52 protein-coding genes and 1 pseudogene (2 of these 53 cut by a window edge) are annotated in these 57,434 nt (G+C 64.4%); 35 read left to right on the forward strand and 18 right to left on the reverse strand.

Translation table 11 applies throughout. The features are described from left to right. The 21 genes from L1O02_RS28585 to L1O02_RS28685 form a co-directional block, all read left to right on the forward strand. Positions 1-55, forward strand: partial view of a lysophospholipid acyltransferase family protein gene (locus tag L1O02_RS28585; protein WP_060837188.1) — the 3' end only. The gene continues 767 nt to the left of window position 1, outside the view; 55 of the gene's 822 nt are visible here — the last part of the coding sequence; its start codon lies off the left edge, out of view; it ends in the stop codon at positions 53-55. Then, positions 24-296, forward strand: a complete 273-nt coding sequence (locus L1O02_RS28590; protein WP_011058851.1) for a phosphopantetheine-binding protein — start codon at positions 24-26, stop codon at positions 294-296. Before L1O02_RS28585 ends, L1O02_RS28590 begins: the two co-directional genes overlap by 32 nt. 9 nt (positions 297-305) lie before the next feature. Next, positions 306-560, forward strand: a complete 255-nt coding sequence (locus L1O02_RS28595; RefSeq protein ID WP_060837187.1) for an acyl carrier protein — start codon at positions 306-308, stop codon at positions 558-560. Next, on the forward strand, positions 557-1,102 hold the full coding sequence (locus L1O02_RS28600) for a hypothetical protein (RefSeq protein WP_060837186.1): 546 nt from the start codon (positions 557-559) through the stop codon (positions 1,100-1,102). Before L1O02_RS28595 ends, L1O02_RS28600 begins: the two co-directional genes overlap by 4 nt. Further along, positions 1,099-2,772: an AMP-binding protein gene (locus tag L1O02_RS28605; RefSeq protein WP_235759150.1), complete on the forward strand. Its 1,674-nt coding sequence runs from the start codon at positions 1,099-1,101 to the stop codon at positions 2,770-2,772. The genes L1O02_RS28600 and L1O02_RS28605 overlap by 4 nt, the downstream gene beginning before the upstream one ends. A gap of 55 nt (positions 2,773-2,827) precedes the next feature. Beyond that, positions 2,828-3,562, forward strand: coding sequence for a glycosyltransferase family 2 protein (locus tag L1O02_RS28610; RefSeq protein WP_060841866.1), 735 nt, complete (start codon positions 2,828-2,830; stop codon positions 3,560-3,562). Beyond that, positions 3,559-4,503, forward strand: coding sequence for a glycosyl transferase (locus L1O02_RS28615; RefSeq protein WP_060837184.1), 945 nt, complete (start codon positions 3,559-3,561; stop codon positions 4,501-4,503). The genes L1O02_RS28610 and L1O02_RS28615 overlap by 4 nt, the downstream gene beginning before the upstream one ends. Then, complete coding sequence (locus L1O02_RS28620; protein ID WP_060837183.1) at positions 4,484-6,028, forward strand: aromatic amino acid ammonia-lyase; 1,545 nt, start codon at positions 4,484-4,486, stop codon at positions 6,026-6,028. Before L1O02_RS28615 ends, L1O02_RS28620 begins: the two co-directional genes overlap by 20 nt. After that, positions 6,021-6,446, forward strand: a complete 426-nt coding sequence (locus L1O02_RS28625) for an acyl-CoA thioesterase (RefSeq protein ID WP_060837182.1) — start codon at positions 6,021-6,023, stop codon at positions 6,444-6,446. Before L1O02_RS28620 ends, L1O02_RS28625 begins: the two co-directional genes overlap by 8 nt. Positions 6,447-6,460: 14 nt before the next feature. Then, complete coding sequence (locus L1O02_RS28630; RefSeq protein WP_235759152.1) at positions 6,461-7,123, forward strand: outer membrane lipoprotein carrier protein LolA; 663 nt, start codon at positions 6,461-6,463, stop codon at positions 7,121-7,123. Continuing rightward, positions 7,107-9,449: a hypothetical protein gene (locus L1O02_RS28635; protein WP_235759154.1), complete on the forward strand. Its 2,343-nt coding sequence runs from the start codon at positions 7,107-7,109 to the stop codon at positions 9,447-9,449. The genes L1O02_RS28630 and L1O02_RS28635 overlap by 17 nt, the downstream gene beginning before the upstream one ends. Then, positions 9,443-10,633, forward strand: coding sequence for a hypothetical protein (locus tag L1O02_RS28640; protein ID WP_060837179.1), 1,191 nt, complete (start codon positions 9,443-9,445; stop codon positions 10,631-10,633). The genes L1O02_RS28635 and L1O02_RS28640 overlap by 7 nt, the downstream gene beginning before the upstream one ends. After that, a complete protein-coding gene (locus L1O02_RS28645) occupies positions 10,620-11,867 on the forward strand; it encodes an NAD(P)/FAD-dependent oxidoreductase (RefSeq protein WP_108545916.1) in 1,248 nt (415 codons plus the stop codon). Before L1O02_RS28640 ends, L1O02_RS28645 begins: the two co-directional genes overlap by 14 nt. Further along, on the forward strand, positions 11,864-12,625 hold the full coding sequence (locus L1O02_RS28650; protein ID WP_108545915.1) for a class I SAM-dependent methyltransferase: 762 nt from the start codon (positions 11,864-11,866) through the stop codon (positions 12,623-12,625). The genes L1O02_RS28645 and L1O02_RS28650 overlap by 4 nt, the downstream gene beginning before the upstream one ends. After that, positions 12,622-13,107 carry a DUF3261 domain-containing protein gene (locus L1O02_RS28655; protein WP_060842268.1) on the forward strand — a complete coding sequence of 162 codons (486 nt, stop codon included), beginning with the start codon at positions 12,622-12,624 and terminating at the stop codon, positions 13,105-13,107. The genes L1O02_RS28650 and L1O02_RS28655 overlap by 4 nt, the downstream gene beginning before the upstream one ends. Further along, positions 13,104-14,300, forward strand: a complete 1,197-nt coding sequence (locus tag L1O02_RS28660) for a beta-ketoacyl-[acyl-carrier-protein] synthase family protein (RefSeq protein WP_060842267.1) — start codon at positions 13,104-13,106, stop codon at positions 14,298-14,300. The genes L1O02_RS28655 and L1O02_RS28660 overlap by 4 nt, the downstream gene beginning before the upstream one ends. After that, on the forward strand, positions 14,297-14,770 hold the full coding sequence (locus L1O02_RS28665; RefSeq protein WP_060837174.1) for a hotdog family protein: 474 nt from the start codon (positions 14,297-14,299) through the stop codon (positions 14,768-14,770). The genes L1O02_RS28660 and L1O02_RS28665 overlap by 4 nt, the downstream gene beginning before the upstream one ends. Then, positions 14,767-15,495: a 3-oxoacyl-ACP reductase FabG gene (gene fabG, locus L1O02_RS28670; RefSeq protein ID WP_060837173.1), complete on the forward strand. Its 729-nt coding sequence runs from the start codon at positions 14,767-14,769 to the stop codon at positions 15,493-15,495. The genes L1O02_RS28665 and fabG overlap by 4 nt, the downstream gene beginning before the upstream one ends. Continuing rightward, positions 15,495-16,721, forward strand: coding sequence for a beta-ketoacyl-ACP synthase (locus L1O02_RS28675; RefSeq protein WP_060842265.1), 1,227 nt, complete (start codon positions 15,495-15,497; stop codon positions 16,719-16,721). Before fabG ends, L1O02_RS28675 begins: the two co-directional genes overlap by 1 nt. 25 nt (positions 16,722-16,746) lie before the next feature. Next, positions 16,747-17,196, forward strand: a complete 450-nt coding sequence (locus L1O02_RS28680; RefSeq protein WP_060842264.1) for a hypothetical protein — start codon at positions 16,747-16,749, stop codon at positions 17,194-17,196. Positions 17,197-17,259: 63 nt separating this feature from the next. Continuing rightward, on the forward strand, positions 17,260-17,706 hold the full coding sequence (locus tag L1O02_RS28685) for a hypothetical protein (protein ID WP_060837170.1): 447 nt from the start codon (positions 17,260-17,262) through the stop codon (positions 17,704-17,706). 145 nt (positions 17,707-17,851) lie between these two features. On the opposite strand, the gene L1O02_RS28690 is transcribed toward L1O02_RS28685, so the two are convergent. Further along, positions 17,852-18,751 carry a LysR family transcriptional regulator gene (locus L1O02_RS28690; protein ID WP_108545914.1) on the reverse strand — a complete coding sequence of 300 codons (900 nt, stop codon included), beginning with the start codon at positions 18,749-18,751 and terminating at the stop codon, positions 17,852-17,854. 122 nt (positions 18,752-18,873) lie between these two features. Between L1O02_RS28690 and L1O02_RS28695 the strand changes: the two genes are divergently transcribed. After that, positions 18,874-20,133, forward strand: coding sequence for an MFS transporter (locus L1O02_RS28695; RefSeq protein ID WP_129406291.1), 1,260 nt, complete (start codon positions 18,874-18,876; stop codon positions 20,131-20,133). A 469-nt stretch (positions 20,134-20,602) separates the two neighbouring features. Here L1O02_RS28695 and hemE read toward each other — a convergent pair whose 3' ends face one another. The 11 genes and pseudogenes from hemE to pilM all read right to left on the reverse strand — a co-directional run bounded on the left by hemE (position 20,603) and on the right by pilM (position 35,805). Beyond that, positions 20,603-21,670: a uroporphyrinogen decarboxylase gene (gene hemE / locus L1O02_RS28700; protein ID WP_060837167.1), complete on the reverse strand. Its 1,068-nt coding sequence runs from the start codon at positions 21,668-21,670 to the stop codon at positions 20,603-20,605. 217 nt (positions 21,671-21,887) lie between these two features. Beyond that, a complete protein-coding gene (locus L1O02_RS28705; protein WP_016966156.1) occupies positions 21,888-23,306 on the reverse strand; it encodes an FAD-dependent oxidoreductase in 1,419 nt (472 codons plus the stop codon). A gap of 121 nt (positions 23,307-23,427) precedes the next feature. Continuing rightward, entirely contained in the window at positions 23,428-27,873 is a 4,446-nt protein-coding gene (gene gltB / locus L1O02_RS28710; protein WP_060837166.1) for a glutamate synthase large subunit, read from the reverse strand. 348 nt (positions 27,874-28,221) lie between these two features. Next, positions 28,222-29,805 carry an AAA family ATPase gene (locus tag L1O02_RS28715; protein WP_060837165.1) on the reverse strand — a complete coding sequence of 528 codons (1,584 nt, stop codon included), beginning with the start codon at positions 29,803-29,805 and terminating at the stop codon, positions 28,222-28,224. A gap of 10 nt (positions 29,806-29,815) precedes the next feature. After that, complete coding sequence (aroB, locus tag L1O02_RS28720; RefSeq protein WP_235759156.1) at positions 29,816-30,916, reverse strand: 3-dehydroquinate synthase; 1,101 nt, start codon at positions 30,914-30,916, stop codon at positions 29,816-29,818. Between the two features lie 146 nt (positions 30,917-31,062). Beyond that, entirely contained in the window at positions 31,063-31,581 is a 519-nt protein-coding gene (aroK, locus tag L1O02_RS28725; RefSeq protein ID WP_016966152.1) for a shikimate kinase AroK, read from the reverse strand. A gap of 4 nt (positions 31,582-31,585) precedes the next feature. Continuing rightward, positions 31,586-32,842 (reverse strand): annotated as a pseudogene (locus tag L1O02_RS28730) (type IV pilus secretin PilQ family protein); the annotation flags it as partial. A 173-nt stretch (positions 32,843-33,015) separates the two neighbouring features. After that, positions 33,016-33,561, reverse strand: a complete 546-nt coding sequence (locus L1O02_RS28735; RefSeq protein ID WP_235759158.1) for a pilus assembly protein PilP — start codon at positions 33,559-33,561, stop codon at positions 33,016-33,018. Continuing rightward, on the reverse strand, positions 33,558-34,181 hold the full coding sequence (pilO, locus tag L1O02_RS28740; protein ID WP_235759160.1) for a type 4a pilus biogenesis protein PilO: 624 nt from the start codon (positions 34,179-34,181) through the stop codon (positions 33,558-33,560). Before pilO ends, L1O02_RS28735 begins: the two co-directional genes overlap by 4 nt. Continuing rightward, positions 34,178-34,744 carry a PilN domain-containing protein gene (locus tag L1O02_RS28745; RefSeq protein WP_235759161.1) on the reverse strand — a complete coding sequence of 189 codons (567 nt, stop codon included), beginning with the start codon at positions 34,742-34,744 and terminating at the stop codon, positions 34,178-34,180. Before L1O02_RS28745 ends, pilO begins: the two co-directional genes overlap by 4 nt. Beyond that, entirely contained in the window at positions 34,744-35,805 is a 1,062-nt protein-coding gene (pilM, locus tag L1O02_RS28750; protein WP_235759163.1) for a type IV pilus assembly protein PilM, read from the reverse strand. The genes L1O02_RS28745 and pilM overlap by 1 nt, the downstream gene beginning before the upstream one ends. Before the next feature lie 214 nt (positions 35,806-36,019). On the opposite strand from pilM, the gene L1O02_RS28755 reads away from it, so the two are divergent. Then, a complete protein-coding gene (locus tag L1O02_RS28755) occupies positions 36,020-38,455 on the forward strand; it encodes a penicillin-binding protein 1A (RefSeq protein ID WP_060837158.1) in 2,436 nt (811 codons plus the stop codon). 138 nt (positions 38,456-38,593) lie between these two features. On the opposite strand, the gene L1O02_RS28760 is transcribed toward L1O02_RS28755, so the two are convergent. The 3 genes from L1O02_RS28760 to rpmE all read right to left on the reverse strand — a co-directional run bounded on the left by L1O02_RS28760 (position 38,594) and on the right by rpmE (position 41,092). Then, on the reverse strand, positions 38,594-39,862 hold the full coding sequence (locus L1O02_RS28760; protein WP_060837157.1) for a malic enzyme-like NAD(P)-binding protein: 1,269 nt from the start codon (positions 39,860-39,862) through the stop codon (positions 38,594-38,596). A gap of 187 nt (positions 39,863-40,049) precedes the next feature. After that, positions 40,050-40,829, reverse strand: coding sequence for a thermonuclease family protein (locus tag L1O02_RS28765; RefSeq protein ID WP_235759165.1), 780 nt, complete (start codon positions 40,827-40,829; stop codon positions 40,050-40,052). Positions 40,830-40,870: 41 nt separating this feature from the next. Beyond that, positions 40,871-41,092 (reverse strand): 50S ribosomal protein L31, encoded by a 222-nt coding sequence (gene rpmE, locus L1O02_RS28770; RefSeq protein WP_016962748.1) that lies wholly within the window; start codon positions 41,090-41,092, stop codon positions 40,871-40,873. A 298-nt stretch (positions 41,093-41,390) separates the two neighbouring features. On the opposite strand from rpmE, the gene L1O02_RS28775 reads away from it, so the two are divergent. The 10 genes from L1O02_RS28775 (at position 41,391) to L1O02_RS28820 (ending at position 54,253) form a co-directional block, all read left to right on the forward strand. Then, complete coding sequence (locus L1O02_RS28775) at positions 41,391-43,610, forward strand: primosomal protein N' (RefSeq protein WP_235759167.1); 2,220 nt, start codon at positions 41,391-41,393, stop codon at positions 43,608-43,610. Between the two features lie 210 nt (positions 43,611-43,820). Then, on the forward strand, positions 43,821-45,557 hold the full coding sequence (gene argS / locus L1O02_RS28780) for an arginine--tRNA ligase (protein ID WP_060837154.1): 1,737 nt from the start codon (positions 43,821-43,823) through the stop codon (positions 45,555-45,557). A 1-nt stretch (position 45,558) separates the two neighbouring features. Next, on the forward strand, positions 45,559-46,266 hold the full coding sequence (locus L1O02_RS28785; RefSeq protein WP_016962745.1) for an SPOR domain-containing protein: 708 nt from the start codon (positions 45,559-45,561) through the stop codon (positions 46,264-46,266). 199 nt (positions 46,267-46,465) lie between these two features. Further along, positions 46,466-46,996, forward strand: a complete 531-nt coding sequence (gene hslV, locus L1O02_RS28790) for an ATP-dependent protease subunit HslV (protein ID WP_003186641.1) — start codon at positions 46,466-46,468, stop codon at positions 46,994-46,996. Positions 46,997-47,053: 57 nt separating this feature from the next. Further along, a complete protein-coding gene (gene hslU, locus L1O02_RS28795) occupies positions 47,054-48,391 on the forward strand; it encodes an ATP-dependent protease ATPase subunit HslU (protein WP_060837153.1) in 1,338 nt (445 codons plus the stop codon). Positions 48,392-48,470: 79 nt separating this feature from the next. Beyond that, positions 48,471-48,848, forward strand: coding sequence for a gamma-butyrobetaine hydroxylase-like domain-containing protein (locus L1O02_RS28800; RefSeq protein ID WP_016962743.1), 378 nt, complete (start codon positions 48,471-48,473; stop codon positions 48,846-48,848). A 258-nt stretch (positions 48,849-49,106) separates the two neighbouring features. Further along, complete coding sequence (phaC, locus tag L1O02_RS28805) at positions 49,107-50,786, forward strand: class II poly(R)-hydroxyalkanoic acid synthase (protein WP_060842250.1); 1,680 nt, start codon at positions 49,107-49,109, stop codon at positions 50,784-50,786. A 130-nt stretch (positions 50,787-50,916) separates the two neighbouring features. Further along, positions 50,917-51,777 (forward strand): poly(3-hydroxyalkanoate) depolymerase, encoded by an 861-nt coding sequence (phaZ, locus tag L1O02_RS28810; protein WP_060837151.1) that lies wholly within the window; start codon positions 50,917-50,919, stop codon positions 51,775-51,777. Between the two features lie 108 nt (positions 51,778-51,885). Then, the gene (phaC, locus tag L1O02_RS28815) at positions 51,886-53,568 is read left to right on the forward strand and encodes a class II poly(R)-hydroxyalkanoic acid synthase (protein WP_235759169.1); all 1,683 of its coding nucleotides are present in this window, start codon (positions 51,886-51,888) and stop codon (positions 53,566-53,568) included. Between the two features lie 64 nt (positions 53,569-53,632). Further along, positions 53,633-54,253: a TetR/AcrR family transcriptional regulator gene (locus L1O02_RS28820; RefSeq protein WP_108545903.1), complete on the forward strand. Its 621-nt coding sequence runs from the start codon at positions 53,633-53,635 to the stop codon at positions 54,251-54,253. 81 nt (positions 54,254-54,334) lie between these two features. Here L1O02_RS28820 and L1O02_RS28825 read toward each other — a convergent pair whose 3' ends face one another. The 3 genes from L1O02_RS28825 to L1O02_RS28835 form a co-directional block, all read right to left on the reverse strand. Further along, entirely contained in the window at positions 54,335-55,162 is an 828-nt protein-coding gene (locus L1O02_RS28825) for a phasin family protein (protein WP_235759171.1), read from the reverse strand. A gap of 10 nt (positions 55,163-55,172) precedes the next feature. After that, positions 55,173-55,595: a phasin family protein gene (locus L1O02_RS28830; protein ID WP_060837147.1), complete on the reverse strand. Its 423-nt coding sequence runs from the start codon at positions 55,593-55,595 to the stop codon at positions 55,173-55,175. A gap of 201 nt (positions 55,596-55,796) precedes the next feature. Beyond that, a complete protein-coding gene (locus tag L1O02_RS28835; protein WP_060842246.1) occupies positions 55,797-56,072 on the reverse strand; it encodes a polyhydroxyalkanoic acid system family protein in 276 nt (91 codons plus the stop codon). Positions 56,073-56,227: 155 nt separating this feature from the next. On the opposite strand from L1O02_RS28835, the gene ubiE reads away from it, so the two are divergent. Both ubiE and L1O02_RS28845 read left to right on the forward strand, forming a co-directional pair. After that, positions 56,228-56,998: a bifunctional demethylmenaquinone methyltransferase/2-methoxy-6-polyprenyl-1,4-benzoquinol methylase UbiE gene (gene ubiE, locus L1O02_RS28840; RefSeq protein WP_011058802.1), complete on the forward strand. Its 771-nt coding sequence runs from the start codon at positions 56,228-56,230 to the stop codon at positions 56,996-56,998. After that, positions 56,998-57,434, forward strand: the 5' portion of a protein-coding gene (locus L1O02_RS28845) for an SCP2 sterol-binding domain-containing protein (protein WP_060837145.1). The gene runs 187 nt beyond the window's last position; 437 of the gene's 624 nt are visible here — the first part of the coding sequence; it begins with the start codon at positions 56,998-57,000; the stop codon falls past the right edge of the window. Before ubiE ends, L1O02_RS28845 begins: the two co-directional genes overlap by 1 nt.

Here is a 57,434-nt window from a genome sequence, read left to right on the forward strand (position 1 = left end):
CTTCATTAAGGAGCTCGCCAGAGATGAGCGATACACACCCGGACCTGATGCTTGAAATCAAACTGCTGATCATCGACGCCCTGGGCCTCGAAGACATCAGCGCCCAAGACATCGGCAACGATCAGACGCTGTTCGGCGAAGGCCTCGGCCTGGACTCGGTGGACGCCCTGGAACTGGGCCTGGCGATCCAGAAAAAGTACGGCATCAAGATCGATGCCGACGCCAAGGACACCCGCAACCACTTCAGTAACGTGGCGAGCCTTGCGGCGTTCGTCACTGCAAAACAGGCAGCTTGAGAACCGACCATGCAAACCCGTGACGACATCTTCAACACCCTGCGCGATGCCCTGGTCGAACTCTTCGAACTGGCCCCCGACAGCATCAGCCTGGACTCCAACCTGTACCAGGACCTGGAAATCGACAGCATCGACGCCGTCGACCTGATCGACCACATCAAGCGTCAGACCGGCAAGAAAATCGCCGCCGAGGAATTCAAGTCGGTGCGCACCGTCAACGACGTGGTCGAGGCGGTCTACCGTCTGGTCCAGCCGGCCGCATGAGCCGGCTGATCGGCCTGGGCTTGTTGCTGGCCGGCCTGCTTTACCCCTTCGCGGTGTACTTCGGCATGGAGCACTTCGCGCCCTGGCAGTTCGGTCTGCTGCTGGGCGGCCTGTGGCTGGCCCGGGCGCTGACCGGCGAACGCCGCCCCGGCAGCCTGTGGATGGCCATTGTGGCAATCGCGTTCTGCCTGCTCCTGGCCTGGTTCGACAACCCGGCGCTGCTGCGCTGGTACCCGGTGCTGATCAGCAGCTTCATGCTCGGCCTGTTCGGCCTGAGCCTGAAATATGGCCCGCCGGTGGCGGAACGCCTGGCGCGCCTTGGTGAGCCGGACCTGCCGGAAAAAGCCATCCGCTATACCCGCCAGGTGACCATCGCCTGGAGCGTGTTTTTTCTCTGTAACGGCGTGCTCGCCGCGGCCCTGACCCTGTGGGCGCCGCTGAGCTGGTGGACGTTGTACAACGGCCTGATCGCCTATGGGCTGATGGGTCTGCTGTTTGCCATTGAATGGCTTTTACGACAACGGGTACGAGGCCGTAGATGAACTGGATTGCCCTTGAGCGGCTGTTGCTCAAGACCCAAGCACCGCGCGTGGTCAGTGCCCAGCCCGGGATCGACCTGCAGGGTCTGCAGCAACAGGCCCTGAGCCTGGCCGGCGCCCTGCAGCAGCGCGGCGTGAGCCGCCTGGCGCTGCACCTGGAAGACGCCGTGGACCTGGCCGTGGCCCTGCTCGGCGCCTGGCGCGCCGGGGTCAGCGTGCTGCTGCCCGCCGACCTGCAGCCCCAGACCCGCCAACGCTGGGCGGCGGATGTCGACCTGTGGCTGACCGATCAGGACACGCCGCTGCAGCAGTTGCAGGCCCAACCCCTGGAGCCGGCCGAGCTGGACCTGGACGCCTGCCGGTTGAGCCTGTGCACCTCCGGTTCCAGCGGCGAGCCCAAGCGCATCGACAAAAGCCTGCGCCAGCTGGCCAACGAGGTCCAGGCCCTGGAGCACCTGTGGGGCGCCGACCTGGGACCGGCCTGGATCATCGGCAGCGTCGCCACCCAGCACATCTACGGTTTGCTGTTCCGCGTGCTCTGGCCACTGTGCGCCGGGCGCCCCTTCGTGCGCCGCCAGTTGCCCTTCCCCGAAGACCTGCAACGGGCCAGCCGCGAATGCCCGGCCTTCGCCTGGGTGGCCAGCCCCGCGCTGCTCAAACGCATGGGCGACAACCTCGACTGGCCGGCCCTGAGCCCGGTGCGCCGGGTGTTCTCTTCCGGTGGCGCCCTGCCGGCCGAAGCCGCCGACAGCCTGCAGCAACGGCTGCAGCAGTGGCCGACGGAAATCCTCGGCAGCTCGGAAACCGGCGGTATCGCCTGGCGCCAGGGGTCGGACCTGTGGCAACCCTTCGCCGACGTCCGCCTGAGCCAGGACCCTGACGGCGCACTGCTGATCGCCTCGCCCTATCTGCCGCCCGGGCATGTCGAACACACCGCCGACGCCGCGCGCATTGCCGCCGACGGCCGCTTCGAACTGCTGGGCCGCCTGGACCGCATCGTCAAACTGGAAGAAAAGCGCCTCTCCCTGCCCATGCTGGAACAGGCCCTGGAAAGCCACGATTGGGTGGCGGAAGCGCGCCTGGGGGTGGTCGAAGACAACCGCGCCTACCTCGGCGCCCTGCTGGTGCTCAGCGAATCCGGCCTGCATGCCCTGCGCAATCAGGGTCGGCGTCACCTGACCCAGACCCTGCGCCAGCACCTGTCCCGGCACTGTGAGGCCCTGGCCCTGCCGCGACGCTGGCGCCTGGTGCGGCAACTGCCGCTGAACAACCAGGGCAAGCTGCCCCAGGCCGAGGTCCAGGCCCTGCTGCTGGCGCCGCGCCCCAAAGCGCCGGAGGTGCTGGAACAGCTGCAGCACGCCGACGAATGGCAACTGCAACTGGCGGTTCCGCCGGACCTGGCCTACTTCAGCGGGCACTTCCCCGCCACCCCGGTGCTGCCGGGGGTCGTGCAAGTGGACTGGGCCCTGGCCCTGGGCCAGCAACTGCTCGACCTGCCGGGCCGCTTCGCCGGCATGGAAGTGCTGAAGTTCCAGCAACTGGTGCGCCCCGGTGATCGTATCCAGCTCAACCTGCGCTTCGATGCCCAGCGCCAGAAACTGTATTTCGCCTACCTCAATGACGGCGTTCCTTGCTCCAGCGGGCGGATCGTTCTGGAGGCCAGCTGTGGATAAGTTGCAGGGGATGGAAACCGGCATCCCGGCTCCTGCCGTGCAGGGGCCTGCGGCCATGCATAGGCCTTGTGCGGTGATTCCGGTGTACAACCATGAAACCGCCGTGCCCGCGGTGATCGATGCGCTCCTGGCCCGGGGCCTGCCCTGCGTGCTGGTGGACGACGCCAGCAGCCCGGCCTGTGCGGCGGTGCTGGAACAAATGGCCGGGCGCGAGCAGGTGTTCCTGATCCGCCTGGCGGTCAACCAGGGCAAGGGCGGCGCGGTCATGGCCGGCCTGCGCGAAGCCGCGCGGCTGGGCTTCAGCCACGCCCTGCAGGTGGACGCCGACGGCCAGCACGACCTCACGGATGTGGATCACTTCATCCAACGCTCCCAAGCCCATCCCGAAGCGCTGATCTGCGGTTATCCACAGTACGACGCCAGCGTGCCCAAGGGCCGCCTGTACGCCCGCTACCTGACCCATGTCTGGGTCTGGATCAACAGCCTGTCGCTGCAGATCCCGGATTCCATGTGCGGCTTCCGGGTCTATCCCCTGCCTGCGGCGCTGGCCCTGATCGACTCGGTGCAACTGGGCCGGCGCATGGACTTCGACCCGGAGATCCTGGTGCGCCTGTCCTGGCGCAACCAGCCCATGCACTGGCTGCCGACCCGGGTGCACTACCCGCAGGACGGCCTCTCGCACTTTCGCCTGTTCCACGACAACGCGCTGATTTCCAAGATGCACGCCAAGCTGTTCTGCGGCATGTTGGCGCGCCTGCCGCTGATCCTCTGGCGCCGGTGGCGCCCATGAGCCAGACGCCCCCCAACGAACACTGGGCCGAGCACCAGGAGCGCGGCAGCTTCTGGCTGATGAAGCTCACCGCCTTCGGCGTGCGGGTCCTGGGACGCCGCGTCCTGAGCCCGGTGCTGTACGTCATCGTGTTCTATTTCTTCCTGTTCGGCCGCCGCGCCCGGCGCAGCATCTGGCAGTACCAGCAGCGTCTGGCGCAATGGAGCGGGCGCGCAGAGTTGCGCCCCAGCCACGGGCGGGTGTTCGCTCAGTTCATGGCCTTTGCCGATGCCCTGCTGGACAAGCTCGACGTGTGGAACGGCAAGCTGCGCATCGAACAGATCGAGATCATCGACCCGGCGATGCTGCGCCACCAACTGCGCGGTGAACGCGGGCAACTGCTGGTGGGCGCGCACCTGGGCAACCTGGAAGTCTGCCGGGCCCTGGCCGAGCTGGGGGAGCAGGTGACCATGAACGTGCTGGTGCACACCAAGCACGCTGAACGCTTCAACCGCCTGCTGGGCGAAGCCGGGGCCAGCAACCTGCGGCTGATCCAGGTCAGCGAGCTGGACCCGGCGATCATGCTGCAACTGAGCCAGCGCCTGGATCGCGGCGAGTGGCTGGCGATTGCCGGCGACCGCGTGCCGCTGCACGGCGGGCGCAATGTGCGGGTGGATTTCCTCGGCCATCCGGCGGCCTTCCCCCAGGGCCCCTGGCTGCTGGCGGGGCTGCTCAAGTGCCCGGTCAACCTGCTGCTGTGCCTGAAACAGCAGGGCCGCTACCAGGTGACCCTGGAACCCTTCGCCGAGGCCGTGCAGTGGAAGCGCAACGACCGCCAGCAGGTGATCGCCCAGTGGACCGCCCGCTACGCCGAGCGCCTGGGCCAGTACTGCCTGCAGGCACCGCAACAATGGTTCAACTTTTACCCATTCTGGAAGACCGATGACGACCTCGACCCATGAGCCGGTAACCTTCGGCGAACACCCCCTGCGCATCGAAGACGTGCTGGCCCTGGCCAACCGCCAGGCGCCGACCCGCCTGCAAGACGACGCCGCCTGGCGCCAGCGGATCGCCAAGGGCGCGCAGTTCCTCGATTCCCTGCTGGACAAGGAAGGGGTGATCTATGGCGTGACCACCGGCTATGGCGACTCCTGCGTGGTGGCCGTGCCGCTGCAGCACGTCGAGGCCCTGCCCCGGCATCTGTACACCTTCCACGGCTGCGGCCTGGGCAAGCTGCTGGACGCCCAGGCCACCCGCGCGGTGCTGGCGGCGCGCTTGCAGTCGCTGTGCCACGGCGTGTCCGGGGTGCGGGTGGAACTGCTGGAACGCCTGCAGGCCTTCCTCGACCAGGACATCCTGCCGCTGATCCCCGAAGAGGGTTCGGTGGGCGCCAGCGGCGACCTGACGCCGCTGTCCTATGTGGCGGCGACCCTGTCCGGCGAACGCGAGGTGCTGTTCCGTGGCGAGCGTCGTGAGTCCGCCGACGTGCACCGCGAGCTGGGCTGGGAGCCCCTGGTGCTGCGGCCCAAGGAAGCCCTGGCGCTGATGAACGGCACCGCGGTGATGACCGGGCTGGCCTGCCTGGCCTTTGCCCGGGCCGACTACCTGCTGCGCCTGGCCACCCGCATCACCGCCCTCAACGTGGTGGCCCTGCAAGGCAACCCGGAGCACTTCGACGAGCGCCTGTTCGCCGCCAAGCCGCACCCGGGGCAGATGCAAGTGGCCGCGTGGCTGCGCCAGGACCTGGCGATCGATGCACCGACCGCGCCCCTGCACCGCCTGCAGGACCGCTACTCGCTGCGCTGCGCGCCCCACGTGCTCGGGGTGCTGGCCGACAGCCTGAACTGGCTGCGTAGCTTTATCGAAACCGAACTCAACAGCGCCAACGACAACCCGATCATCGACGCCGAAGCCGAGCGCGTGCTGCACGGCGGGCACTTCTATGGCGGCCACATCGCCTTTGCCATGGACAGCCTGAAGAACCTGGTGGCCAACGTCGCCGACCTGCTGGACCGGCAACTGGCGCTGCTGGTGGACGTGCGCTACAACCACGGCCTGCCGAGCAACCTGTCCGGCGCCAGCGCCGAACGCGCCATGCTCAATCACGGCTTCAAGGCGGTGCAGATCGGCGCCAGCGCCTGGACTGCCGAAGCCCTGAAGAACACCCTGCCGGCCAGCGTGTTCTCGCGCTCCACCGAGTGTCACAACCAGGACAAGGTGAGCATGGGCACCATCGCCGCCCGCGACGCGATCCGGGTGCTGGAACTGACCGAACAAGTGGCCGCCGCCACCTTGCTCGCGGCCAACCAGGGCGTCTGGCTGCGCCGCCAGGAAGCCGATGCCCGGCCGTTGCCGCCGGCCCTGGATGCCATGCACCGGCAACTGGCCGCGGACTTCCCACCGGTGATCGAGGACCGCGCCCTGGAGCGCGAACTGCGCCTGTGCCTGCAGCGCATCGCCGAACAACACTGGAGGCTGCATGCGTAGCAAGGGAGTGATCCACGCCGACACCCAGGTGCTGGTGCCGTTCTTCGACGTCGACACCATGCACGTCGTCTGGCACGGGCATTACGTCAAGTACCTGGAAGTGGCCCGCTGCGCCCTGCTGGACAAGCTCGGCCACAACTACAACCAGATGCTCGAATCCGGCTACGCCTGGCCGGTGATCGACCTGCAACTGCGCTACGTGCGCGGCGCGGTGTTCGGCCAGACCCTGAACGTGCGCGCCAGCCTGGTGGAGTGGGAGAACCGCCTGAAGATCAACTACCTGATCACCGACCTGGCCAGTGGCGAGCGCCTGACCCGCGCCAGCTCGGTGCAGGTGGCGGTGGAGATCGCCAGCCGGGAGATGCAGCTGGCCTCGCCCAAGGTCTTCACCGACGCCGTCGCGAGGGCCCTGCCGTGACCGTGGGAGCGAGCTTGCTCGCGAAGCGGGTCGGCCTGTCTGCCCAGTGCTCGGCGCTGCGCACCGTGCTGCGGCGGTTCGCGAGCAAGCTCGCGCCTGCACTCTGGGTGCTGTGCTGTGTTCCGGGCCTGGCCCAGGCCTTCGACCTGCAACAGCTGAGCGATCAGCTGGCGCGGCCGGAGGTGATCCACGGCCGCTTCGTCCAGGAGAAACACCTGCGCGCCCTGCCCCAGCCGCTGACCAGCAAGGGCCACTTCGTCCTGGCGAAAAACCACGGCCTGCTGTGGCTGCTGCAAACCCCGCTGCAACAGGACTACCGCATCACCGCCCAGGGCATTGCCCGGCGCGATGCCGGCGGCTGGCAGATGCTCCCCGGCAAGAGCGCCGGGGCCGAGCAGAACCGCCTGTTCCTGGCCGTGCTGCAAGGCGACAGCAGCGGCCTGCAACGGGACTTCGAGCTCAAGCTGCAAGGCAGCGCCGAAGACTGGCACCTGCAGTTGATCCCCCGCTCCCTGCTGCTGAAACAGATCTTCAACCAGATCAACATCGACGGCGGCGCACTGGTGCAACGCATCGAACTGCTGGAAGCCCAGGGCGACCGCACCCTGCTGATCATGGAGGACAGCAGCAGCGCCGAGCCGCTGAGCGCGACGGAGCAACATGATTTTGCCGAGTGAACGCTGGCTGCCCCGTGCTTTCCTGATCCTGCTGCTGGCGGTGCTGGCCCTGGGTGCCTGGCAATGGCGCCACGGCGCGCCGCTGTCGGCCAACCTCATGGAACTGGTGCCCGGCACCGCTCCCGATGCCCTGGAGCTGCAGGCCGAACAACGCATGCAAGAGCCGCTGAACCGGGAAATCCTGGTGCTGGTGGGTCACGCCGAGCGCCCGCAGGCGCTGAACATGGCCCGCCAGTTGGCCGAGCAGTGGCAGGCCAGCGGGCTGTTCGACAAGGTGCAGTGGAACCTTAAGGCCGACCTGCCGGCCTTGCGCAAGCAATTGCTCCAAGGACGGCTGGCGATGCTCGCGGCCAAGGACCGGGAGCAGTTGATCAACCAGCCCCAGGCGTTCATCGAGCAGCGGGTGCAAAGCCTGTTCGACCCCTTTGCCGGCTTCTCCCTGGTGCCGAGCCAGGATGACTGGCTGGGCCTGACCGGACGCATCCAGAACAGCCAGCCGCAACATGGCGCGGTGCAGCTGGATATCGGCAGCGGCGCCCTGGTGGCCGAAGCCGAGGGCCGGCACTGGGTGCTGCTGCGGGCCCATACCCGCGGCAACGCGTTCGACATGCAGTTGCCCCTGCAAGTGGCCGAGCTGCTGCGCCACAGCCGGGAACAGGCGAGCCAGGGCGGGGTCCAGCTGCTGGCCGCCAGTGGCCTGCTGTACGCCGCCAACGGTCAGCAGCAAGCCAGCCGCGAGATCACCTGGGTCGGCGGTGGCGCGACCCTGGGAATCCTGTTGCTGCTGCTCCTGGCCTTCCGCCGCTGGCGGGCCTTGCTGGCCTTCGTTCCGGTGCTGGTGGGCATGCTGTTCGGCGCGGTGGCCTGTGTCGCCCTGTTCGGCCACATGCACGTGATGACCCTGGTGCTGGGGTCGAGCCTGATCGGCGTGGCCGTCGACTACCCGCTGCACTACCTGTCCAAGAGCTGGAGCCTGAAACCCTGGCGCAGCTGGCCGGCCCTGCGCCTGACCCTACCGGGGCTGAGCCTGAGCCTGATCACCAGTTGCATCGGTTACCTGGCCCTGGCCTGGACCCCGTTCCCGGCCCTGACCCAGATCGCCGCGTTCTCCGCCGCCGGCCTGCTGGGGGCCTACCTGTCGGCGGTGTGCCTGCTGCCGGCGCTGCTCAAGGGCGTCGAACTGCATCCGGCGCGATGGCCGCTGCGGGTCGCCGAAGCGCTGCTCAGGGTACGTGAAGCGCTGCTCAAGCGTGTGCCGAGCCCGGCACTGCTGGCCCTGTTGGCGCTGTTCTGCGCGGGCGGCCTGTGGCAACTGGAAAGCAAGAACGATATCCGCCAGTGGGTCGGCGCACCGCCGCAACTGCTGCAAGAGGCCCAGGCCATTGCCCGGATCACCGGCTATCAACCCACCAGCCAGTTCTTTCTGGTGCGTGCGGCCAGCCAGGAGCAATTGCTGCAACGTCTGGGCGCCCTGGACGAACGCCTGCAGCAACTGGTGAACCTGGGCAAGCTCAAGGGCTACCTGTCCCTGGAGCAACTGCTCAGCCAGGCCCGGGACCAGCAGCGGCTGCGCCAGGCGCTGCAGCAACTGCCGCAGTTCTGGCAGCCACTGCTGGCCCTGGGCGTGCCCCTGGAGGCGTTGCAGGCCGAGTTACAGCAACTGCAGGAACTGCCGCCCAGCGATATCGACAGCGCCCTCAACGGCCCCCTGGCCGAGCCCTATCGCCCATTGTGGCTGGGGCCCAACGCCGACGGCGTGGCCGCCATGGTCAGCCTGCAAGGGTTGAACGACGCCGCCCTGCTGCGGGTTCAGGCCGACGATCTGCCCGGGGTGCAACTGGTGGACCGCCTCGGTGAATTGAACCGGGTGTTCGCCGCGACCCAGGTCAGCGCCGCCGAACTCAAGCTGGCCTCCTGCGTGCTGATCGTCCTGCTGCTGATCCTGCCCTTCGGCTTCGGGGGCGCCTTGCGCCTGGTGGCGCTGCCGCTGCTGGCCGCCTTGTGCAGCCTGGCCAGCCTCGGCTGGCTGGGCCAGCCCCTGACCCTGTTCAGCCTGTTCGGCCTGTTGCTGGTGACGGCCATCAGTGTCGACTACGCGATCCTCATGCGCGAGCAGATCGGCGGTGCAGCGGTGAGCCTGCTGGGCACCCTGCTGGCGGCCCTGACCACCTGGCTGTCGTTCGGCCTGCTGGCGGTGTCCAGCACCCCGGCGGTGAGCAACTTCGGGCTGGCGGTGAGCCTGGGGCTGGCCTTCAGCTTTATCCTCGCGCCCTGGGCCGGCCACACGCCGCACCCGACGCCCGAGGCGGAGCGCGGCCCATGCTGATCCTGCTGTTCTGGCTGCTGGTCCTGGGGCTGTTCGCCCTGGCCACCCATCTCGGGCGGCACCTGGGCCTGATCCCGATCGTCAGCCAACTGCTGCTGGCGACCTTCGGCCTGCCCCTGCTGATGCTGCTATGGATCGAGCCGCACTGGCAGCTTGACGGCGCGCAACTGGTGGCGCCGCAGTGGCTCAAGCACCTGTACGGCCTGAGCTTCGCCCTGTTGCTGGGGCATATCCTCAGCGACGTGATCGACCTGCGCCTGGATCGCCAGAGCCTGAAGATCGCCGTGCCGAGCTTCGGCATTCCCTTCGCCTGCGGCCTGGCCACGGCCTTCTGGCTGCTGCCGGCGCAACCCTGGATCAGCTCCCTGGCGGTGGGCCTGCTGTTCGCCATCACGGCGATCCCGGTGCTCTACCTGTACCTGCGGCACATCCAGTACCCGCCCGCCGCCACCCGGCGCCTGGTGCAGACGGCGATTCTCATCGACCTGACCTGCTGGAGCCTGTTCGCCCTGGCCCAGGGCAGCCTGCACCTGAGCAGCCTGCTGCTGCCGCTGGCCGGCGCCTGCCTGCCGTTGCTGCTGCGTGGCCTGGGCCTGCGCCAGCCGCTGCTGCACAGCCTGGGGTTCTTCGGCCTGCTGGTGGTGGCCGAGCACTACAAGCTCAATGCGCTGATCTTCGGCATCGGCTACCTGCTGTGCATGGCCGCCCTCAAGCTGCCGCTGGTGCTGCCGTTAAAGGCTGCCTGGATGAACCGCTTGCAGAGCAGCATCGCCATCCCGCTGATCCTCACGTTCGGCATCGTGCAGATCAATGTGCACAGCGCCATGGACAGCCTCGGCTGGGTGCAACTGGCAGCGCTGCTGGTGCTGCCGATTGCCAGCAAGCTGCTGGGCAACTGGCTGGGCCTGCGCTGGGCCGGCGCCTCCTTCACGGGCGCCAGCCGCTGGCGGGAAAGCCTGCTGCTGAACATTCGCGGCTTGAGCGAGATCGTCTTTCTCAACCTGCTGCTGCAACAACAGCTGATCAGCCCGGCGCTGTACTTCGCGCTGATGCTCATGGGCCTGATCGCCACCCTGCTGCCGGCCCTGGCCGGGATGCACCGAACGCCCCCGGCAGCGACCCACGCTGCCCCCTTGAATCTGAACATCGCCAAACCGGCAAGGAGCCCCAGTGCCAACAGTTGAAATGCAACGTCGCCAGGTCGTGGTGATCGGTGCCGGCCCCTCGGGGGCCATCGCGGCCGCGCTGCTCAAGCGCCAGGGCCACGACGTGCTGATCGTCGAGCGGCAACATTTCCCGCGTTTCTCCATCGGCGAAAGCCTGCTGTCCCACTGCCTGGATTTCGTCGAGGAAGCCGGGATGCTGGAGGCCGTGCAGGCCGCCGGGTTCCAGTTGAAAAACGGCGCGGCGTTCGCCTGGGGCGAGCACTACAGCACCTTCGATTTCGGCGACACCTTCAGCCACGGCAAGCCCACCACCTTCCAGGTGCAGCGCGCCGACTTCGACAAGCTGCTGGCCGATCAGGCGGCGCTGCAAGGGGTCGAGATCCGCTACGGCGAGGAGATCATCGCGGTGGACGTGGCGCGGCCGTTGCCGCAGCTCGACTGCCGTCGCGAGGACGGCAGCCAGTACCGCATCGAAGCCGACTTCATCCTCGACGCCAGCGGCTACGGCCGGGTGCTGCCGCGCCTGCTGGAGCTGGAGGCGCCGTCGAACTTCCCGGTACGCCGGGCGGTGTTCACCCATGTCGAAGACCGCATCGACTGCGAGCATTTCGACCGCAACAAGATCCTCATCACCACCCACCCGCAACACCGCGACATCTGGTTCTGGAGCATCCCCTTCAGCAACGGCCGCTGTTCGGTGGGCGTGGTGGCCGCCGATGAACACTTCGCCGGGCGCGATGGCGACCTGGACGCCTGCCTGCGCGGTTTCATCGAGCAAACCCCGAGCCTGGCCAGGGTCCTGGAAAACGCCGAATGGGACACCCCGGCGCGGACCATCGGCGGCTACTCGGCCAACGTCACCACCCTGCACGGCCCGGGCTTCGCCCTGCTGGGCAATGCCGCGGAGTTCCTCGATCCGGTGTTCTCCTCCGGAGTGACCATCGCCATGCGCTCGTCGAGCATGGCCGCCGCCGTGCTGCACCGGCAGTTGCAGGGCGAAAGCGTCGACTGGGCGAGCGAGTTCGCCGAGCCGCTCAAGCGCGGCGTCGACACCTTCCGCTGCTACGTCGAGGGCTGGTACGCCGGCACCTTCCAGGACGTGATCTACCACCCGGGCAGCTCGCCGGAAATCCGCCGCATGATCAGTTCGATCCTCGCCGGTTACGCCTGGGATGAACGCAACCCCTTCGTCAGCGAGCCCAAGCGCCGGCTCAAGGCCCTGTCGGAAGTCTGCGCGAGGGACGTGGCATGAGCGAGCAAAGCGGCCAGTACCTGAGCCCCAGCTACGTCGAGGAAACCCGCTTCGGTTTCTGGTTCCTGCGCAGCCACACCTGGCAGCACCATGTGCTGCGGGTGGCGATCAACGACCTGCGCTCGCTGTTCGACGGCGAGCCGCCCGCCCATCCGGTGCTGCTGGATGCCGGCTGCGGCCAGGGCAAGTCGTTCCAGCACCTGCGCCAGGTGTTCGCCCCGCAGCGCCTGATCGGCATCGACGCCGACCCTCACAGCCTCGAGCTCAGCGCCGAAGAAGCCCGGCGCCAGCAATTGCAGGTGGAGCTGATCGGCAGCGACTGCGCGACCCTGCAACTGGCCGACGCCAGTGTCGACCTGCTGTTCTGCCACCAGACCTTCCATCACCTGGTGGAACAGGAAAAGGCCCTGGCCGAGTTCTACCGGGTGCTCAAGCCCGGGGGCTACCTGCTGTTCGCCGAATCCACCGAGGCCTACATCGATACCTGGGTGATCCGCTGGCTGTTCCGCCATCCGATGCATGTGCAGAAAAGCGCCGCCGAATATTTGCAGATGATTCGTCGGCAGGGCTTTGAATTCGGCCCGCAGAACGTGTCTTATCCCTACCTGTGGTGGAGCCGCGCCAAGGACTTCGGCCTGCTGGAGCGCCTCGGCCTGCGCCAGCCGCCGCCGGTGGGCCAACGCGAGGAAACCCTGGTCAACGTGGTGGCGCGCAAGCCTCTGGATGCCAGCGTTGCCGGGGCAGGTGAGTCGGCATGATCCGCGCTCTGCTGCTCGGTTGTGTCCTGTTGCTGAGCGCTTGCGTCAGTCAGGCTCCGCTGCCCGAGCGCATGCCCACCCTGGCGTTGCCATTGCAGCTGCATGTCGAGCGCCAGGCCGACGGACAACGCCAGGACTGGCTGCTGGTGATCCAGGCCGAGGGCCCGGACCTGCGCTGGTCGCTGATGGACCCCCTGGGCATCCCCCAGGCCCGCCAGCGCCTGGTGGCCGGCCACTGGCAGGCCGACGGTCTGCTGCCGCCCAACCCGGAAGCTCGGGAGCTGTTCGCCGCCTTGCTGTTCGCCCTCACCCCCAAGGCCGAACTGCGGGCCAACTACCCCGGCGCCCTTGAGCAAGGCACTCGACGCACCCTCGGCCCACGCTGGCGGATTGACTATCAACAACCTCTGGATTTCGAGTTGAACCTGCCCCAAGGCCCGCATTACCACATCAGCCCACTGAGCACCGGGGGCATGCCATGACGGCCTACCTCAATGCCCTCGGAGTGATCTGCGCCCTGGGGCGCAATCGCCGGGAAGTCGCCCGCAGCCTGTGGGCCGGGGACTGCTCGGGCCTGCGCGCCGAAAGCCACTGGGTGCCCGACCGCAGCCTGCCGGTGGCGGCGGTGCGCGGCGCGCTGGCCAGCATGCCCGCCGGGCTGCAGGCGCAGAGCAGCCGCAACAACCAGCTGTTGCTGGAGGCCACGCTGCAGATCGAGGACGACATCCGCCAGGCGATCCGGCGCTACGGCCGCGGCCGCATCGGCATCGTCCTGGGCACCAGCACCTCGGGCATCGACGAGGCCAGCCGCGGCATTGCCCGCTATCTGCAGGACCGGCAATTCCCGGCGGACTACGACTACCGCCAGCAGGAACTCAGCGCGCCGGCCAACTTTCTTGCCGACTGGCTGCAACTGTGCGGCCCGGCCTATGTGATTTCCACCGCCTGTACCTCCAGCGCCCGAGCCCTGATCAGCGCCCGGCGCCTGCTGGACCTGGGCCTGTGCGACGCCGTGCTGTGCGGCGGGGTCGACAGCCTGTGCAAGCTCACCCTGAACGGCTTCAGCGCCCTGGAAGCGGTGTCCGGGCAGCGCTGCAATCCGTTCTCGCGCAACCGTGACGGGATCAACATTGGCGAGGCGGCAGTGCTGTTCCTGATGAGCAGGGAGGCCGCAGGCGACGCCCCTGTGGCCCTGCTCGGCGGTGGCGCCAGCTCCGATGCCTACCATATTTCCGCCCCGGCCCCCGATGGCCGCGGTGCCTTGCAGGCCATGAGCCTGGCGCTGCGCAGCGCCGGCCTGCAGCCGCAGCAGATCGACTACCTGAACCTGCACGGCACCGCCACCCAGCACAACGACGCCATGGAAAGCCTGGCGGTGGCCCAGCTGTTCCCCGAGGGCCTGCCCTGCTCCTCGACCAAGCCGATGAGCGGCCACACCCTGGGCGCCGCCGGAGCCCTGGAAGCGGCGTTCTGCTGGCTGGCCCTGAGTGCCGACAACCCCGACCAGGCGCTGCCGCCCCATGTCTGGGACGGCGCGGCCGACCCGGCCCTGCCGCCCCTGCACTGGGTGACCCCGGCCGACCGCCTGGCGGCGCATTCACCACGCCACCTGATGAGCAACTCCTTCGCCTTCGGTGGCAACAACGTCAGCCTGATAATCGGAGACGCCCCATGATCGACTGGCCGCTCGCCGAACTGCTGCCCCACGCCGGGGACATGATCCTCATCGATCAGGTCCTGGACTTTGATGAAGAACAGATCCGCACCCGCCTCCAGGTTCGCCCCGGCGGCCTGTTCAATCGCCCCGACGGCAGCCTGCCGGCCTGGGTCGGGATCGAGCTGATGGCCCAGAGCGTGGCCGCCTACGCCGGCTGTCGCGCGCGCCAGCAAGGCCTGCCGGTGGAGCTGGGCTTTTTGCTGGGCACTCGCAAGTTCGAATGCAATGTCGAGCACTTCCCGGTCGACAGCCTGCTGGAGATCCACGCCCTGCGCTCCCTCGAAGACGACAACGGCATGGGCGTGTTCGAATGCCACCTCAGCGGCCCCGGCATTGCCGCCACGGCGCGCCTGAACGTGTACCGTCCGCCCCAGGCCGCCGACTATCTGCATGAAACACCTGCCTCTTCTACAGGAACTCCCTCATGACTGACTCCGTACTGGTCACCGGCTCCAGCCGTGGCATCGGCCGTGCCATCGCCCTGCGTCTGGCCCGGGCCGGTTATGACCTGGTGCTGCACTGCCGCAGCGGCCGCAGCGAAGCCGAAGCCGTCAAGGGCGAGATCGAAGCCCTGGGCCGCGGCGCCCGCATCCTGCAATTCGATGTATCGGACCGGGAGGCCTGCCGGACCGCCCTGGAGGCCGACGTCGAAGCCCATGGCGCCTATTACGGCGTGGTGCTCAATGCCGGGCTGACCCGCGACGGCGCCTTCCCGGCCCTCAGCGAAGACGACTGGGATCAGGTGCTGCGCACCAACCTCGACGGTTTCTACAACGTCCTGCACCCGGTGATGATGCCGATGATCCGCCGCCGCGCAGCCGGACGCATTGTCTGCATCACCTCGGTGTCGGGGCTGATCGGCAACCGCGGCCAGGTCAACTACAGCGCCTCCAAGGCCGGCCTGATCGGCGCCGCCAAGGCCCTGGCCATCGAGCTGGGCAAGCGCAAGATCACCGTCAACTGCGTAGCCCCGGGGCTGATCGACACCGCCATGCTCGATGAGAACGTGCCGGTGGACGAGCTGATGAAGATGATTCCCGCCCAGCGCATGGGCACCCCGGAAGAGGTGGCCGGGGCGGTGAACTTCCTGATGTCCGCCGAGGCCGCCTACATCACCCGCCAGGTGCTGGCGGTGAACGGGGGCCTGTGCTGATGAAACGCGTGGTCGTCACCGGCATGGCCGGCATCACCTCCCTGGGCAGCGACTGGGTCAGCATCGCCGAGCGCTTTGCCGCCAACCGCAGCGGCATCCGGCGCATGGACGAATGGGACCGCTTCAGCGAACTCAACACCCGCCTGGCCGGCCCCATCGATGACTTCCAGGTGCCGGGGCACTGGACCCGCAAGCAACTGCGCAGCATGGGCCGGGTTTCGCGGCTGGCGGTCGGTGCCGCCGAGCAGGCCCTGGCCGATGCCGGGCTGCTGGGCGACCCGTCGATCAAGGACGGGCGCATGGGGGTGGCCTGCGGCTCTTCCACCGGCAGCACCGACGAGATCAAGGCCTTCGGCAACATGCTGCTGAACTCGGTGGCCGAAGGGCTCAACGCCAACTCCTACGTGCGCATGATGCCCCACACCACCGCGGCCAATATCAGCATTTTCTTCGGCCTGACCGGGCGCCTGATTCCCACCTCCAGCGCCTGCACCAGCGGCAGCCAGGGCATTGGCTATGCCTACGAAGCGATCAAGTTCGGCCGTCTGCCGCTGATGCTCGCCGGCGGCGCCGAAGAGCTGTGCCCCACCGAAGCCATGGTGTTCGACGCGCTCTACGCCACCAGCCTGAAAAACGATGCGCCACACACCAGCCCCCGGCCCTACGACACCGACCGCGACGGCCTGGTGATCGGTGAAGGCGGCGGCATGCTGGTGCTCGAAGAGCTGGAACACGCCCTGGCCCGGGGCGCGCGGATTCACGCGGAAATCGTCGGCTTCGGCAGCAACGCCGACGGCCAGCACACCACCCGTCCCGAGCAGAGCACCATGCGCCGGGCCATGGAGCTGGCGCTGGAAGACGCGGCCCTGGCCCCCTCGGCCATCGGCTACGTCAACGGCCATGGCACCGCCACCGAGCAGGGCGATATCGCCGAGACCCTGGCCACCAACAGCCTGTTCGGCAGCCGCATGCCCATCAGTTCGCAGAAGAGTTTTCTCGGCCACACCCTGGGCGCCTGCGGCGCGCTGGAATCCTGGTTCAGCATCGAGATGCTCAACCGCGACCTGTATGTGCACACCTGCAACCTGGACCAGGTCGACCCACGCTGCGGCGAACTGGACTACCTGCAGGGCGGCTTCCGGGCCATGAGCCACGAATTCGTGATGAACAACAACTTTGCCTTTGGCGGGGTCAACACCTCGTTGATCTTCCGCCGCTGGCCTTAACGCCCAACCCCACTGGAGAAATGGAATGTCCTCCCTGTTTCGCGCGACGCTGATCCTCCTGGCCCTGCTGAGCACGGCCGCCTGCACCAGCAAACCGATGTACACCCCGAACCGGGTGATCCCGACCACCATCCAGGCCAGCCAGGAGCAGGTCAAACAGGCGATCCTGAAGAACCTGGTGGCCCGCAAGTGGACCGTGCAGCGCATCAGCCCGGAGCTGATCCAGGCCGAGATCACCGTGCGCGGGCAGTTCCACGCCGAGATCGATATTCCGTACAGCGCCAGCGCCTACAAGATCGTCTACCGCGACAGCCGCGACCTGGACTACAAGGACGGCAAGATCCACAAGAACTACATCCGCTGGGTGCGCCTGCTGGACAAGGGCATCCTGCGCGAGCTGCGGGACAACCAGAACGAGCGGACCGCGCAACAACTGTCAGACGCTGCGACCAAGAGCTTCCCGGCCGGCCAATGATCATCCCCCTGTGACCCCGGTCACCGGGCTGCTTTGCCCCCTTTTCAAGTCAAGGAGACTGCGATGCGTTTGAAGACCCTGGCGGCAACCGCCACCCTGCTGCTGTGCACCCTGCCCGGCGTCAGCCAGGCCCGCGACACCACCCTGTTCCTGCCGTTCGACAAGGTGGTCGCCGAGGCCATCAGCACCGGCAAGATCGACGGCAGCGTGAAGTTCTACCTGGCGGGCAACAAGCCGGCCGGCAAGGTCAGCGTGCTCAGCCCGGGCGCGGTGACCAACAAGAAGACCAACGCCTTCGGCAAGGCCGATCAGGTGGCCTGCGAGTGGGCCCTGCAATCGGCGCTGATCACCCTGCATGAAGCGGCGAAGAAAGTCGGGGCCAACGCCGTGACCGACATCGCCAGCTTCTACAAGAGCCGTGAGCGCAAGGACGCCAGCACCTATGAGTGCCATGCCGGCGCCATCATGGCGGGCGTGGCGCTGCGCGGGGATCTGTCCAAGGTTCAGTGAACCGTTGCGGACCGCGAAGGGCGCCTTGGGGCGCCCTTTTTTGTGGGCGTGCCTCTAGCCGGCAGCCTTCACCTCCGCCTGGGGCCCGAGTGTGCAGGACAACGCGCGGATAACCCCTGCGTGACCAGCGCCGGCACGTCCAGACTCAGGGCGCGGCCCCGGTCTTGCGCGTCAGGAGTTCGACAAAGGCCCTGGCCATGGGTGAGCACTGATCCTTGCGCTGCACCAGCCACACCGCGGTCATGGCTTCGGGGTCCAGCAGCCGGCGGTAGACCACGCCGTCGATGCGCATGCGCTGGTAGGACGCCGGCAGCACCGAAACACCGAGGCCCGCCGCCACCAGGCCGATGATGGTCATGGCCTCCGCCGCCTCCTGGGCAAAATGCGGGGTGAAGCCGGCGTCCCGGGACAGGCTGAGCAATTGGGCATACAGGCCGCTGCCGTAGCTGCGGGGGAAGAACACAAAGGGCTCCTGGGCCAGCGCCGCCAGGTGCAGCCCCTCTTCAGTGCCGCCTGCCAGCGGGTGCTTGGAACTGAGCACCGCCACCAGCGGCTCGCGCAGCAGCTCCACTACCGACAGCGAGTCCGGCAATGGCAGGGGCCGCATGATGCCGACCTGGATCGACTGGTCCACCAGCGCCTCGGCCACCTGGGTGCTGCTCATTTCCTTGAGCTTGAGGTGCACCGCCGCAAAGCGCTGGCGAAAGGCGAAGATCGCCTGGGGAATGGTCGAGTTGAACGGCGCCGACGAGGTGAAGCCGATCTTCAGTTCCCCCAGCTCACCCAATTGCGCGCGCCGGGCCACGTCCGCCGCCTTGTCCACCTGGGCCAGCACCAGGCGCGCCTCTTCGAGGAACAGGCGTCCGGCTTCGCTGAGCTCGACCCGACGATTGGTGCGCTCGAACAGGCGGGCGCCCACCTCCTGCTCCAGGGCCTGGATCTGCTGGCTCAGCGGTGGCTGGGAAATGCCCAGGACCTGGGCCGCGCGGCCGAAATGCAGCTCTTCGGCGACGGCGATGAAGTAGCGCAAGTGACGCAATTCCATGGGGCGGCTCCATTGAGTCGTTAAAGCTATCAAACAGGTCGAACAATATATTGGAAAGGAACATTAGCCAGCTATATGCTTTTTTCCATTGCCTGACCGGCTGCGCTCCCCCCGAGGTTCCCGTGAAAATCGCTGTCGCCCCCCTTGCCCACGAAATCCCCTCCACGCCCGCGGACGAGGTGCTCGCCCAGCTCAACGAGGTGTACATCGAAAAAGGCACGCCGCTGTTCATGCGCACGGTGCTGGCGTTGTTCTCCGGGGGCTTTGCCACCTTCGCCCTGCTGTATTGCGTGCAACCGATGATGCCGCTACTGTCCACGGAGTTTTCCATCAATGCGGCCCAGAGCAGCCTGATCCTCTCGGTCGCCACCGGCATGCTGGCCATCGGTCTGTTGATCACCGGGCCGATTTCCGACCGCATCGGCCGCAAGCCGGTGATGCTCGCCGCCCTGCTGGCCGCCGCCCTGTGCACCATCGCCAGTGCGCTGATGCCCAGCTGGCACGGGGTGCTGCTGATGCGGGCGCTGGTGGGGCTGTCCCTGAGCGGGCTGGCGGCAGTGGCCATGACCTACCTGAGCGAAGAGATCCACCCTCAGCACATCGGCCTGGCCATGGGCCTGTACATCGGCGGCAACGCCATTGGCGGCATGAGCGGACGACTGATCACCGGGGTGCTGATCGATTTTGTCAGCTGGCACACGGCGATGCTGGTGATTGGCGGCCTGGCCCTGCTGGCGGCGGCCGTGTTCTGGCGCATCCTGCCGGAGTCGCGCAACTTCCGCCCGCGCTCGCTGCACCCGCGCAGCCTGCTGGACGGCTTTACCATGCACTTTCGCGACGCCGGCCTGCCCTGGCTGTTTCTCGAAGCCTTCCTGCTGATGGGGGCCTTCGTCACCCTGTTCAACTACATCGGCTATCGCCTGCTGGCCGAGCCCTATCACCTGAGCCAGGCCCTGGTCGGCCTGCTGTCGGTGGTCTACCTGTCGGGCATCTACAGCTCGGCGAAGATCGGTGCCCTGGCCGACCAGTTGGGCCGGCGCCGGGTGCTGTGGGGCACCATCGTGCTGATGCTCGCGGGCATTGCCCTGACCCTGCTCGCCCCACTGGCCCTGGTGCTGGTCGGAATGTTGCTGTTCACCTTCGGCTTCTTCGGCGCCCACTCGGTGGCCAGCAGTTGGATCGGCCGCCGCGCCACCAAGGCCAAGGGCCAGGCCTCTTCGTTGTACCTGTTCAGCTACTACGCCGGGTCGAGCATTGCCGGCACCGCGGGCGGGGTGTTCTGGCACCTGGCGGGGTGGAACGGCATTGGCCTGTTCATCGGCGCCCTGTTGCTCGGGGCACTGCTGATTGCCATGAAACTGGCGAAACTCCCGCCGTTGTGACGCCTGGCCTGTGTGCAGGCGTTCGTCAGGCAGGTGCAGGTCTCTAGGGCCCTTTCGCCAGCAAGCCGGCTCCTACACGGATCGGGTCTGTGCAGACGGGCCCTTGTGGGAGCTGGCTTGCCAGCGAAGGCGGCCACCAGGCAGGCGCAAGTCTCAAGGACCTATTCGCCGGCAAGCCGGCTCCTACACGGATCGGGTCTGTGCCGGCGGGCCCTTGTAGGAGCTGGCTTGCCAGCGAAGGCGACCGCCAGGCAGGTGCAGGGCTCGAGGGCCTATTCGCCGGCAAGCCGGCTACTACACGGATTGGGTCTGTGCCGGCAGGCCCTTGTGGGAGCTGGCTTGCCAGCGAAGGCGGCCACCAGACAGGTGCAGGTCTCGAGGGCCTATTCGCCAGCAAGCTGGCTCCTACAAAAAAGTGTTCGCCAATGAAAACGCCCGGCAGGTGCCGGGCGTTTGTATGGGGTGACGCTTATGCGTGGTACTGCGCCGACAACTCGTGCACCGCTTCCAGGAAGGCCCCGGCGTGCTCCGGTTTCACTTCCGGGGTGATGCCATGGCCCAGGTTGAACACATGGCCGCTGCCCTGGCCATAGCTGGCGAGGATACGCGCGACTTCGCCACGGATCGCCTGCGGGTTGGCGTAGAGCACGGTGGGGTCCATGTTGCCTTGCAGGGCGACCTTGCTGCCGACGCGGCGGCGGGCTTCGCCGAGGTCGCAGGTCCAGTCCAGGCCCAGGGCATCGGCGCCGGCATCGGCAATGCTTTCCAGCCACAGGCCGCCGCCCTTGGTGAACAGGATCACCGGCACCTTGCGCCCGTCGTGCTCGCGGATCAGGCCGCTGACGATCTTGCGCATGTAGGCCAGGGAGAACTCCTGATAGGCCGCCGCCGAGAGGCTGCCGCCCCAGCTGTCGAAAATCTGCACCGCCTGGGCACCGGCCAGGATCTGCCCGTTGAGGTAGGAGGTGACCGACTGCGCCAGCTTGTCCAGCAGCAGGTGCATGGCTTGCGGGTTGTCGTAGAGCATGGCCTTGGACTTGCGGAAGTCTTTCGACGAACCGCCTTCGACCATGTAGGTGGCCAGGGTCCAGGGGCTGCCGGCAAAACCGATCAACGGCACGCGGCCATTGAGTTCGCGACGAATGGTGCTGACCGCATCCATCACGTAACCCAGGTCCTTTTGCGGATCGGGAATCGGCAGGGCTTCGATGTCGGCCAGGGTGCTGACCACTTTCTTGAAGCGCGGGCCTTCGCCGGTCTCGAAGTACAGGCCTTGGCCCATGGCGTCGGGAATGGTCAGGATGTCGGAGAAGAGGATCGCCGCATCCAGCTGGGGATAGCGGTCCAGAGGCTGCAGGGTGACTTCGCAGGCGAACGCCGGGTTCATGCACAGGCTCATGAAGTCACCGGCATTGGCACGGCTGGCGCGGTATTCAGGCAAGTAGCGCCCGGCCTGACGCATCATCCACACCGGGGTGACGTCTACGGGTTGCTTGAGCAGGGCACGAAGGAAACGGTCGTTCTTCAGGGCAGTCATGTCGGCATCCGGAAAAAAAGTGAGGGCATTTTCTCAGAGCCGGGCATAAAAGGCACGGCAAGAGCCGTTTCTTTATGTCTATGAGGTCAATTTGTCGCGCCACAACCTACGTACCTGTAGGAGCGAGCTTGCTCGCGATGGGGGCGCATCAGGCAACATCGGTGGTTGGCTGATACACCGCTATCGCGAGCAAGCTCGCTCCTACAAGGGATGGCGGTCAGACGCCCAGGTAGTCGAGGATGCCTTCGGCGGCGTTGCGCCCTTCGAAGATCGCCGTCACCACGAGATCAGAACCACGCACCATGTCGCCACCGGCGAAGATCTTCGGGTTGCTGGTCTGGTGCTTGTACTGACCTTGTTCAGGTGCAACGACCCGGCCCTGGCTGTCGGTCTGGATCTGGAACTGCTCGAACCACGGCGCCGGGCTCGGGCGGAAACCGAAGGCGATGACCACGGCGTCGGCCGGGATGATCTCCTCGGAACCGGGGATCGGCTCGGGGCTGCGGCGGCCACGGGCGTCCGGTTCGCCGAGACGGGTCTCGACCACCTTCACGCCTTCGACCTTGTCTTCACCGACAATCGCGATCGGCTGGCGGTTGTAGAGGAATTTCACGCCTTCTTCCTTGGCGTTCTTCACCTCTTTGCGCGAGCCGGGCATGTTGGCTTCGTCACGGCGGTAGGCGCAGGTCACCGACTTGGCGCCCTGGCGAATCGAAGTGCGGTTGCAGTCCATCGCGGTGTCGCCACCGCCCAGCACCACCACCTTCTTGCCCTTCATGTCGACGAAGTCTTCCGGCGACTTTTCAAAGCCCAGGTTGCGGTTGACGTTGGCGATCAGGAAGTCCAGGGCGTCATACACCCCCGGCAAGTCCTCGCCGGCAAAGCCGCCCTTCATGTAGGTGTAGGTGCCCATGCCCATGAACACCGCGTCGTATTCGGCGAGCAGTTGCTCCATGGTCACGTCCTTGCCCACCTCGGTGTTGAGGCGGAACTCGATGCCCATGCCGCTGAAGACTTCGCGACGATTGCTCAGCACGGTCTTTTCCAGCTTGAACTCGGGGATGCCGAAGGTCAGCAGACCGCCGATTTCCGGGTTCTTGTCGAACACCACCGGGGTCACCCCGCCGCGCACCAGCACGTCGGCGCAGCCCAGGCCCGCCGGGCCCGCGCCGATGATCGCCACGCGCTTGCCGGTGGGCTTGACCTTGGACATGTCCGGGCGCCAGCCCATGGCGAAGGCGGTGTCGGTGATGTACTTCTCCACCGAACCGATGGTCACCGCGCCGAAGCCGTCGTTGAGGGTGCAAGCACCCTCGCACAACCGGTCCTGCGGGCAGACCCGGCCGCAGACTTCCGGCAGGGTGTTGGTCTGGTGCGACAGCTCGGCGGCGGCGAGGATGTTGCCCTCGGCCACCAGCTTGAGCCAGTTGGGAATGAAGTTGTGCACCGGGCACTTCCATTCGCAGTACGGGTTGCCGCAACCCAGGCAGCGGTGGGCCTGGTCGGCCGACTGCTGGGGTTTGAAGGGCTCGTAGATTTCCACGAACTCTTTCTTGCGCTGACGCAACAGTTTCTTCTTCGGATCCTTGCGCCCGACATCGATGAACTGGAAGTCGTTATTCAGACGTTCAGCCATTTTCAAAAACCTCTATACAGCAGCTGCAAGCTCTAAGCTGCAAGCCGCAAGTCGATCACGTATGCCCGGCAAACCTCGCACTGCTTCATTTGCAGATTGAGGCTTGCCACTTGCAGCTGCTTTATTGCGGACTCGCACGAGTACTGGTGAGCAGAGACTTCAGGTTCGCTGCCTTGGGTTTGACCAGCCAGAAGCGACGCAGGTAGTCGTCGAGGTTCTCGGCCAGTTCACGCCCCCACTCGCTGTCGGTTTCCGCGACGTACTCGTTCAGCACGTTTTGCAGGTGGCTGCGATAGGCTTCCATCGCTTCGCCACTGATCCGCTGGATTTCCACCAGTTCGTGGTTGACCCGGTCAACGAAGGTGTTGTCCTGGTCGAGCACGTAGGCGAAACCGCCGGTCATGCCCGAGCCGAAGTTGTAACCGGTCTTGCCCAGTACGCAGACGAAACCACCGGTCATGTACTCGCAGCAGTGATCGCCGGTGCCTTCCACCACGGTGTGGGCACCGGAGTTGCGCACAGCGAAACGCTCGCCCGCGGTGCCAGCGGCGAACAGCTTGCCGCCGGTGGCGCCGTACAGGCAGGTGTTGCCGATAATGGCGCTGTCCTGAGTCTTGTAGACGCTGCCCTTGGGCGGAACGATGACCAGCTTGCCGCCGGTCATGCCCTTGCCCACGTAGTCGTTGGCATCGCCTTCCAGGTACAGGTTCAGGCCGCCGGCGTTCCACACGCCGAAGCTCTGGCCCGCAGTGCCCTTGAAGCGGAACGTGATCGGCGCCTGGGCCATGCCCTGGTTGCCGTGGAGCCGGGCGATCTCGCCGGAGATGCGTGCGCCGATGGAACGGTCGCAGTTGCAGATATCCAGTTCGAACTCGGCTCCGCTCTTGTCGTTGATCGCCGAACGCGCCATGTCGACCATTTTTTCGGCCAGCAGGCCCTGGTCGAACGGTGGGTTACGGTCCACCTGGCAGAACTGCGGCTTGTCCGCCGGGACGTGATCGCTGCCCAGCAACGGGGTCAGGTCCAGGTGGTGCTGCTTGGCCGTCTGGCCCTCCAGCACCTCCAGCAGATCGGTGCGGCCGATCAGCTCTTCCAGGGAGCGCACGCCGAGCTTGGCCAGCCACTCACGGGTTTCTTCGGCGACGTAGGTGAAGAAGTTCACCACCATGTCGACGGTGCCGATGTAGTGATCCTTGCGCAGCTTTTCGTTCTGGGTGGCGACGCCGGTGGCGCAGTTGTTCAGGTGGCAGATGCGCAGGTACTTGCAGCCCAGGGCGATCATCGGCGCGGTGCCGAAGCCGAAGCTTTCGGCGCCGAGGATGGCCGCCTTGATCACGTCGAGGCCGGTTTTCAGGCCGCCGTCGGTCTGCACGCGGACCTTGCCGCGCAGGTCGTTGCCGCGCAGGGTCTGGTGAGTTTCCGCCAGGCCCAGTTCCCACGGCGCGCCGGCGTACTTGATCGAGGTCAGCGGCGAAGCGCCGGTGCCGCCGTCATAGCCGGAGATGGTGATCAGGTCGGCATAGGCCTTGGCCACACCGGCGGCGATGGTGCCGACACCTGCTTCCGCCACCAGCTTCACCGAAACCAGGGCCTGAGGGTTGACCTGCTTGAGGTCGAAGATCAGCTGCGACAGGTCTTCGATGGAGTAGATGTCGTGGTGCGGCGGTGGCGAGATCAGGGTCACGCCGGGCACGGCGTAACGCAGCTTGGCGATCAGGCCGTTGACCTTGCCGCCGGGCAGTTGGCCGCCTTCGCCGGGCTTGGCGCCCTGGGCCACCTTGATCTGCAGCACTTCGGCGTTGACCAGGTATTCCGGGGTCACGCCGAAACGGCCAGTGGCCACTTGCTTGATCTTGGAGCTCTTGATGGTGCCGTAGCGCGCCGGATCTTCGCCGCCTTCACCGGAGTTGGAACGCGCACCGAGGCGGTTCATGGCTTCGGCCAGGGCTTCGTGGGCCTCGGGGGACAAGGCGCCCAGGGAGATGCCCGCGGAGTCGAAGCGCTTGAGGATCGACTCCAGGGGCTCCACTTCGCTGATGTCCATGGGCGTGTCCAGGGTCTTCACCTTGAACAGGTCACGGATCATCGACACCGGGCGGTTGTCCACCAGCGCGGTGTATTCCTTGAACTTGGCGTAGTCGCCCTGCTGCACGGCGGCTTGCAGGGTGTTGACCACGTCCGGGTTGTAGGCGTGGTATTCGCCACCGTGGACGAACTTCAGCAGGCCGCCTTGCTGGATCGGCTTGCGCGGGCTCCAGGCTTCGGTCGCCAGGGCTTTCTGCTCGGCTTCGATGTCGACGAAACGTGCACCCTTGATCCGGCTCGGTACGCCACGGAAGCTCAGGTTGCAGACTTCCTCGGACAGGCCGATGGCTTCGAACAGCTGCGCGCCACGGTAGGAAGCGATGGTGGAGATGCCCATCTTCGACAGGATCTTCAGCAGGCCCTTGGTGATGCCCTTGCGGTAGTTCTTGAACACCTCATAGAGGTCGCCCAGCACTTCACCGGTACGGATCAGGTCGCCCAGCACTTCGTAGGCCAGGAACGGATAGACCGCCGAGGCACCGAAACCGATCAGCACCGCAAAGTGATGCGGATCGCGGGCAGTGGCGGTTTCCACCAGGATGTTGGAGTCGCAACGCAGGCCTTTTTCGGTCAGGCGGTGGTGTACCGCGCCCGTGGCCAGGGAAGCGTGGATCGGCAGCTTGCCCGGAGCGATATGGCGGTCGCTGAGGACGATCTGGGTGCGACCGGCGCGCACGGCCTCTTCCGCCTGATCGGCGACATTGCGGATCGCCGCTTCCAGGCCGACGCTTTCGTCGTAGTTGAGGTCGATGATCTGCCGCTCGAAGCCCGGGCGGTCGAGGTTCATCAGCGAGCGCCACTTGGCCGGGGAGATCACTGGCGAGCTGAGGATCACGCGCGAGGCGTGCTCGGGCGATTCCTGGAAGATGTTGCGCTCGGCACCGAGGCAGATCTCCAGGGACATGACGATGGCTTCGCGCAGCGGGTCGATCGGCGGGTTGGTGACCTGGGCGAACTGCTGGCGGAAGTAGTCGTAAGGGGTGCGCACGCGCTGGGACAGCACCGCCATCGGCGTGTCGTCGCCCATCGAACCCACTGCTTCGTAGCCTTGCTCGCCCAGCGGACGCAGGACCTGGTCACGTTCTTCGAAAGTGACCTGGTACATCTTCATGTACTGCTTGAGCTGGTCGACGTCGTAGAAGGCCGAACCGTGGTCGTTGTCTTCCATGGTGGCCTGGATGCGCAGGGCGTTCTTGCGCAGCCATTGCTTGTACGGATGGCGCGACTTCAGACGGTTGTCGATGGCGTCGGTGTCGAGGATCTGCCCGGTTTCGGTGTCCACGGCAAAGATCTGCCCCGGACCGACCCGGCCCTTGGCGATCACGTCTTCGGGCTGGTAGTTCCAGACGCCGATCTCCGAAGCCAGGGTGATGAAGCCGTTCTTGGTGGTGACCCAGCGGGCCGGACGCAGGCCGTTGCGGTCCAGCAGGCAGACGGCATAGCGGCCGTCGGTCATGACCACACCGGCCGGGCCGTCCCAAGGCTCCATGTGCATGGAGTTGTATTCGTAGAACGCCCGCAGGTCCGGGTCCATGGTCTCGACGTTCTGCCACGCCGGCGGAATGATCATGCGCACGCCGCGGAACAGGTCGATGCCGCCGGTGACCATCAGTTCGAGCATGTTGTCCATGCTCGAGGAGTCGGAACCCACGCGGTTGACCAGCGGCCCGAGCTCTTCCAGATCCATCAGATCGTTGCTGAACTTGGTGCGCCGGGCCTGGGCCCAGTTGCGGTTGCCGGTGATGGTGTTGATCTCGCCGTTGTGGGCGAGGAAGCGGAATGGCTGGGCCAGCGGCCATTTCGGCAAGGTGTTGGTGGAGAAGCGCTGGTGGAACACGCAGATCGCGGTTTGCAGGCGCGGATCACCCAGGTCCGGATAGAAGGCGGCGAGGTCCGCCGGCATCATCAGGCCTTTATAGATGATGGTCTTGTGGGAAAAGCTGCAGATGTAGTGATCGGTGTCGGCAGCGTTGGCCACCGAGGAGCGACGACGGGAGCTGAACAGCTTGACGGCGAAATCCTGATCGCTCAGGCCTTCGCCACCGATGAACACTTGCTCGATCTGCGGCAGGCGCTCCAGGGCCAGACGCCCGAGCACACTGGTATCGATCGGCACTTTGCGCCAGCCCAGCAGTTGCAGGCCAGCGGCCAGGATCTCGCGGTTCATGTTTTCGCGAGCGGCTTCGGCCTTGGCCGGATCCTGGTTGAAGAACACCATGCCCACTGCATATTGCTTGGGCAGATCGGTGCCGAAATGCTCCTTGGCGACGGCGCGCAGGAACAGGTCGGGCTTTTGCATCAGCAGACCGCAACCGTCGCCGGTCTTGCCGTCCGCGTTGATCCCACCGCGGTGGGTCATGCAGGTCAGGGCCTCAATGGCCGTTTTCAACAGGGTATGACTGGGTTCGCCCTGCATATGGGCTATCAGGCCGAAACCACAGTTATCCTTAAATTCATCTGGTTGGTACAGACCTGCTTTCATAGACACTTTCTCACCAGGCTGCCTCTTATCGAGACAAATTTCTTTTCAATTCAACCACTTACCATCCACGCCGAACGTACGCCGACTTTGCGGGGGCAAAAGGGAGGTCATTGTACACACCGACACAAAGCCCCACAAATTTGGCGACGATCTGTCGCAAATTTATGTCGCATTTATGAACGTTTTAAAGCGATATGCTGTGCTAGTCAAAAAGTTTTGCTTTTGACTGCCGCGACTCAAAAACTACTGTGACGCAGACACCACAAGGCACGCGGCCTGTAAGGCAGCATGCCGATGCGGAAATTTGAGGTTGCCGGGAGAGGCGGCCTGGGTAAGGCCGCCGAATCTTCAGCGAGTTGTTGCCAGTTCTTGTTGAACGCTAGCGACAGTGCGAGGCCAAGGTTTACCAGCCTGAACCTTCGCTGGCAAGGATTTGATGGCGCTGACCGCGGCATCGCGGCTGGAGAAGTTGCCGTAGGTGATCACATACAGCGGCTTGCCATTGAGGACTTTCTTGAAGTAACGGTACTCGCCGCCCTGCTCCTTGACGAAGCTCTGGGCCGTGGCTTCCGAACTGGTGCCAAGGATCTGCACCACGTAGTTGCCCGGCGCTTGACCGGCGTACCAGCTGCCACCGGCGGCCTTGGCCACGGTGACCGGCTTCTCCGCCGGCTTGGCGGCTGGAGCAGGCTTGGCGGCAACCGGTTTTTCCACCGGCTTGGGCGCTGGCGTCGGCTTGGCGGTGGCGACCTGGGTCGGCGCCGGGGTTGGCCGCGCAGCCGGAGTCGGTGCCGGACCGGCCACGGCGCCGGCAGGTGGCGCGGTGGTGGTCACGGTGGGCGGAACCGCGCTGGAGCCTTCCACCGGAACCCCGTCATCACCCTCGGTAATGCCGCCTGCGGCTTCCGCCAGAGGACCACGCATCACTGGCTGCGACTGGCCGACCAACGGCAGAGGCATCGGTTGGGATGAACCGGCGAACTCCACAGATGGACTGCCATTGGCATTTGGCGTCGGCGTCTGACCCAGCGGCAACTGCGCCTGTTCATTGGTCGGCGTACCGCTGGTCGGTGCCTTGCTGCGCCCCGGCATCAGCCAGGCGGCAGCCACGGCCACCACCACTACAGCGGAAATGGCCAATACGTGTTTCTTCGGCATGTTGAACCCCATACTTGGACGCTTGACCGCAGAGCGGCTGGCGATCATGGCTTCGATCATTGCATCCCTGGCGACCTGGTTGATGTTGCCCGGCCAGCCATCGGAGCTTTCGTGAATATCACTGATCTGATCTGCGGAGAAAAGTTCGATGCCCTGACCCGCGCCTTCGAGGCGCTGGGCCAGATATTCGCGGGTTTCCTCTTCGGTGTAGGGCTGCAGTTCGATGACGTGGAAGCGTTCTTCCTCGGTGCTCAACTGATCCAGGGTGGCGATCAGCGACGACTCGCCGAACAGGAAGACATGAGGGCGGCCTTCCGGAGCCCCTGCCGCCAGAGCCAGCAGCGCCTCGAGCGCGGACTCGTCGAGCTGCTCGGCATCATCCACCAGCAGATAGACTTCCTGGCCGGTCAGGGCCAGTTGCACCACCTGGGCCAGAATCGCGCCGATCTCGGCCTGGGCCACATTCAGCGCCTGGGCCACCTGGCGCAACACGCCGGCGGCATCGCCGGCACCGCGGGCGGAAACCACCACGCTCTGTACCGACTGCTTGTTGGTGCTGGCAACCAGCGCCTGGCGCAGCAGGGTCTTGCCGCTGCCCTGGGGGCCGGTCACCACCAGCAATAACTGGCTATAGCGAGCCAGGTGATGCAACTGCCCCAACACAGGCTTGCGTTGGGCAGGAAAGAATTTGAAGCCAGGAACCCGGGGAGCGAAAGGATCATGGCTCAACTGGTAATGGCCGAGGAAAGCCTCGTCGGCGTGCAAACTAGTCATCGGGATTTTATTAACCTTTAAGCTGAGCCAGGGCGCGGTAATCCGCTCCCAGCGTGGCCTGTAAAACCTCTTTCGGATAATCGTCGGTCACTACGGCTTCGCCCATGCGGCGCAACAGCACCAGACGCAAACGACCGTCGATCACTTTCTTGTCAATTGCCATGTGTTCGAGAAAATCCGCTTCAGTCATCTCTTCAGGCGGGATGACCGGCAGGCCCGTGCGCTGGAACAGGCGAATACCGCGGTCACGCTCCTGGCAGGTGATCCAGCCCAGGCGTGCAGACATTTCCAGGGCCATGACGGTGCCCGCGGCAACCGCCTCGCCATGCAGCCAGACACCGTAGCCCATGTGGGTTTCGATGGCATGGCCAAAGGTGTGCCCCAGGTTGAGGGTGGCGCGCACCCCGGACTCACGCTCGTCGGCACCCACCACGGCGGCCTTGGCCGCACAGGAGCGTTCGATGGCGTAAGTCAGCGCCTGCTGGTCCAGGGCCCGCAGGCGATCGACGTTTTCTTCCAGCCAGGTGAGGAAGGGTTCGTCGCAGATCAGGCCGTACTTGATCACTTCCGCCAGGCCCGCCGACAGCTCGCGGCTGGGCAGGGTATTGAGGCTGCTGGTGTCGATCAGCACCACGTTCGGCTGGTAGAAGGCGCCGACCATGTTCTTGCCCAGTGGATGGTTGATACCGGTCTTGCCGCCCACCGAAGAGTCCACCTGGGACAGCAGAGTGGTCGGGATCTGGATGAAGTCCACGCCGCGCTGATAGCAGGCAGCGGCAAAGCCGGCCATGTCGCCGATCACGCCGCCACCGAGGGCAATCAGGGTGGTGCGCCGATCATGACGCGCGGTCAGCAGGCCATCGAAGATCAACTGCAGGGTTTCCCAGTTCTTGTGGGCCTCGCCATCGGGCAGGACCACCGAGATCACCGAGTATTGCTCCAGGCTGCGGGTCAGGCGCTCAAGGTACAGCGGCGCGACCGTTTCATTGGAAATGATCGCCACTTGCCGTCCGGCGATATGTGGCACCAGCAGCTCGGGCCGGTCCAACAATCCTTCACCAATGTGAATCGGGTAGCTGCGCTCGCCTAGATCGACCTTAAGTGTCTGCATGTGTCCCCACAGTGAAGATGGAAGCAGGCGTTGTGCCTTGTATTGACGATGGGCCTCGTCAGGTCTTCTGACGCTGCCCGATAGCTCTGCGCCAAACCCTGGCGGTCATGGCGCGACGCCGAGAATAGCGCATTTCGCTCGGCGCATTAACGGGGTGGCAGCTGCTGCAGGCGCTCCAGGATGTCCAGCACCACCATTCGCGGCGGCCGCTCATCGGTTTCCACCACCAGATCGGCGATTTCCCGATAAAGCGGATCGCGGACTTCCAGCAAGTCGCGCAGGGTCTTGGCCGGATCGGCGGTGCGCAGCAAGGGACGATTGCGGTCCCTGGCAGTCCGACCAACCTGTTGCTCCACCGAGGCATGCAGATAGACCACTCGTCCGCCGGCATGCAGTGCCCGACGATTGGCCTCGCGCATGACCGCGCCACCACCGGTGGCCAGCACTACGCCGTCGGTGCCACAGAGCTCGGCGATCATTGCCTGCTCGCGATCGCGAAAGCCCGGTTCGCCTTCCTTATCGAAGATCCACGGGATGTTCGCGCCTGTACGCAGTTCAATTTCCTTATCGGAATCTTTGAATGGCAGGCGCAGCTCTTTGGCCAGTAAGCGGCCTATGGTGCTTTTTCCAGCCCCCATCGGCCCAACAAGAATCAAATTTCGCACAGAATCAACGACTCACAGCAATCGCCTGGTTGTTCATGATACGCGGAGTGAGAAATACCAGCAGCTCGGATTTTTTCTCCGACACCACGTCACGCCGGAAAAGGCGGCCAAGATACGGCACATCGCCAAGAAATGGCACTTTATCTACAACCTTGCTCTGGGTATTGGAAAAAACCCCGCCAATGACGATGGTTTCTCCGTCACGGACCAGGACCTTGGCATTGACCTCGTTCTTCTTGATCGGCGGCACATCCTGGACCTTGTTCAGGTAGTCCGGCTCGTCCTTGGTGACCTTGACCTCCATGATGATGCGGTTGTCGGGGGTGATCTGCGGCGTCACCTCAAGGGACAGCGAAGCCTCCCGGAACGACACGGACGTGGCGCCACTGGAACTGGCTTCCTGATAGGGAATCTCGGTGCCCTTGAGGATCCTCGCGGTTTCCTTGTCGGAGGTGACCACCCTGGGCCGGGAAACAATCTCGCCATTGCCGGTCTTTTCCATGGCGCTCAGTTCCAGGTCCAGCAGCACGTTGTCGGAGAGGTAGGCGATGTCGATGCCCGAGGTATTGGCCACAGCCCCAAGGTCGACGAACGGCGCGCTGCCACTGCCCGGCGCCCCGACCGCCGATGAACCGCCGCCCTGCACCCCGGAAGCCTGCCAATGGCCCCTGTTGCGCAGCGAACCGCCCCAGCGCACTCCCAGGCTCTTGTTGTAATCGAGGTTGGCCTCGACGATCCGTGCCTCGATCATCACCTGGCGCACCGCAACGTCCAGCTGGCCAACGATGCGCCGCAACTCATCGAGGCGCTCCTGGGTCTGGTAGGCAATGATGTTGTTGGTGCGCTCGTCCACGGTGATCGAGCCCCGTTCGCCCGCCTGGTCCTCGGTGCCGGTCACCGAATGGAACAGCTTGGCGATGTCCGCGGCCTTGGCGTAGTTGACCTGTAGCAGCTCCCGGCGCAGCGGTGCCAGATCCTGCAACCGCTTCTGCGACTCCAGTTCCTGACGTTCCCGGGCGGCCATTTCATCCGCCGGGGCCACCAGCAAGACATCACCCACCTGGCGCTTGTCCAGGCCCTTGGTCTTGAGCACCAGATCCAGGGCCTGATCCCAGGGCACACGCTGCAGGCGCAGGGTAATGCTGCCTTGCACCGTGTCGCTGGCCACCAGGTTGAGGCCCGTGAAGTCGGCGATCAGTTGCAGCACCGAACGCACCTCGATGTCCTGGAAGTTCAACGAAAGCTTGGCGCCGCCATAAGCAGGCCCGGCCACAGCGCCGCCGAGCGAGTGCGTCGGGGCTGGGTCCCCCGCCTGAAGCGGCGCGGATGCCCGAGCGGCCTCAGCGGCCGGAGTGGTCTTGAGTTCGGCGGCGCCGACCAGCGGTGCCAGCAGCGCCATCCATAGCGCCACACCGATGGCTGAAACAGTCCTGTTCATTGTGCAGACTCCACCTGAGAGTGTTTTTTCAGCAGCAGCGTCCGTGGTCGTTCCTGCCAGCCCCCCGCCCCATCGGCAACAATTTCCAACACCTCGACCCGTGACTCGCTGATCGCCACGATCCGACCTTCGCTTCGCCCCAGGTAGTCGCCGATCTGCAACCGGTGGACACCCTCGGCACTGCGCAACAGGGCGAAGCTGGCGCTGGTGCCGGACATGGTTCCGACCATCTGCAACCGCTCGATATCAAAGCCCTCCAGATACTGCCGGGGTCGCTGCGGATCCGGCCGGACTGCCCGCTCGCCCCATCGACGCTCGACGCGTTCGACGCTCTGCGGGGGCTGGAACGGGCTGCGCAGCCCACTGGCGTCATAGGTGAAAGCGGGGCTGGAGCGGACAACCGGCAGCGGCTCAATCGGCTCCGGCGCTTGCCGGCGCATCTGGTTCATAAAAGCCTGGGTTTCAGCGAAGTCGGCGGCCCCCTCGCACCCGCACAAGCCCAGACCAAAGCAGGCCCACATCAGCCAGCGCCAGGCCTTCATGAGTGCGGTTCCGGGCTGTCGTAGCTGTAGGTTCGCGCCCCGATGCTCAAGCGCAAGCGCGCAGGATCACCCGCTTCCAGGGGCCTGAGCTGAAAATCATGCAAGGTGACGATTCGCGGCAGGCCGGCGACGCCGCTGACGAAGGTCGCCAGATCGTGATAGCCACCTGTCACCGTGATCTGGATCGGCAGCTCGACATAAAACGGACGCGGTACGGGCGGTTGCAACTTGATCTCTTCGAGCGCCAGACCGCTGCCCAAGCCCAGGCGACTGATGTCTTCAAGCAACCCCGGGACTTCGCCGTCGCTGGGCAACTGATGCAGCAACTGCTCGAAACGGCTGCGCAGGGCCGCGAGCTGCGCCCGATACAGCTCGAGATTGGCCACTTGCCGAGCCTTGCTGGCGAACTGCTGCTTGAGGCGGGTTTCTTCGTGACGCATCTGCTGCAGTTGCCGCAGATGAGGGCTCAGGTACAGGCCGTAGCCTGCTGCCAGGATCACCAGCAGAAGCAAGGCCGCCGTCAGCGCCCTCAACGGCGCAGGCCAGGCGCCGAGGTTGCTCAGCTCCAGCTCTCGCAGATCGGCGCCACGCAGCTGCGCCAGCCACCCGCTCGGCCTCATCGCGTCGTCTCCTCAGGCAGCGGCGGCATCAACCCGACACTGAGCCGAAACAGATGGCTCGGCTGCGGCTGCACCTCGCTGGTCTTTTTCACTTCGGCCAGGCTGGGAGCGGCAAATCCTGCGGTCGCCTGCAGATTGCGCAGCAAATCGGAGATCCGGCCATTGGCCTGGGCAACTCCACTGATACTCAAGTTCTGCCCCTGCAGATCGACTTCGGTGAAATGCAGGCCATCGGGCACGCTGCGGGTCAGCCCCTGGAACATCCGCACCCGGCTCGAGCGGCTGTCTTGCAGGGCCTCGATAACCTGCATGCGCTCAAGCAGTTGCTGGCGTTGAGCCTTGAGCTCGCGAACACCGGCGATCTGCTGATCCAGGTCCACGTTCGCCTGCTCCAGGTACTGGTTGCGGGCGTGCTGCCGAGCACTCACGCGCTCGATGCCGACATCAATCAGCAGCACCAGCCCCAAGCCCAGCAGCAGGATGACTGCCACTATCTGCAAAAAGCGCCGCTGTTGCTGCGCCCGCGCAGCTTCCCGCCAGGGTAGAAAGTTGATCCGGGCCATCAGTCGAACCCTCTCAGGGCCAGACCGCAGGCCAGCAGCAGCTCAGGCGCCTGTTCGGCGAGCGCCTGGGCATCGACCCGGGGCCCGACGCTCATGCCGACGAACGGATTGGCAAGGGCCGTGGCTATCCCCAGTTGCTGTTCGATCCGCCGCTCCAGCCCGGCAAGGCGCATGCCCTCGCCAGCCAGCAGCAACCACTGCACCGGTTGCCGCTGTGGCGACTCGGAGAACTGTTGCAAGGCGCGCTGGACGTTGTGCAGCAAGTCCTGCTCAAAGGGCCGCAGCGCCTCCTCGAGACAGACTGACGGCAAACCTCCCTGGCGCTCGGCTCGCAGCGCCTGATCCAGGGTCAACGAGAAACGCTGCCCAAGGACCTGGGTCAGCTGCCGACTACCGAACAGTTGCTCGCGGCTGTAAATGATTCGCTGGTCGCGCATCACACTGAAACTGCTGACGCCCGACCCCACGTCCAACAGCGCCACCGCAGACTGCGTGGCCGCCGGACTCTGCGCCGCCAACAGCGCCAGGCAGCGCTCCAGGGCCAGGGGCGCGCTCTCCACCACCTGCGGCGTCAGGCCGGCCCGGGCCAGCAGCGCCTCCCGGGCTTCGACCGTCTCGTGGCGACAGGCCACCAGCAACACCTGGACCCGCCGGGGATTGCCCGGCACCCTGCCCTGCACCTCAAAGTCGGTGGCCACCTCTTCCAGGGGATAGGGAATGTACTGGCCCGCTTCCAGACTGAGCTGGTACTCCAACTCCGCTTCATCCAGTTCCGCCGGCATGTCGATCAGTTTGCTGATCACCGCTTCACCGGGCACCGCCACCGCGGCCGCCTTGAGGCGACTGCCGCTTGTGCGCCAGGCCTGGCATAACGCCACGGCCTGCGCCTCGGTGTCGACACCGCCCGATTCGAGAAATGAGTCGGGTGCCAGGTCTTGCCGGGCATACGCCTCGACCCGGTAGCCCCGGCCCTCCCGGCTCAAGGACAGGAGCCTGACCGATGTGGCGCCGATATCGATCCCCAACAGGGAACTCGACTTTCTGCTGAAGACTCCAAGCACACCAATTCCCTTTGCCTATCCGTGACTTACGAACCCCAGGAGCAGCAGCGTATTCAATCGCCACACCTTGACAGACGGGCAAATGACGCTCTCGGCGGAAAATGCTTATAATGCCCAGCGTTTTTTCCCGCTTTTCCTGCTGCGTGGGTCGGTCCCTGATTACCTTGAATGCCCTGACGCCTAATTCATTCCTTTCTCTGGAAATCCAAAAGCCTTGATTCGTCTGCTGAAGTTTTTCGGGTGGTCCATCGTCGCTGTGTTCTGCGGGCTGCTTCTCGCCCTCTCCGGTGCGTTTCTTTATCTTAGTCCCGGCCTTCCATCGGTTGAGGCCCTGAGAAGCATCCAGTTGCAGATTCCTCTGCGGGTGTACAGCAGCGACGGCAAGTTGATCGCAGAATTTGGCGAAATGCGCCGTACCCCCATACGTTTCGCCGAAATTCCACCCAACTTCATCAATGCGTTACTAAGTGCTGAAGACGACAACTTCGCTAACCATTACGGAGTTGACCCCAGCAGCCTGATGCGCGCCGCGACCCAGTTGGTCAAGAGCGGACACATCCAGTCCGGCGGCAGCACCATCACCATGCAGGTGGCGAAGAACTTCTTCCTCAGCAGCGAGCGCAGCTTTTCTCGCAAGACCACCGAGATTCTCCTGGCCCTGCAGATCGAGCGGCAGCTGACCAAAGACGAGATCCTCGAGCTGTACGTCAACAAGATCTACCTGGGCAACCGCGCCTACGGGATCGAGGCGGCAGCCCAGGTGTACTACGGCAAGTCCATTCGCGACGTGAGCCTGGCGCAGATGGCGATGATCGCCGGCCTGCCCAAGGCCCCTTCACGCTTCAACCCGCTGGCCAATCCGGCGCGCAGCAAGGAGCGCCGCGACTGGATCCTCGGCCGCATGTACAAGCTGGGCAAGATCACCGAAGCGGCCTACACCGAAGCCATCAACGAGCCGCTGAACGCCAGCTACCACGTGCCGACGCCGGAAGTGAACGCGCCGTACATCGCCGAGATGGCCCGCGCCGAGATGGTCGGCCGTTATGGCAGCGACGCTTATACCGAAGGTTTCCGCGTCACCACCACCGTGCCCAGCGACCTGCAGGAGATGGCCAATACCGCGGTCCAGGAAGGCTTGATGACCTACGACCAGCGCCACGGCTACCGTGGTCCTGAGTCGCGCCTGCCCGGCAAGACCCATGCCGCCTGGGCCACAGAGTTGACCAAGCAGCGGACCATCAGCAGCCTGGAACCGGCGATCGTCACTCAGGTCGAGAAGAACGGCCTACAGGTGCTGACCCGCAACGGCGAGGAACACGTGGCCTGGGAGAGCATGAAATGGGCCCGGCCGTTCCTCAACACCAACAGCATGGGCGCCGCTCCTCGCCAGCCGGCGGACGTGGCCCAGGTCGGCGACCTGATTCGCGTGCAGCGCCAGGCGGACAACTCCCTGAAGTTCAGCCAGGTCCCGGTCGCCCAGGGTGCCCTGGTGACCCTGGACCCGCAAAACGGTGCGATCCGCGCCCTGGTCGGTGGCTTTGCCTTCGAGCAGAGCAACTACAACCGCGCGATGCAAGCCAAGCGCCAGCCCGGCTCGAGCTTCAAGCCGTTCGTCTATAGCGCGGCCCTGGACAATGGCTACACCGCGGCCAGCCTGGTCAACGACGCGCCGATCGTGTTCGTCGACGAGTACCTGGACAAGGTCTGGCGGCCGAAGAACGACACCAACACCTTCCTCGGCCCGATCCGCATGCGCGAAGCGCTGTACAAGTCGCGCAACCTGGTGTCGATCCGCCTGCTGCAGAGCATGGGCGTGGACCACACCATCGACTACATCAGCAAGTTCGGCTTCAACAAGCAGGACCTGCCGCGCAACCTGTCCCTGGCCCTGGGCACCGCGACCCTGACCCCCATGGAGATCGCCACCGGCTGGAGCACCTTTGCCAACGGCGGCTACAAGATCACCCCGTACATCATCGACAAGATCGAAAGCCGCAACGGCGAGCTGCTGTTCAGCGCCAACCCGCCCAGCGTCCCCACCGGGAACACCGCCAGCAGCGGCATCGCGGCGCCAGAGCACAACTTCACGGTCAACACCGTGGCCGGCGAAAACCCGGTACAGGCTCCGGTACAGACGCCCGCCGTCGCCGAACGGATCATCGACGGACGCACCACCTACATCCTCAACAGCATGCTCGAGGACGTGATCAAGCTGGGCACCGGGCGCCGAGCCCTGGCCCTGGGCCGTTCGGACCTGGCCGGCAAGACCGGTACCACCAACGAGTCCAAGGACGCCTGGTTCTCCGGCTACAACGCCGACTACGTGACCACGGTCTGGACCGGTTTCGACCAGCCGGAAAGCCTCGGACGTCGCGAATACGGCGGCACTGTGGCCCTGCCGATCTGGATGAACTTCATGGGCGCCGCCCTCAAGGGCAAGCCGCCGCACACCCAGGCCGAACCGGAAGGCATCCTCAGCCTGCGGGTCGACCCGGTCAGCGGCCGCGCCGCCACCCCGGGCACACCGAATGCCTACTTCGAGCTGTTCAAGAGCGAAGACACCCCACCCTCGGTCAACGAGCTGGGCAATGGCGTCGCACCGGGCAGCCCGCTGCCGGCGGACGAAGCGGCGCCGATCGACCTCTTCTAAGAGCAGCGGCAAGCTGCAAGTGATCGGCGGCAAGCAAGAGCGCGCCCCGCTCTTGCAGCTGGAAACTTGCAACTAGCCGCTGATTGCCTGCCCATAAAAAAACCCGGCTCGATGGCCGGGTTTTTTTATGGGCGGCTGTTAGCCGTTGAACACATCGTCCACGCTCTTGAGCGGGTAGTTCTTCGGATACGGCAGGGTCGCCACGCCGGTCTCGATAGCGGCCTTGGCCACGGCATCGGAGATCACGGTGATCAGACGGGCATCCATCGGCTTCGGAATGATGTACTCACGACCGAATTCCAGCTTGATGCCACCGTAGGCGTCGCACACTTCCTGAGGCACTGGCAGCTTGGCCAGTTCACGCAGGGCGTTGGCCGCGGCGATCTTCATTTCTTCGTTGATGCGCTTGGCGCGAACGTCCAGGGCACCACGGAAGATGAACGGGAAGCCCAGCACGTTGTTCACCTGGTTCGGGTAGTCCGAACGGCCGGTGGCCATGATCACGTCGTCACGGGTGGCGTGAGCCAGCTCTGGAGCGATTTCCGGATCCGGGTTCGAGCAGGCGAACACGATCGGGTTCGGCGCCATCGACTTCAGGCCTTCAGCGCTCAGCAGGTTCGGACCGGACAGACCGACGAACACGTCGGCGCCTTGCAGGGCATCGGCCAGGGTGCGCTTGTCGGTGGTGTGGGCGAAGACTGCCTTGTACTGGTTCAGGTCGTCACGGCCAGCGTGGATAACGCCGGTACGGTCAACCATGAAGATGTTCTCGATCTGCGCGCCCATGCTCACCAGCAGTTTCATGCAGGAGATGGCGGCCGCACCGGCGCCCAGGCAGACGATCTTGGCATCGGCCAGGGTTTTGCCAGCGATTTCCAGGGCATTGATCATGCCGGCAGCGGTCACGATCGCGGTGCCGTGCTGGTCATCGTGGAACACCGGAATGTCGCACTGCTCAATCAGAGCACGTTCGATCTCAAAGCACTCTGGCGCCTTGATGTCTTCCAGGTTGATGCCACCGAAGGTGATGGAGATGCGCTTGACGGTGTCGATGAAAGCCTGCGGACTTTCGGAATCGACTTCGATGTCGAATACATCGATGCCGGCGAAACGCTTGAACAGCACGCCCTTGCCTTCCATCACCGGCTTGGAGGCCAGTGGGCCGAGGTTACCCAGGCCGAGAATCGCGGTGCCATCGGAAATGACGGCAACCAGGTTGCCTTTGCCGGTGTACTTGTAGGCCAGTTCCGGATCGCGAGCGATTTCGCGTACCGGCTCGGCTACGCCGGGGCTGTAGGCCAGCGCCAGATCACGAGCGGTAGCAGTGGCCTTGGTGAGCTCGACACTCAGCTTTCCTGGACGAGGATTGGCATGATATTCGAGAGCGGCAGTTTTCAAATCAGACATGTGGGCATTCCGCTTTTTACTGTTGGACAGACGGACCGCCGAGGATACGCGTGTCGCATAGTCCCTACAAGACTGCCCAGTCACCCCTGTCAAGGCCCGTAGCGTACGACTTTGGGCCAAGAGCCACGGGGTACAAGGCTTTCAACTGTTCACAATCCAATTAAAAAATGTCTACAATTTTTCTTTATCAGAGAAGTCTGAGCATGGAAACGTCGGTCAGCGACAACATCCAGCCTGCCCCGCTCGACCTAAAACCGCCGGAACGCGAACGTGCCAGCACCCAGCCCCGAGCCTCGATCCGCCGCCCGGAAAGCCCCTTGAGCCACTGACGATCGAAACGTCCCAGAACATTGGGTGCAATACGCAATACAACTGCACCGCGCAATGTGATCCAAACCCCGCCACGATTGCGTTCGACCTTGCTCACACGCCCCTCGAGCACGACAAAGCCGGAACGGCGGATCTGCTCCGCTTTCAGTACAGCTGAACGGCGCCAGAGGCCCAGCCCCGCTCGACGCGCGTGGTTTTCCGCAGCCTGCTGACAAGTGACCAGAGCGACGTTCGGCACGATGGCGATCTGATAGGCAAGCCCTTCGGCAATCAACCGGGCTTCCAGATTGGTCCCGCTGACGTCGTAGACATGGGCCAGCGTCCGCCCATGGCGATCGTGCCGCTCGCGCCCGGGCAACAAGCCGACCCGACCACCGCTCTGCGCCACCAGGCGCTGCAAACGTTGCCGCGCCGCCACCGCAAATGGCTCGGCCGGGCGCCCCCGACTGGCCAGCTCCGGCGCATTGAGGCCGATCATGCGTACGCTGCGACCATCCTTGAGACGCAGGGTATCGCCATCCACCACCCGCTGGACCGTTGCAGGAATCAGCCCCTCGGGGGCCGGGCAAAACGCCTGGGCGGCGGTCAGCCAAATCGCGGACACAAAAAAGGCGCCCACATGGGACGCCTTTTTCATCAGCGAGGAAAGTCGGTATCGGCTTTCCAGAACGATCAGCCTCAGGCCTTTTTCGTTGCGCCGAAAGCACCGAAGCGCGACTTGAACTTGTCGACACGACCGCCAACGTCCAGAGTCTTTTGCTTACCGGTGTAGAACGGGTGGCACTCGTTGCACACGTCCAGGCTCAGAGGCTTGGCCAGGGTGGAGCGAGTTTCGATGACGTTACCGCAGCTGCAGGTAGCGGTAACGGCTTCGTATACTGGATGGATATCGGCTTTCATGGTGTATTCCTCAGGCTAGCGTGCCGCCACCCAACACTATTGTTGAATACCGCACGAATTAGGGCGCGGATTCTACCAGACCGCGTCAAACGCGCAAGAGATCCTGAGTACCCCCCATCAGAAAAAGCCGGCGCAACCTTGACAGCCCCGGCTTTGCCACGCACTGCACTGCGGTGCCTGCTCGGCCGCGGCAAAACCTCCGTAGACCGGGGAGCACGCACGCTTATACAGGACACCCCACGGCTCGTCTGTTAGGCTCCGGAGCCTATTTACCGTCCGCTCATCGAGATTGTCCCGCGTGCCCGACGCCATTCTGCGCCTCGCCCTGCCTTCGCCTCTGCGCCGCCTCTTCGACTACCGTGCCCCGGCCGGTGTGCTGCGCGCCCAGCTGCATCCGGGGATGCGCCTGCGAGTGCCCTTCGGTCGCCGGGAAATGATCGGCATCCTGGTGGAAGTGGCGGATCACAGTGAAGTGCCGGCCGACAAGCTCAAGCCGGCCCTGGCCCTGCTGGACCCCACGCCACCGCTGCCCCCGGCCCTGTTCAAGCTGTGCCTGTGGACCGCCCAGTACTATCAGCACAGCCTCGGCGACACCCTGAGCTGGGCCTTGCCGGTGCTGCTGCGCCAGGGCGAGCTGGCCGAGGCCCGCCAGGAACGCTTCTGGTCGATAGCCCCCGGCGCCCGCCTGGATGACCCGCGCATCGCCCGCGCCCCGCGTCAGCGCGAAGCACTGGCCACCCTGGCCCAACACCCCCATGGCGTGCCCCACACTCTGCTGAGCAAGCTGATGCTGAGCAAGGACAGCCTGGACCTGTTGCTGGCCAAGGATCTGGTGCAGGTAGAAGTGCGCAAGCACGCGCCAGGCGTGCGCCATGAACACTGGCTGGCCCAGCCCGAGCTGCCGCTCAACAGCGAGCAACGCGCCGCCTACGAAGCGATCCGCGCCGGGTTCGACAGCTATCACGCCTTTCTTCTGGCCGGGGTCACTGGCAGCGGCAAGACCGAGGTCTACCTGCAGTTGATCCGCGAAACCCTCGAAGCCGGCAAACAGGCCCTGGTGCTGATCCCGGAGATCAACCTGGGGCCCCAAACCCTGGCGCGTTTCGAACAGCGCTTCAACGCCCGCATCGCCCTGCTGCACTCGGCGGTCAATGACCGCGAACGCCTGGATGCCTGGCTCGCCGCCCGGGATGGCGAAGCTGACATCATCATCGGCACCCGCTCAGCGCTGTTCACGCCGATGAAGAACCCCGGGCTGATCATCATCGATGAGGAGCACGACGGCTCTTATAAGCAGCAGGAAGGCCTGCGCTACCATGCCCGCGACCTGGCCCTGGTGCGCGCCCGCCAGGAAGACATCCCCATTGTCCTGGGCTCGGCCACACCGTCCCTGGAAAGCCTGCACAACGCCTACACCGGCCGCTATGGCCTGCTGCGCCTGAACGAGCGCGCCGGCGGCGCCAAGCAACCGCGCTTCCTGCGCCTGGATGTGAAGAGCCGCCCTCTGGACAGCGGCATTTCCGGTCCCATGCAGCAGGCCATCGGCCAGACCCTGGCCGCCGGCCAGCAAGTCCTGGTATTCCTCAACCGCCGCGGTTTCGCCCCGACCCTGCTCTGCCACGACTGCGGCTGGATGTCCGAATGCCAGCGCTGCGACGCCCGCATGACCGTGCACCAGCGCTCCGGCGAACTGCGTTGTCACCATTGCGGCCATGTGGAGCGAGTGCCCCGGCACTGCCCGCAATGCGGCAAGGTCGATCTGCGCCCCGTGGGCGCCGGCACCGAGCGCGCGGAAGAACGCCTGGGCATCCTGTTTCCCGACTACCCGGTACTACGGGTGGACCGCGACAGCACCTCGCGCAAGGACGCGATGAACCAGCTGTTCGCCACCATCCAGAAGGGGCATCCGTGCATCCTGGTGGGCACCCAGATGCTGGCCAAGGGGCATCACTTCCCCCGGGTCACCCTGGTGTCGATCCTCGACGCCGACGGCGGCCTGTTTTCCGGGGACTTCCGCGCCAGCGAGCGCATGGCGCAGCTGATCGTCCAGGTCGCCGGGCGCGCCGGGCGTGCCGAAGAACCGGGCAAGGTGATCATCCAGACCCATCTCGCCGACCACCCGCTGCTGGTGCAACTGACCGAGCAGGGTTACTTCGCCTTCGCCGAACAGGCCCTGAGCGAGCGCCGCGCCGCCGGCCTGCCGCCCTTCGCCCATCTGGCCCTGCTGCGGGCCGAGGCCCACAAGCCGGGGCAGGCCGAAGGTTTTCTCGATGAGGCGTGCAGCGAGGCCGAGCGCCTGCTGGCGGAACAGAACCTGGGGGGCATCGAGTTGCTGGGGCCGGTTCCGGCACCGATGGAGCGGCGCGCCGGGCGTTATCGTGCGCAGTTGCTGCTGCAAGCCAATGCCCGGGCACCGCTGCATCGACTGCTGAGCAGCTGGTTGCTGGTGCTGGAGCAGATGCCCAGCGGACGCCAGGTCCGCTGGTCGCTGGATGTGGACCCGGTGGATTTGTATTGATCGATATCGCGTTTTCGCGGGCAAGCCCGCTCCTACAATGGGCTGCATCAAACCCGCAGGAGCAGGCTTGCCGGCGAAGGCACTCGAATGCCGCCACCGATCCCCAAGCAGCCCTCTATAGTTGGCAAGGCCGTTCCAGCAACGGATAATGCCCAGTTTTTCCACCCGCGCACCAACGCGCCGCCGCGCCAGCGGTCGAACGAGAAGACCATGAAAGACACCATTCGCCAGCTCATCCAGCAAGCCATCACCCAACTCGTCGCCGAAGGTGTGTTGCCAGAAGGCCTGACGCCGGCGATCCAGGTCGAAAACACCCGCGACAAGACCCACGGTGACTTCGCCAGCAATATCGCCATGATGCTGGCCAAGCCCGCCGGCATGAAGCCCCGCGACCTGGCAGAAAAAATCATCGCCGCGCTGCCGGCCCATGAGGACCTGAGCAAGGCGGAAATCGCCGGCCCGGGCTTCATCAACTTCTTCCAGAACACCCAGGCCCTGGCCGCGCGCCTGGACGCCGCCCTCGGCGACGAGCACCTGGGCGTGCGCAAGGCCGGCCCGGCGCAGCGCACCGTGATCGACATGTCGGCCCCCAACCTGGCCAAGGAAATGCACGTCGGCCACCTGCGCTCCACCATCATCGGTGACGGCGTGGCACGGGTCCTGGAGTTCCTCGGCGACACCGTGATCCGTCAGAACCATGTCGGCGACTGGGGCACCCAGTTCGGCATGCTGATGGCGTACCTGGAAGAGAACCCGATCACCAGCGATGAGCTGTCGGACCTGGAGAACTTCTACCGCGCCGCCAAGCAGCGCTTCGACGAATCCGAAGCCTTTGCCGACCGCGCCCGCGGCCTGGTGGTCAAGCTGCAAGCCGGCGACCCGGATTGCCTGGAGCTGTGGACCAAGTTCAAGGACATCTCCCTGTCCCACTGCCAGAAGATCTACGAGCTGCTCAACGTCAAGCTGACCATGGCCGACGTCATGGGCGAGAGCGCCTACAACGATGACCTGATCAACGTGGTCAACGACCTCAAGGCCCAGGGCATGCTGGTGGAGAGCAACGGCGCCCAGTGCGTGTTCCTCGACGAGTTCAAGAATGCCGAAGGCGAGCCGCTGCCGGTAATCATCGTCAAGGCCGACGGCGGCTACCTGTACGCCACCACCGACCTGGCCGCCGTGCGCTACCGCAGTGGCAAGCTCAAGGCCGATCGCGCCCTGTACTTCGTCGACCAGCGCCAGGCCCTGCACTTCCAGCAAGTGTTCGCCGTGGCCCGCAAGGCCGGCTTCGTGACCCATCCGATGGAGATGGAACACATGGGCTTCGGCACCATGAACGGCGCCGACGGCCGTCCGTTCAAGACCCGCGACGGCGGCACCGTGAAGCTCATCGACCTGCTGACCGAAGCCGAGGAACGCGCCTACGCCCTGGTCAAAGAGAAAAACCCGCAACTGCCGGAAGCCGATCTGCGCGGCATTGCCAAGGTGGTGGGCATCGATTCGGTGAAATACGCCGACCTGTCCAAGCACCGTACCAGCGACTACAGCTTCAACTTCGACCTGATGCTCAACTTCGAAGGCAACACCGCGCCGTACCTGCTGTACGCCTATACCCGTGCCGCCGGCGTGTTCCGCAAGCTGGGCAAGGACTTCAGCGAAGTCGGCGGCCAGATCGAACTGCACGCGGCCCAGGAACTGGAGCTGGCGGCCAAGCTGGCGCAGTTCGGCGAGATCCTCAACAACGTCGCCGACAAGGGCACCCCGCACATCCTCTGCACCTACCTGTACGACGTGGCCGGTCTGTTCTCCAGCTTCTACGAGAACTGCCCGATCCTGGCGGCCGAGACTCCGACGCAGATGCACAGCCGCCTGCGCCTCACCGAGCTGACCCGCCGCACCCTCAAGCAAGGTCTGGAACTGCTGGGCCTCAAAGTCCTGGAGCAAATGTAAGTTGGCTGCCAAGAAAAAACCTGCACCCAAGCGTGGCGCCAGCCGCTACCAGGCCCCGGCCAAGAAGCCGATCCCGGGCTGGTTGTGGCTGGCCATCGGCCTGACCATCGGCGCCTTCATCGTGTTCCTGATGAAGCTCGAACCAGGCAAGGGCGGCGACAGCGTCAAGCGCGAGAAGATCGAACAGCAGAAAGCCAGCAAGATCGCCGAGGCCAACAAGACCCCGCCGAGCCCGCAGCAACCGGTGAAGCCGAAGTACGACTTCTATACCCTGCTGCCGGAATCGGAGGTCATAGTGCCGCCGGAAGCGGTGCCGGAGAAAACCCTGCCGACGCCTCAAGTGCCGCCGGTGCCGACCACCCCGGTCACCCCGGCGGAAGCCGCGAAGATCGACACCGCCCGGGCCCAGGCGGCCCTGGCCGGCATCACCCCACCGCCGGCGCCACCGGTGGCCAAGGCGGCGCCGGTGACCAAGTTCTTCCTCCAGGCCGGCTCGTTCCGCAAGCAAGCCGATGCCGACAAGGTACGAGCGCAGATCATCCTGCTGGGCCAGTCGGTGGCGGTGGAATCCGGCACGGTGAAGGATGAAACCTGGTACCGGGTATTGGTGGGCCCGTTCAGCAACCGCGAACAGCTGACCGTGGCGCAGAAACAACTGGCCGGCGCCGGCTTTAGCAATCTGCTGTTACAACAGCGCCAGAGCCGTTAAGCCGACCGCTACGCGATTGATCGCGGCCCAGCCCACTCCTACACGACGCCTCGTAGGAGCGGGCTTGCCCGCGAAGCGCTTGCAGCTTGCAACAAAGACCGCTGGTCCCCCGCTACAGCCTCCGGTTGAAAAACTCCCAGCCACCCCCATATGAGTTTCCATCAGGGCACTTTCGCCCCGCTGTGTGGAGACTCCCCCCTTGACCACCATCGTTTCAGTCCGCCGCCACGGCAAAGTCGTCATGGGCGGCGACGGCCAGGTTTCTCTCGGCAACACCGTGATGAAAGGCAACGCGAAAAAAGTCCGCCGCCTGTACCACGGCCAGGTCATCGCCGGCTTTGCCGGGGCCACCGCCGACGCCTTCACCCTGTTCGAGCGCTTTGAAGGCCAACTGGAGAAACACCAGGGCCATCTGGTGCGCGCCGCTGTCGAGCTGGCCAAGGAATGGCGTACCGATCGCTCCCTGAGCCGCCTGGAAGCCATGCTGGCCGTGGCCAACAAGGACGCCTCCCTGATCATCACCGGCAACGGTGACGTGGTGGAGCCGGAGGACGGCCTGATCGCCATGGGCTCCGGTGGCGCCTACGCCCAGGCCGCAGCCAGCGCCCTGCTGAAAAAGACCGACCTGTCGGCTCGCGAAATCGTCGAGACGGCCCTGGGCATCGCCGGCGACATCTGCGTATTCACCAACCACACTCAAACCATCGAGGAGCAGGATCTCGCGGAATAAGCCTGTTGCGGCGCTCGCGCCACGGCATTCATTCTTGCTTGAGGACCGCCAATTACTATGTCCATGACACCCCGCGAAATCGTCCACGAACTCAACCGCCACATCATCGGCCAGGACGATGCCAAGCGCGCCGTCGCTATCGCCCTGCGCAACCGCTGGCGCCGGATGCAACTGCCGGCCGAACTGCGCGTTGAAGTGACGCCCAAGAACATCCTGATGATCGGCCCCACCGGTGTCGGCAAGACCGAAATCGCCCGCCGCCTGGCCAAGCTGGCCAATGCACCGTTCATCAAGGTCGAAGCCACCAAGTTCACCGAAGTCGGTTATGTCGGTCGCGACGTCGAATCGATCATTCGTGACCTGGCCGATGCGGCGATCAAGATGTTCCGCGAACAGGAAATGATCCGGGTTCGCCACCGCGCCGAAGACGCCGCCGAAGAACGCATCCTCGACGCCCTGCTGCCACCGGCCCGCATGGGCTTCAGCAGCGATGAAGCGCCAGCCCAGGACTCCAACACCCGCCAGCTGTTCCGCAAGCGCCTGCGCGAAGGCCAGCTGGACGACAAGGAGATCGAGATCGAAGTGGCGGAAGTCACCGGCGTCGACATCTCCGCGCCACCGGGCATGGAAGAAATGACCAACCAGCTGCAGAACCTGTTCGCCAACATGGGCAAGGGCAAGCGCAAGAGCCGCAAGCTCAAGGTCAAGGAAGCGCTGAAGCTGGTACGGGATGAAGAGGCCAGCCGCCTGGTCAACGACGAAGAGTTGAAGACCAAGGCCCTGGAAGCCGTCGAGCAACACGGCATCGTGTTCATCGACGAAATCGACAAAGTGGCCAAGCGCGGCAACTCCGGCGGCGTCGATGTGTCCCGCGAAGGCGTGCAGCGCGACCTGCTGCCCCTGATCGAAGGCTGCACCGTCAACACCAAGCTGGGCATGGTCAAGACCGACCACATCCTGTTCATCGCTTCTGGTGCCTTCCACCTGAGCAAGCCCAGCGACCTGGTTCCGGAGCTGCAAGGGCGCCTGCCGATCCGCGTCGAACTCAAGGCCCTGTCGCCGGAAGATTTCGAGCGCATCCTCAGCGAGCCTCACGCTTCGCTGACCGAGCAATACCGTGAGCTGCTCAAGACCGAAGGCCTGAACATCGAGTTCCTGCCTGAAGGCATCAAGCGCCTGGCGGAGATTGCCTGGCAGGTCAACGAGAAGACCGAGAACATCGGTGCCCGTCGCCTGCACACCCTGCTCGAGCGCCTGCTGGAAGAGGTGTCGTTCAGCGCCGGCGACCTGGCCAGCGCCCACAGCGAAGAGCCGATCCGCATCGACGCGGCCTACGTCAACAGCCACCTGGGCGAATTGGCGCAGAACGAAGATCTGTCCCGCTATATCCTCTAAGCGACAAGCTTTAAGCCTCAAGCTGCAAGTTGATCGCGGTCATCTTGTAGCTTGTAGCTTGCAGCTTTAAGCTGCCCTCATGACTAAACTCCCCTCTGGCATCAACCTGCACAAAGCCTCGAAAACCCTGACCCTGACCTACGGGCCGGACGAGGTCTATCACTTGCCTGCAGAGTTCCTGCGGGTGCACTCCCCCTCCGCCGAGGTCCAGGGCCACGGCAAACCCATCCTGCAGTTCGGCAAGCTCGGCGTGGGCCTGAGCAAGGTTGAACCGGCTGGCCAGTACGCACTGAAATTGACCTTCGACGACGGCCATGACAGTGGACTGTTCACCTGGGACTACCTGTATCAGTTGGCTCTGCGTCAGGACGAACTGTGGAGCGATTATCTGGCAGAGCTCAAAGCCGCCGGAAAATCCCGCGATCCGAATGAGTCGATAATCAAGCTGATGCTCTAGTCCGAGCCTCCGGCTGTTTAGAGGGCATTTTCTAATTCCATCTGTTTGAATGCTGGGCTGTATGGCCAATGAATGGCCTGCTTGCGAAAAAAATTAAACTCGGGTAACCAATGGAACTGGCAAGTTCCCTGCAGAGTTCTCTGCACTTTTAAAGCAGCGGTACGCAATCAACGGTCACCCGAGCAGTAGTACCTGGCATCGTGCTGTGTGACTGCACAGCAGGTCCGGTACTCGTCTCAGGACAATGGAGCGTCGTAGATGAGTAACAAGAATATCGATGACCTGAAACGCCAAGCCTCGGAAAACACACTGGGGCTCAATCCGGTCATCGGCTTGCGTAGAAAGGATCTGCTTACCTCTGCTCGAATGGTGCTCACCCAGGCCATTAAACAACCCATCCACAGCGTCAAGCATGTCGCCCATTTTGGCCTTGAGCTGAAGAACGTGATATTCGGCAAATCGACCCTGCAACCGGAGAGCGACGACCGTCGCTTCAACGATCCGGCCTGGAGCCAGAACCCGCTGTACAAACGCTATCTGCAAACCTACCTGGCGTGGCGCAAGGAGCTCCACGAGTGGATCGGCGACAGCAACCTGTCCGATCAGGACATCAGCCGCGGCCACTTCGTGATCAACCTGATGACCGAAGCCATGGCCCCGACCAACAGCATGGCCAACCCCGCCGCGGTCAAGCGCTTCTTCGAAACCGGCGGCAAGAGCCTGCTGGACGGCCTGTCCCATCTGGCCAAGGACCTGGTGCAGAACGGCGGCATGCCCAGCCAGGTCAACATGGACGCCTTTGAAGTGGGCAAGAACCTCGGCACCAGCGAAGGTTCGGTGGTGTTCCGCAACGATGTGCTGGAGCTGATCCAGTACCGGCCGATCACCGAACAGGTGTATGAGCGGCCGCTGCTGGTGGTGCCGCCCCAGATCAACAAGTTCTACGTCTTCGACCTCAGCCCGGACAAGAGCCTGGCGCGCTTCTGCCTGCGCAACAACGTGCAGACCTTCATTGTCAGCTGGCGCAACCCCACCAAGGCACAACGGGAATGGGGCCTGTCGACCTACATCGAGGCCCTGAAGGAGGCGGTCGACGTGGTCACCGCCATCACCGGCAGCAAGGATGTGAACATGCTCGGGGCCTGCTCCGGCGGTATCACCTGTACCGCGCTGCTGGGCCACTACGCCGCGCTCGGAGAAAAGAAGGTCAATGCCCTGACCCTGCTGGTCAGCGTCCTCGACACCACCCTGGATACCCAGGTGGCGCTGTTCGTCGACGAGCAGACCCTGGAAGCGGCCAAGCGCCATTCCTACCAGGCCGGTGTGCTCGAAGGTCGCGACATGGCCAAGGTGTTTGCCTGGATGCGCCCCAACGACCTGATCTGGAACTACTGGGTCAACAACTACCTGCTGGGCAACGAACCACCGGTGTTCGACATCCTGTTCTGGAACAACGACACCACCCGCCTGCCCGCAGCGTTCCATGGCGACCTGATCGAGATGTTCAAAAACAATCCCCTGGTGCGCCCCAATGCACTGGAAGTGTGCGGCACACCCATCGACCTGAAACAGGTGACCGCCGATATCTTTTCCCTGGCCGGCACCAACGATCACATCACCCCGTGGAAGTCCTGCTACAAGTCGGCGCAACTGTTTGGCGGCAACGTGGAGTTCGTGCTGTCCAGCAGCGGGCATATCCAGAGCATCCTGAATCCGCCGGGCAATCCCAAGGCGCGCTACATGACCAGCACCGAGATCCCCGTCTGCCCCGATCAATGGCAGGAAAACTCGATCAAGCACACCGATTCCTGGTGGCTGCACTGGCAAGCCTGGCAGGCGGAGCGTTCCGGCGAGCTGAAAGCGGCCCCCAGCACGCTGGGCAACAAAAAGTACGCTGCCGCCGAGGCCGCACCAGGGACCTACGTCCACGAGCGCTGAGTCCGGGCATTGAACGATGCGACGCCAGGAGGCGTCGCCACGCCCTATGCTTGGTACGAGGCCCGGCCTCGGAAAATCCGGACGACGCCCAGGACGGCGTTGCCCATGGTTCAATTCACAGGGCTACGGCATGCCACACTCTTTCATCTTTCGCACCGTTGATCTGGATGGACAGACCATCCGCACGGCGGTACGCCCCGGCAAGCCGCACTTGACGCCGCTGCTGATCTTCAACGGTATCGGCGCCAACCTGGAGCTGGTCTTTCCCTTTGTCCAGGCCCTGGATCCCGACCTGGAGGTCATTGCCTTCGACGTCCCCGGCGTGGGCGGCTCCTCGACCCCAAGCCGGCCTTATCGTTTTCCCGGCCTGGCCAAGCTGACCGCCCGCATGCTCGATTACCTGGACTACGGCCAGGTCAACGCCGTGGGCGTGTCCTGGGGCGGAGCCCTGGCCCAGCAATTCGCTTACGACTACCCCGAACGCTGCAAGAAACTGGTACTGGCGGCCACCGCCGCCGGCGCCTTCATGGTCCCCGGCAAGCCCAAGGTGCTGTGGATGATGGCCAGTCCACGGCGCTACGTGCAGCCTTCCCATGTGATGCGCATCGCGCCGCTGATCTATGGCGGTGCCTTCCGGCGCGATCCGAACCTGGCCGCCGAACACGCAGCCAAGGTCCGCTCGGCCGGCAAGCTGGGCTACTACTGGCAACTGTTCGCCGGAGTGGGCTGGACCAGCATCCACTGGCTGCACAAGATCCACCAGCCGACCCTGGTGCTGGCCGGCGACGATGACCCGCTGATCCCCCTGATCAACATGCGCATGCTGGCCTGGCGGATTCCCAACGCGCAGCTGCACATCATCGACGACGGCCACCTGTTCCTGATCACCCGGGCCGAGGCCGTCGCCCCGATCATCATGAAATTCCTCCAGGAAGAGCGACAACGCGCCGTGATGCACCCGCATCCACTGCCATCGCACCCAACGAAATAAAACAACGCTGCCGACAGGATCGTCGCGCGCAAGAAAGGCCAGGAGCGACTATGTTGTCTGTCTTGGATTGGTCTGCTTGTTAGTGGTTTGACGAAGGAGTGTTGACTCATGCAAGACAAGCCTGCACAGGGTTCGCTTCCGGCCCCTGCGGCCTACATCAACGCACAGAGCGCGATCACCGGTCTGCGCGGCCGGGATCTGCTCTCGACACTGCGCAGCATTGCGGCCCACAGTTTGCGCAACCCGTTGCACAGCGCCCGCCACACCCTGGCCCTGGGTGGCCAGCTGGGACGTGTGCTGCTGGGGGAAACCCTGCATAAACCCAACCCCAAGGACAACCGCTTCGCCGACCCGGCCTGGACCCTCAATCCCTTTTACAAACGAGGCTTGCAGGCCTACCTCAGCTGGCAGAAGCAGGTTCGGCACTGGATCGACGACAGCGGCATGAACGAGGACGATCGGGCCCGGGCGCACTTCGCCTTCTCCCTGCTCAACGACGCGGTGTCGCCCTCCAACACCCTGCTCAATCCCCTGGCCCTCAAGGAAATCTTCAACACCGGCGGCAACAGCGTGGTGCGCGGCATCGGCAACCTGCTGGACGACCTGTTGCACAACAACGGACTGCCCAGCCAGGTGACCAAGCACGCCTTCGAGATCGGCAAGAACCTGGCCGTAACCCCTGGCTCGGTGGTGTTTCGCAGCGAGCTGCTGGAACTGATCCAGTACAGCCCCATGAGCGAAAAACAGTACGCCAAGCCGTTGCTGATCGTGCCGCCGCAAATCAACAAGTACTACATCTTCGACCTCAGCCCGCACAACAGCTTCGTCCAGTACGCCCTGAAGAACGGCCTGCAGGTATTCATGATCAGCTGGCGCAACCCGGACGTGCGCCATCGCGAGTGGGGCCTGTCGAGCTACGTAGAGGCTACCGAAGAGGCACTGAATGTCGCCCGGGCCATCACCGGCAGTCGGGAAGTCAACCTGGTAGGTGCCTGCGCCGGCGGCCTGACCATCGCCGCCCTGCAAGGTCACCTGCAGGCCAAACGCCAGCTGCGCCGGGTGGCCAGCGCCACTTACCTGGTGAGTCTGCTGGACAGCCAGCTGGACAGCCCGGCCACCTTGTTTGCCGATGAAAAAACCCTGGAAGCGGCCAAGCGTCGCTCCTACCAGCATGGGGTGCTCGATGGCCGCGACATGGCCAAGGTGTTTGCCTGGATGCGTCCCAACGACCTGATCTGGAACTACTGGGTCAACAACTACCTGCTGGGCAAGGAGCCGCCAGTCTTCGACATTCTCTACTGGAACAACGACAGCACCCGCCTGCCCGCCGCCTTGCACGGCGACCTGCTGGACTTTTTCAAGCACAACCCGCTGAGCCACGAAGGCGGACTCGAAGTCTGCGGCACCCCGATCGATCTGCAGAAGGTCACGGTGGACAGCTTCAGCGTGGCCGGCATCAACGATCACATCACCCCCTGGGATGCGGTGTATCGCTCAACCCTGCTGCTGGGCGGAGAGCGGCGCTTCGTGCTGTCCAACAGCGGGCATGTGCAGAGCATTCTCAATCCGCCGAGCAACCCAAAGGCCAACTACGTGGAAAACCACAAGCTCAGCAGCGATCCGCGAGCCTGGTATTACGACGCCAAACATGTCGACGGCAGTTGGTGGGGCCAGTGGCTGAGCTGGGTCCAGGAGCGCTCAGGAGCGCAGCGGGAAACCCTGACCACCCTCGGCAATCAGAACTATCCACCCATGGAGGATGCTCCGGGCACCTACGTGCGCGTGCGCTGAAAACACTTTGCTCCACGACTCCATGCTGGAGTCGTGCCCGCCAATGGACCGACAAGAAGTCAGGATGAAGACCCGCGACCGGATACTCGAATGTGCCCTGCAACTGTTCAACCAGAAGGGCGAGCCCAATGTCTCCACCATGGAGGTGGCCAATGAGATGGGCATCAGCCCCGGCAACCTCTACTACCACTTCCATGGCAAGGAGCCCCTGGTGCTCGGCCTGTTCGAACGTTTCCAGAACGAGCTGACTCCGCTGCTGGATCCACCGTCCGATGCCCGGCTGGCGCCGGAGGACTACTGGCTGTTCCTGCACCTGATTGTCGAACGCCTGGCCCACTACCGCTTCCTGTTCCAGGATCTGTCCAACCTGGCGGGACGCTTGCCGAAACTGGCCAAGGGCATTCGCAACCTGCTCAACGCCCTCAAGCGGACCCTGGCCTCGCTGCTGGCCCGACTCAAGACCCGTGGACAGCTGGTCAGCGGGACCCAGGCCTTGGGCCAACTGGTGGAGCAGATCACCCTGACCCTGCTGTTCTCCCTGGATTACCAGCGGATCCTTGATCGCGAGGGGGAAGTGCGCCTGGTGGTCTACCAGATCATGATGCTGGTGGCACCGCACCTGTTGCCGCCGGCGAAGCTGGCCACCGAGCAGATGGCGTTGCGCTACCTGGAAGAACAGGGATAGACGGGCCTGGCGAGTACCGAACGCGGCCCAATAAAAAACGCCCGGCCTTTACAGACCGGGCGTTCTTTGAGCCCGATGCAATCAGGACTGGCTGCTTGGCGTCGCTGGAGCTGGCGCAGCCGTTGGCGCTACCGCCGGGCTGGGGGCTGCGGCGGAGTTTGCCGAACTGGCCGAAGCCGTCGGCGCTGGCGCTGCAGGCTTGGCCGCTACCGCGGGCTTGGCGGCAGGCTTCTTGGCGGCAGGTTTTTTCGCCACCGCCGGCTTGGCCGCGGGTTTGGCGGCGGCTTTCACCGCTGGCTTGGCGGCGGGCTTGGCCGCAGGTTTTGCTGCAACCGGCTTGGCAGCGGGTTTGGCAGCCGGCTTGGCAGCAGCGGTTTTCGCGGCGGGCTTGGCGGCGGGTTTAGCTGCAGCTTTGGCCGCCGGTTTGGCCAGAGGCTTGGCTGCAGGTTTAGCCGCAGGCTTGGCAGCGGCGGTTTTGGCCACAACCGGCGCAACCTTGGCACCTGTGAGTTTTTCAATCTGCTTGGTCAGGGTATCGACCTTGTCATGCAGCGCTTTCACCTCATTGCGGCTCGGTACGCCCAGGCGCGAGATGGCACTGTTCAAACGCTTGTCGAAAGCGCCTTCCAGTTCGTCCCACTTGCCCAGGGCGCGGTCCTTGACGTCGCTGATGCGCGACTTGGCCGAACTGGCGGAGTCTTTGGCGGCATCAACTTTCTTGCCGACTACACTCTTGGTCAGTTTCTCGGCTTTCTCACCATCCTTGACCAATGTCTCGAAAAGCTTGCTGCCGTCAGAGTCGATTTTCGAGTACACGCCTAAACCAGCAAGCCAAATTTTACGGGAGTACTCTTCGACTTTCCCGATCCACGAGCTGCCTTCTTTTTCAGTATTCTTTTTACCAGCCATCCCGTTCTCCTTAATGTTTACGCGCGACACGTTCGAGCAACGCCGTCAGCTCATCGAGCTTAGCAGAGAGTGTCTCGACGTCATGTTTAGACGGAATGCCGATGCGATTCAAGGCACTGGCGACGCGCGTGTCAAAGGCCTTTTCGACCTTGTCCAGTTGCACTTCGACTTTGCCTTTAAGAGTACTGACATCCCCTTTAACGCTGTCTATCTGACTATTGGCCGCTTCAAGTTGTTCAGTGACAACTTTTTTGCCTTTCTTTTCAACGGATTGACCGGCCTTGATCAACTCCTGGAAGTATTCGCTGCCCTCGTGACCGACTTTGGCGTAGGCACCCAGGCCAGCCAGCCAGATCTTGCGGGCATAGGATTTGACTTCGCTCAGAGCAGTCGATTGAACATCAACTTTTTTCTTCAGAATCACTTTGGCCATGGTGCACCTCACGCGCGGAAGGTTTGAGGAACTGTCCTCGGAACGAGGACCTGAGGCACAACCTAGAGAGAAAAATTAGAATCGGCACCCTAACGAATGTCATCAATTGATGTAGGGGCCGGCTCGCCGGCGAGGCTCTTGAGCGTGGCGCCGTCGCAGTGCCTGCGATTCGCCTGCAAGCCGGCGCCTGGGGATCGGGGCTCAGGCCAGGGCCTTGTCCAGGGCTTTTTCAATTTCGGACTTGATGGTGCCGCTCATGGCCGACATCAACAGGCCCAGTTCCACATCGATCCGGATCGACGCCTCACCCACATGCACAGCGCCTTTGACCCCGGATCGCTTGAGGTTCAGCGTATCCCCCGCCCATTGCGGCTCCAGGCCATATTGATCGGCGAGTTTCTGCGCCAGTTTGTCGGCCTTTTCACGGGCTACCTGCTTACCCAGGCCATGGGCGCGTTCAACACTAATACGGGCCATCGAAGGACTCCTGCTGTTTGCGGACTTGCCTGAAGCATCTTGACCCTGTGTGCGTCAAAACGTCCCGGCGGTTCGCTATCTTACATTCAGCCTTGCCAAGACAAAGGCCGCCACCGGGATTAGAATGTCGCGCATTCTCTTTTGGTGACAGCGATATGACTGATCAGCGCAAAGGCAGCGATGCCGAACCCACCACGCACTTCGGCTTCAAGAACGTTCCTGAAAGCCAGAAAGCGGAAAAAGTCGCAGAGGTGTTCCACTCGGTAGCGGCCAAGTACGACCTGATGAACGACGTACTGTCGGGCGGCATGCACCGTTTGTGGAAACGCTTCACCATCGAGCTCTCCGGCGTGCGCGCCGGCAACCGCGTGCTGGATATCGCCGGTGGCACGGGCGATCTGACCAAGCGCTTTTCCCACCTGGTGGGGCCTACCGGCCAAGTGGTGCTGGCGGACATCAACGAATCCATGCTCAAGGTCGGCCGTGACCGCCTGCTGGACCTGGGTGTGGCTGGCAACGTCGAATTCGTCCAGGCCGATGCGGAAAAACTGCCCTTCCCGGACAACCATTTCGACTGCGTGACCATCGCCTTCGGCTTGCGCAACGTCACCCACAAAGAAGACGCCCTGCGCTCCATGCTGAGGGTGCTCAAGCCCGGTGGCCGCCTCTTGGTGCTGGAATTCTCCAAGCCGACCAACGCCCTGATGTCCAAGGTCTACGACGCCTATTCGTTCGCCTTCATGCCCCTGGCCGGCAAGCTGATCACCAACGATTCGGAAAGCTACCGCTACCTGGCCGAATCGATCCGCATGCACCCTAACCAGGAAACCCTGAAGTCGATGATGGTCGAGGCCGGTTTCGACCGCGTGACCTATCACAACATGACCGCAGGCATCGTCGCCCTGCACCGCGGCATCAAGCCCTGATGTTGCTCAGCGGCCTGCTCGCCAGCGTCGAGACCGGCATCAACCGGGTGCTGCGTCTGGACAGCACGGCCCTGCCGCGCCTGCAGCACCTCAATGGCAAGGTGATCGCCGTCGACTGCCGCAGCCCGGCATTGCAGCTGTTCATCCTGCCCAGCGATGAAGGCCTGATACTGGCCAGCCAGTGGGCCGCCGACCCTGACTGCATCCTCCGCGCGCCGGCATCGAGCCTGGTACGCCTGGCCCTGAGCAAGGACAAGACCGCTGTTCTGCACGCGCCGGACGTGGAGCTGGAAGGCGACAGCGGCGTGCTGCTGGACCTGGCAGCCATCCTCCAGGATCTGGAGCTGGACTGGGAATACGAACTGTCGCGCTGGCTGGGGCCGGTGGCCACCCAGCTGTTCAGTGGCCATGTGCGCAGCCGTGCACGCTGGTATCA

It is taken from the genome of Pseudomonas sp. BC42 (genome assembly GCF_021560055.1).
Classification (GTDB): domain Bacteria; phylum Pseudomonadota; class Gammaproteobacteria; order Pseudomonadales; family Pseudomonadaceae; genus Aquipseudomonas.

Coding starts and splice junctions, on each gene's coding strand:
- L1O02_RS28590 (WP_011058851.1), top strand. CDS start 24: ATGAGCGATACACACCCGGACCTGATGCTTGAAATCAAACTGCTGATC.
- L1O02_RS28595 (WP_060837187.1), top strand. CDS start 306: ATGCAAACCCGTGACGACATCTTCAACACCCTGCGCGATGCCCTGGTC.
- L1O02_RS28600 (WP_060837186.1), top strand. CDS start 557: ATGAGCCGGCTGATCGGCCTGGGCTTGTTGCTGGCCGGCCTGCTTTAC.
- L1O02_RS28605 (WP_235759150.1), top strand. CDS start 1,099: ATGAACTGGATTGCCCTTGAGCGGCTGTTGCTCAAGACCCAAGCACCG.
- L1O02_RS28610 (WP_060841866.1), top strand. CDS start 2,828: ATGCATAGGCCTTGTGCGGTGATTCCGGTGTACAACCATGAAACCGCC.
- L1O02_RS28615 (WP_060837184.1), top strand. CDS start 3,559: ATGAGCCAGACGCCCCCCAACGAACACTGGGCCGAGCACCAGGAGCGC.
- L1O02_RS28620 (WP_060837183.1), top strand. CDS start 4,484: ATGACGACCTCGACCCATGAGCCGGTAACCTTCGGCGAACACCCCCTG.
- L1O02_RS28625 (WP_060837182.1), top strand. CDS start 6,021: ATGCGTAGCAAGGGAGTGATCCACGCCGACACCCAGGTGCTGGTGCCG.
- L1O02_RS28635 (WP_235759154.1), top strand. CDS start 7,107: ATGATTTTGCCGAGTGAACGCTGGCTGCCCCGTGCTTTCCTGATCCTG.
- L1O02_RS28640 (WP_060837179.1), top strand. CDS start 9,443: ATGCTGATCCTGCTGTTCTGGCTGCTGGTCCTGGGGCTGTTCGCCCTG.
- L1O02_RS28650 (WP_108545915.1), top strand. CDS start 11,864: ATGAGCGAGCAAAGCGGCCAGTACCTGAGCCCCAGCTACGTCGAGGAA.
- L1O02_RS28655 (WP_060842268.1), top strand. CDS start 12,622: ATGATCCGCGCTCTGCTGCTCGGTTGTGTCCTGTTGCTGAGCGCTTGC.
- L1O02_RS28660 (WP_060842267.1), top strand. CDS start 13,104: ATGACGGCCTACCTCAATGCCCTCGGAGTGATCTGCGCCCTGGGGCGC.
- L1O02_RS28665 (WP_060837174.1), top strand. CDS start 14,297: ATGATCGACTGGCCGCTCGCCGAACTGCTGCCCCACGCCGGGGACATG.
- fabG (WP_060837173.1), top strand. CDS start 14,767: ATGACTGACTCCGTACTGGTCACCGGCTCCAGCCGTGGCATCGGCCGT.
- L1O02_RS28675 (WP_060842265.1), top strand. CDS start 15,495: ATGAAACGCGTGGTCGTCACCGGCATGGCCGGCATCACCTCCCTGGGC.
- L1O02_RS28680 (WP_060842264.1), top strand. CDS start 16,747: ATGTCCTCCCTGTTTCGCGCGACGCTGATCCTCCTGGCCCTGCTGAGC.
- L1O02_RS28685 (WP_060837170.1), top strand. CDS start 17,260: ATGCGTTTGAAGACCCTGGCGGCAACCGCCACCCTGCTGCTGTGCACC.
- L1O02_RS28690 (WP_108545914.1), bottom strand. CDS start 18,751: ATGGAATTGCGTCACTTGCGCTACTTCATCGCCGTCGCCGAAGAGCTG.
- hemE (WP_060837167.1), bottom strand. CDS start 21,670: ATGACTGCCCTGAAGAACGACCGTTTCCTTCGTGCCCTGCTCAAGCAA.
- L1O02_RS28705 (WP_016966156.1), bottom strand. CDS start 23,306: ATGGCTGAACGTCTGAATAACGACTTCCAGTTCATCGATGTCGGGCGC.
- gltB (WP_060837166.1), bottom strand. CDS start 27,873: ATGAAAGCAGGTCTGTACCAACCAGATGAATTTAAGGATAACTGTGGT.
- L1O02_RS28715 (WP_060837165.1), bottom strand. CDS start 29,805: ATGACTAGTTTGCACGCCGACGAGGCTTTCCTCGGCCATTACCAGTTG.
- aroB (WP_235759156.1), bottom strand. CDS start 30,916: ATGCAGACACTTAAGGTCGATCTAGGCGAGCGCAGCTACCCGATTCAC.
- L1O02_RS28735 (WP_235759158.1), bottom strand. CDS start 33,561: ATGAAGGCCTGGCGCTGGCTGATGTGGGCCTGCTTTGGTCTGGGCTTG.
- pilO (WP_235759160.1), bottom strand. CDS start 34,181: ATGAGGCCGAGCGGGTGGCTGGCGCAGCTGCGTGGCGCCGATCTGCGA.
- L1O02_RS28745 (WP_235759161.1), bottom strand. CDS start 34,744: ATGGCCCGGATCAACTTTCTACCCTGGCGGGAAGCTGCGCGGGCGCAG.
- L1O02_RS28760 (WP_060837157.1), bottom strand. CDS start 39,862: ATGTCTGATTTGAAAACTGCCGCTCTCGAATATCATGCCAATCCTCGT.
- L1O02_RS28765 (WP_235759165.1), bottom strand. CDS start 40,829: ATGAAAAAGGCGTCCCATGTGGGCGCCTTTTTTGTGTCCGCGATTTGG.
- rpmE (WP_016962748.1), bottom strand. CDS start 41,092: ATGAAAGCCGATATCCATCCAGTATACGAAGCCGTTACCGCTACCTGC.
- argS (WP_060837154.1), top strand. CDS start 43,821: ATGAAAGACACCATTCGCCAGCTCATCCAGCAAGCCATCACCCAACTC.
- hslU (WP_060837153.1), top strand. CDS start 47,054: ATGTCCATGACACCCCGCGAAATCGTCCACGAACTCAACCGCCACATC.
- L1O02_RS28800 (WP_016962743.1), top strand. CDS start 48,471: ATGACTAAACTCCCCTCTGGCATCAACCTGCACAAAGCCTCGAAAACC.
- phaC (WP_060842250.1), top strand. CDS start 49,107: ATGAGTAACAAGAATATCGATGACCTGAAACGCCAAGCCTCGGAAAAC.
- phaZ (WP_060837151.1), top strand. CDS start 50,917: ATGCCACACTCTTTCATCTTTCGCACCGTTGATCTGGATGGACAGACC.
- phaC (WP_235759169.1), top strand. CDS start 51,886: ATGCAAGACAAGCCTGCACAGGGTTCGCTTCCGGCCCCTGCGGCCTAC.
- L1O02_RS28820 (WP_108545903.1), top strand. CDS start 53,633: ATGAAGACCCGCGACCGGATACTCGAATGTGCCCTGCAACTGTTCAAC.
- L1O02_RS28825 (WP_235759171.1), bottom strand. CDS start 55,162: ATGGCTGGTAAAAAGAATACTGAAAAAGAAGGCAGCTCGTGGATCGGG.
- L1O02_RS28830 (WP_060837147.1), bottom strand. CDS start 55,595: ATGGCCAAAGTGATTCTGAAGAAAAAAGTTGATGTTCAATCGACTGCT.
- L1O02_RS28835 (WP_060842246.1), bottom strand. CDS start 56,072: ATGGCCCGTATTAGTGTTGAACGCGCCCATGGCCTGGGTAAGCAGGTA.
- ubiE (WP_011058802.1), top strand. CDS start 56,228: ATGACTGATCAGCGCAAAGGCAGCGATGCCGAACCCACCACGCACTTC.